General features: G+C 64.2%; 36 protein-coding genes and 1 pseudogene (1 of these 37 running past the window's edge). 20 read left to right on the top strand and 17 right to left on the bottom strand.

The annotated features are described in order from the left end of the window. The 8 genes from alaC to hmpA form a co-directional block, all read right to left on the bottom strand. Positions 1-415 carry the beginning of an alanine transaminase gene (alaC, locus tag E8E68_RS20115; RefSeq protein WP_201198563.1) on the bottom strand. Its footprint begins 794 nt before the window's first position, so 415 of the gene's 1,209 nt are visible here — the first part of the coding sequence; it begins with the start codon at positions 413-415; its stop codon lies off the left edge, out of view. Between the two features lie 335 nt (positions 416-750). Further along, the gene (cyoE, locus tag E8E68_RS20110; RefSeq protein WP_014861450.1) at positions 751-1,638 is read right to left on the bottom strand and encodes a heme o synthase; all 888 of its coding nucleotides are present in this window, start codon (positions 1,636-1,638) and stop codon (positions 751-753) included. Between the two features lie 11 nt (positions 1,639-1,649). Next, entirely contained in the window at positions 1,650-1,982 is a 333-nt protein-coding gene (gene cyoD, locus E8E68_RS20105; RefSeq protein ID WP_003248599.1) for a cytochrome o ubiquinol oxidase subunit IV, read from the bottom strand. Further along, entirely contained in the window at positions 1,982-2,608 is a 627-nt protein-coding gene (gene cyoC, locus E8E68_RS20100; protein ID WP_029886722.1) for a cytochrome o ubiquinol oxidase subunit III, read from the bottom strand. Before cyoC ends, cyoD begins: the two co-directional genes overlap by 1 nt. Before the next feature lie 3 nt (positions 2,609-2,611). Then, positions 2,612-4,630 (bottom strand): cytochrome o ubiquinol oxidase subunit I, encoded by a 2,019-nt coding sequence (cyoB, locus tag E8E68_RS20095; protein ID WP_003248603.1) that lies wholly within the window; start codon positions 4,628-4,630, stop codon positions 2,612-2,614. A gap of 3 nt (positions 4,631-4,633) precedes the next feature. Then, positions 4,634-5,575 carry a ubiquinol oxidase subunit II gene (gene cyoA / locus E8E68_RS20090; RefSeq protein WP_110744959.1) on the bottom strand — a complete coding sequence of 314 codons (942 nt, stop codon included), beginning with the start codon at positions 5,573-5,575 and terminating at the stop codon, positions 4,634-4,636. A 558-nt stretch (positions 5,576-6,133) separates the two neighbouring features. After that, entirely contained in the window at positions 6,134-6,640 is a 507-nt protein-coding gene (locus tag E8E68_RS20085) for a disulfide bond formation protein B (RefSeq protein ID WP_110744961.1), read from the bottom strand. Between the two features lie 411 nt (positions 6,641-7,051). Next, complete coding sequence (gene hmpA, locus E8E68_RS20080; protein ID WP_280344100.1) at positions 7,052-8,230, bottom strand: NO-inducible flavohemoprotein; 1,179 nt, start codon at positions 8,228-8,230, stop codon at positions 7,052-7,054. Between the two features lie 155 nt (positions 8,231-8,385). Between hmpA and norR the strand changes: the two genes are divergently transcribed. From norR to E8E68_RS20005, 15 genes and pseudogenes are all read left to right on the top strand, one after another. Then, positions 8,386-9,942, top strand: coding sequence for a nitric oxide reductase transcriptional regulator NorR (gene norR / locus E8E68_RS20075; RefSeq protein WP_266028542.1), 1,557 nt, complete (start codon positions 8,386-8,388; stop codon positions 9,940-9,942). 190 nt (positions 9,943-10,132) lie between these two features. Beyond that, a complete protein-coding gene (locus E8E68_RS20070; protein WP_280344096.1) occupies positions 10,133-24,169 on the top strand; it encodes a BapA/Bap/LapF family large adhesin in 14,037 nt (4,678 codons plus the stop codon). Between the two features lie 63 nt (positions 24,170-24,232). Then, positions 24,233-25,669 (top strand): TolC family outer membrane protein, encoded by a 1,437-nt coding sequence (locus tag E8E68_RS20065; RefSeq protein WP_280344094.1) that lies wholly within the window; start codon positions 24,233-24,235, stop codon positions 25,667-25,669. Continuing rightward, on the top strand, positions 25,666-27,834 hold the full coding sequence (locus E8E68_RS20060; RefSeq protein WP_266028545.1) for a type I secretion system permease/ATPase: 2,169 nt from the start codon (positions 25,666-25,668) through the stop codon (positions 27,832-27,834). The genes E8E68_RS20065 and E8E68_RS20060 overlap by 4 nt, the downstream gene beginning before the upstream one ends. Continuing rightward, the gene (locus E8E68_RS20055) at positions 27,831-29,015 is read left to right on the top strand and encodes an HlyD family type I secretion periplasmic adaptor subunit (protein ID WP_266028546.1); all 1,185 of its coding nucleotides are present in this window, start codon (positions 27,831-27,833) and stop codon (positions 29,013-29,015) included. Before E8E68_RS20060 ends, E8E68_RS20055 begins: the two co-directional genes overlap by 4 nt. Before the next feature lie 171 nt (positions 29,016-29,186). Further along, complete coding sequence (locus E8E68_RS20050) at positions 29,187-30,086, top strand: chemotaxis protein (protein ID WP_266028547.1); 900 nt, start codon at positions 29,187-29,189, stop codon at positions 30,084-30,086. An 88-nt stretch (positions 30,087-30,174) separates the two neighbouring features. Further along, positions 30,175-30,486 (top strand): hypothetical protein, encoded by a 312-nt coding sequence (locus E8E68_RS20045; protein ID WP_266028548.1) that lies wholly within the window; start codon positions 30,175-30,177, stop codon positions 30,484-30,486. Continuing rightward, positions 30,483-30,672, top strand: a pseudogene (locus E8E68_RS20040) (YkgJ family cysteine cluster protein); the annotation flags it as partial. The gene E8E68_RS20045 and the pseudogene E8E68_RS20040, both read left to right, overlap by 4 nt. 155 nt (positions 30,673-30,827) lie before the next feature. Next, on the top strand, positions 30,828-31,991 hold the full coding sequence (locus E8E68_RS20035) for an efflux RND transporter periplasmic adaptor subunit (protein ID WP_280344089.1): 1,164 nt from the start codon (positions 30,828-30,830) through the stop codon (positions 31,989-31,991). After that, the gene (locus tag E8E68_RS20030; RefSeq protein WP_280344086.1) at positions 31,988-35,080 is read left to right on the top strand and encodes a multidrug efflux RND transporter permease subunit; all 3,093 of its coding nucleotides are present in this window, start codon (positions 31,988-31,990) and stop codon (positions 35,078-35,080) included. Before E8E68_RS20035 ends, E8E68_RS20030 begins: the two co-directional genes overlap by 4 nt. 9 nt (positions 35,081-35,089) lie before the next feature. Next, a complete protein-coding gene (locus E8E68_RS20025) occupies positions 35,090-35,764 on the top strand; it encodes a heavy metal response regulator transcription factor (RefSeq protein ID WP_110745539.1) in 675 nt (224 codons plus the stop codon). Continuing rightward, the gene (locus E8E68_RS20020; protein WP_280344082.1) at positions 35,739-37,127 is read left to right on the top strand and encodes a heavy metal sensor histidine kinase; all 1,389 of its coding nucleotides are present in this window, start codon (positions 35,739-35,741) and stop codon (positions 37,125-37,127) included. Before E8E68_RS20025 ends, E8E68_RS20020 begins: the two co-directional genes overlap by 26 nt. Before the next feature lie 184 nt (positions 37,128-37,311). Beyond that, positions 37,312-37,536, top strand: a complete 225-nt coding sequence (locus tag E8E68_RS20015) for a hypothetical protein (RefSeq protein WP_266028554.1) — start codon at positions 37,312-37,314, stop codon at positions 37,534-37,536. Positions 37,537-37,741: 205 nt separating this feature from the next. Continuing rightward, positions 37,742-39,076 carry an OprD family porin gene (locus E8E68_RS20010; RefSeq protein WP_266028555.1) on the top strand — a complete coding sequence of 445 codons (1,335 nt, stop codon included), beginning with the start codon at positions 37,742-37,744 and terminating at the stop codon, positions 39,074-39,076. Positions 39,077-39,254: 178 nt separating this feature from the next. Continuing rightward, on the top strand, positions 39,255-40,745 hold the full coding sequence (locus E8E68_RS20005; protein WP_280344078.1) for a sensor domain-containing diguanylate cyclase: 1,491 nt from the start codon (positions 39,255-39,257) through the stop codon (positions 40,743-40,745). Here E8E68_RS20005 and E8E68_RS20000 read toward each other — a convergent pair. Beyond that, positions 40,742-41,218: a PA2169 family four-helix-bundle protein gene (locus E8E68_RS20000; RefSeq protein WP_266028558.1), complete on the bottom strand. Its 477-nt coding sequence runs from the start codon at positions 41,216-41,218 to the stop codon at positions 40,742-40,744. The genes E8E68_RS20005 and E8E68_RS20000 overlap by 4 nt on opposite strands. A gap of 203 nt (positions 41,219-41,421) precedes the next feature. Between E8E68_RS20000 and E8E68_RS19995 the strand changes: the two genes are divergently transcribed. After that, complete coding sequence (locus tag E8E68_RS19995; RefSeq protein ID WP_110745533.1) at positions 41,422-41,643, top strand: DUF3820 family protein; 222 nt, start codon at positions 41,422-41,424, stop codon at positions 41,641-41,643. A gap of 60 nt (positions 41,644-41,703) precedes the next feature. Here the strand turns inward: E8E68_RS19995 and E8E68_RS19990 are convergent, their stop codons facing one another. From E8E68_RS19990 to ptsP, 3 genes are read right to left on the bottom strand one after another with little or no spacing between them, the layout of a single operon-like run. Next, the gene (locus tag E8E68_RS19990) at positions 41,704-43,443 is read right to left on the bottom strand and encodes a PTS fructose-like transporter subunit IIB (RefSeq protein WP_266028560.1); all 1,740 of its coding nucleotides are present in this window, start codon (positions 43,441-43,443) and stop codon (positions 41,704-41,706) included. Then, positions 43,440-44,387 carry a 1-phosphofructokinase gene (pfkB, locus tag E8E68_RS19985; protein ID WP_266028561.1) on the bottom strand — a complete coding sequence of 316 codons (948 nt, stop codon included), beginning with the start codon at positions 44,385-44,387 and terminating at the stop codon, positions 43,440-43,442. Before pfkB ends, E8E68_RS19990 begins: the two co-directional genes overlap by 4 nt. Next, positions 44,388-47,240, bottom strand: a complete 2,853-nt coding sequence (ptsP, locus tag E8E68_RS19980) for a phosphoenolpyruvate--protein phosphotransferase (protein WP_280344072.1) — start codon at positions 47,238-47,240, stop codon at positions 44,388-44,390. 282 nt (positions 47,241-47,522) lie between these two features. Between ptsP and cra the strand changes: the two genes are divergently transcribed. Continuing rightward, positions 47,523-48,518 carry a catabolite repressor/activator gene (gene cra / locus E8E68_RS19975; protein WP_280344069.1) on the top strand — a complete coding sequence of 332 codons (996 nt, stop codon included), beginning with the start codon at positions 47,523-47,525 and terminating at the stop codon, positions 48,516-48,518. A gap of 2 nt (positions 48,519-48,520) precedes the next feature. Beyond that, positions 48,521-49,297, top strand: a complete 777-nt coding sequence (locus E8E68_RS19970) for a TatD family hydrolase (RefSeq protein WP_280344066.1) — start codon at positions 48,521-48,523, stop codon at positions 49,295-49,297. Between the two features lie 64 nt (positions 49,298-49,361). Here the strand turns inward: E8E68_RS19970 and ampE are convergent, their stop codons facing one another. The 3 genes from ampE to E8E68_RS19955 all read right to left on the bottom strand — a co-directional run bounded on the left by ampE (position 49,362) and on the right by E8E68_RS19955 (position 53,100). Further along, complete coding sequence (ampE, locus tag E8E68_RS19965; protein WP_266028567.1) at positions 49,362-50,192, bottom strand: regulatory signaling modulator protein AmpE; 831 nt, start codon at positions 50,190-50,192, stop codon at positions 49,362-49,364. Then, on the bottom strand, positions 50,189-50,761 hold the full coding sequence (ampD, locus tag E8E68_RS19960) for a 1,6-anhydro-N-acetylmuramyl-L-alanine amidase AmpD (RefSeq protein WP_280344061.1): 573 nt from the start codon (positions 50,759-50,761) through the stop codon (positions 50,189-50,191). Before ampD ends, ampE begins: the two co-directional genes overlap by 4 nt. A 191-nt stretch (positions 50,762-50,952) precedes the next feature. After that, positions 50,953-53,100: a DUF1631 domain-containing protein gene (locus E8E68_RS19955; protein ID WP_280344058.1), complete on the bottom strand. Its 2,148-nt coding sequence runs from the start codon at positions 53,098-53,100 to the stop codon at positions 50,953-50,955. Positions 53,101-53,342: 242 nt separating this feature from the next. Between E8E68_RS19955 and nadC the strand changes: the two genes are divergently transcribed. Next, on the top strand, positions 53,343-54,191 hold the full coding sequence (gene nadC, locus E8E68_RS19950; RefSeq protein ID WP_110745524.1) for a carboxylating nicotinate-nucleotide diphosphorylase: 849 nt from the start codon (positions 53,343-53,345) through the stop codon (positions 54,189-54,191). Between the two features lie 71 nt (positions 54,192-54,262). On the opposite strand, the gene trxB is transcribed toward nadC, so the two are convergent. Next, the gene (gene trxB, locus E8E68_RS19945) at positions 54,263-55,225 is read right to left on the bottom strand and encodes a thioredoxin-disulfide reductase (RefSeq protein WP_003247318.1); all 963 of its coding nucleotides are present in this window, start codon (positions 55,223-55,225) and stop codon (positions 54,263-54,265) included. Positions 55,226-55,546: 321 nt separating this feature from the next. Between trxB and cysZ the strand changes: the two genes are divergently transcribed. Then, a complete protein-coding gene (gene cysZ, locus E8E68_RS19940) occupies positions 55,547-56,275 on the top strand; it encodes a sulfate transporter CysZ (protein WP_110745523.1) in 729 nt (242 codons plus the stop codon). A gap of 232 nt (positions 56,276-56,507) precedes the next feature. Here the strand turns inward: cysZ and E8E68_RS19935 are convergent, their stop codons facing one another. Further along, on the bottom strand, positions 56,508-57,461 hold the full coding sequence (locus E8E68_RS19935; RefSeq protein WP_280340090.1) for an IS110 family transposase: 954 nt from the start codon (positions 57,459-57,461) through the stop codon (positions 56,508-56,510). Positions 57,462-57,671 lie beyond the last annotated feature (210 nt).

The raw sequence follows: 57,671 nt of genomic DNA, 5'->3' as shown, positions 1-57,671 counted from the left end.
CGCCGTAGATGTGGATCGGGTAGCTGGGGTTGGGCACCAGTACAGTGTCGCCCTGGTCGAGGGTGGCCAGCATCAGGTGGGCCAGACCTTCTTTCGAGCCAATGGTGACGATGGCTTCGCTTTCCGGGTCGATGTCGACCTCGTAGCGTTCCTTGTACCAGTTGGAGATTGCCCGACGCAGACGCGGGATACCGCGCGAGGTGGAATAGCCATGGGTGTCTTCACGCTGGGCGACCTGCACCAGCTTCTCGACGATGTGCGGCGGGGTGGCGCCATCGGGGTTGCCCATGCTCAGGTCGATGATGTCTTCGCCACGGCGGCGGGCGGCCATCTTGAGCTCGGCAGTGATGTTGAAAACGTAAGGGGGGAGACGATCGATGCGCGCAAAGCGGCGCGGCGAACCTGGGTTGGCCATGGCTTCCTCTGAGGACGTAAGCGCCCGGAACCGTCCGAGCGACGTTGGCCGATGTGGCGGCCTGAATCAGAAGATAGTGCCGAAACAGGATGCCTGTAAAGGATAATTTCCTGTTTTGTTAGATTTTTTCAGATCTATTGTTTGAAAATCAGAAATTTATATTTCCTGCGCCGGCATCTTCGCGGGTAAACCCGCTCCTACAGGTAAGGCGCAAGTCTCCGGGGCTGTGGGGAACCTGTGGGAGCGGGTTTACCCGCGAAGCGGCCGGCACAGGAAAAATACCCAAAAAAAACCCCGGCACAGTGGCCGGGGTTTTCGTGAAGCAGGCAGCAGTTTCAGCGTGCGTAGGTCATCAGCACGTCCGCAGCGGTCTGGCTGTCCACGCCCATCATCACGCTCAATGCAGTGACGGTAAGGATGGAGAAGCCGAACACCTTGCGGGCCCACTTGCTATCGTCTTCAGCCTTGTAACCACCCCACGCCATGTACAGCCAGTACAGGCCCATGGCGGCTGCCACGGCCAGGTAGCCGAGGCCGGCGTAACCGCCGAGGGTAAGCATCAAGGTGGCAAGAACGAAGGCCAGTACGTACAGCACGATCTGCTTCTTCGCCGCGAGGACACCGCGCGCCACCGGCAGAACCGGAATGTTGGCAGCGCTGTAATCCTTGAAGCGGAAGATGGCGATGGCAAAGCTGTGCGGCATCTGCCACAGGCTGAACATCACCAGCAGGGTAACCGCAGCCAGGTCGAAGCTGTTGCTCACGGCGCAGTAGCCGATCACTGGAGGCATGGCACCGGACAGGCTGCCGACCAAGGTGCCGTGCACCGACTTGCGCTTCAGCCACAGGCTGTAGAAACCGACGTAGACGACGAAACCAATCAGTGCGCAGAACGCGGACAGCGGGTTGGCCTGTACATACAGCAGGCTGAAACCCGCCACCCCGAGCAGGGTGGCGTAAATCAGCGCGAGGGGCAGCGACATACCGCCCTGAACCATGACGCGGTTCTTGGTGCGCTCCATCTTGTGGTCGATGTCACGGTCGATGCAGTTGTTGAACACGCATCCGGACGCAACCACCAGCGAAGTACCGATCACCACCGCCAGGAACAGGGCGAAATCCACATGGCCCTTCGAGGCAAGGAAGAAACCGCCTGCCACGGAAAGCACGTTACCGAAAATGATCCCCGGTTTGGTGATTTGGATAAAGTGCTTAACGGACATGCAGTCTTACCTCACTTGGCCAACATTTCGAAGTGGATGCTGAACATGATCCACAGCGACAGGCCGACAAGCAGAGCGATCACCAAGGTGGTGAACAGGAACGTCGATACGTTGTTGCGTTGCTCTTTCGAGCGGTCCATGTGCAGGAAGTAGACCAGGTGAACAACTACCTGGATCACGGCCATGGCAACGATGATCAGAACGGTCAGGTTCTTCGGCAGGCTGGCGGTCATGGCCAGGCCGAACGGGATCGCGGTCAGGATGATCGACAGTACAAAACCGATCATGTACGACTTGACGCTGCCGTGATTACCTTCGTGATGAGTGTCGTGTGCGTTAGCCATTACAGAACTCCCAGCAGGTAAACGACGGTGAATACGCAGATCCAGACCACGTCCAGGAAGTGCCAGAACAGGCTCAGGCAGCTCATGCGGGTCTTGGCGGTCGGCGTGATGCCGTGCTTGTTGATCTGGTACATCATGATTGCCATCCAGATCAGACCAGCAGTCACGTGCAGGCCGTGGGTACCTACCAGGGCGAAGAAGCCCGACAGGAAGCCACTGCGCTGCGGGCCGAAGCCCTCGCCGATCAGGTGATGGAACTCATAGATTTCCATCGCGATGAAGCCTGCACCGAACAGGAAGGTCACGGCCAACCAGCCCAGTACACCTGCTTTCTTGCCATCAAACATCTTCAGCATGGCGAAGCCGAAGGTGATCGAGGACAGCAGCAGGAACAGCGTTTCAACAGCTACGAAATCGAGCTGGAAGATGTCGTGACCCGACGGGCCGCCGGCAAAACTGCCGGACAGCACCGCGTAGGTGGCGAAGAGCGACGCAAACAGGATGCAGTCGGTCATCAGGTACAGCCAGAAACCCAGTACGGTCATCTGGCCCGAGTCGTGGTGGTGGTCGTCATGCCCATGGTCGTGACCATGAGCAGCGCCGCCGTGCATTACTTGACTGGACATTGATTACACCCGCTCAAACGATTCGACACGTGCGCCGGCAGGCAGAGCACCTGCTTTGGCCAGCGCTTTCATACGCTCGCCTTCGATGCGCGCCACTTCTTCGGCCGGAACCATGTAGCCCTGATCGTCACGTGCAGCGTGGCGAACGAAGACAGCGATGGTTGCAACCAGGCTCGCGCCCACCAGCCACCAGATGTGCCAGATGAAGGCGAAGCCGAAGACGGTCAGGAACAGGCCCATGAACAGACCGGTAGCAGTGTTGCTCGGCATGTGGATGGCTTCGTACTTGGCCGGGGCCTTGTACGCAACGCCCGCTTCCTTGGCTTCGTGCCAGCAGTCCAGACCAACTTTCTCAGGCATGTGAGCGAAGTTGTAGAACGGAGGTGGCGAAGAAGTCGACCATTCCAGGGTACGGCCGCCCCATGGGTCGCCGGTCACGTCCAGGTTCTGGTTGCGGTCGCGGACCGAAACGAAGATCTGGATCAGCTGGCAAGCGATACCGAACAGGATCAGCACGGCGCCAACAACAGCTACGTACAGGTAGGGTTCCCACAGTGGGTTGTCGGAGTGGTTCAGACGACGGGTCATGCCCATGAAGCCCAGGGCGTACAGCGGCATGAACGCAACGTAGAAGCCCGACAGCCAGAACCAGAAGGCAGCCTTGCCCCACTTCTCGTTCAGGGTGAAGCCGAAGGCTTTCGGGAACCAGAAGGCGAAACCGGCGATGTAGCCGAATACCGCGCCACCGATGATCACGTTGTGGAAGTGCGCAATTACGAACAGGCTGTTGTGCAGGACGAAGTCAGCACCCGGAACGGCCAGCAGTACGCCAGTCATGCCACCGATGGAGAAGGTGACCATGAAGCCCAGGGTCCAGAGCATCGGTGCGGTGAAGCGCACACGGCCTTGGTACATGGTGAACAGCCAGTTGAACAGCTTCACACCGGTCGGGATGGAGATCAGCATCGTCGCCAGGCCGAAGAAGGTGTTGACGCTGGCGCCGGCACCCATGGTGAAGAAGTGGTGCAGCCATACCGCAAAGCCGAGGATGGCGATCGCGCCCGATGCGTAGATCATCGAGTGGTGGCCGAACAGGCGTTTGCCAGAGAACGTCGAGGTAACTTCCGAGAACACGCCGAAGGCCGGCAGGATCAGGATGTAAACCTCAGGGTGACCCCACGCCCAGAACAGGTTGACGTACATCATCGGGTTCCCACCAAGCTCGTTGGTGAAGATGTGGAAGTCCAGATAACGGTCAACAGTCAGCAGCGCGAGTGCAGCAGTCAGGATCGGGAACGAAGCGACGATCAGTACGTTGGCCCAGGTGCAGGTCCAGGTGAAGATCGGCATGTCCATCAGTTTCATGCCAGGTGCGCGCATCTTCATCACGGTGACGAGGAAGTTCACGCCGGTAAGCGTCGTACCCAATCCGGATAGCTGTAGCGCCCAGATGTAGTAGTCGACACCCACCCCAGGGCTGTACTGGATGCCCGCGAGCGGCGGATAGGCAACCCAGCCGGTCTTGGCGAATTCACCAACGCCCAGCGAGATGTTGACCAGCAGCACGCCTGCCAGCAGCAGGTAGAAGCTCAGGGAGTTCAGGAACGGGAAGGCAACGTCACGTGCACCGATCTGCAGAGGAACCGCCAGGTTCATCAGGCCGGTGAAGAACGGCATCGCCATGAAGATGATCATGATCACACCGTGAGCGGTGAAGATCTGGTCATAGTGTTCAGGCGGCAGGTAGCCTTCGGAGCCACCGGTTGCGGCAGCCAGCTGGGTACGCATCATGATGGCGTCGGCAAAGCCGCGCAGCAGCATGACCATCGCGACGATGATGTACATCACGCCGATCTTTTTGTGGTCGACAGTAGTCAGCCACTCGCTCCACAAGTAGGTCCACTTGCGGAAATAGGTGATAAGACCGACGACAGCGATACCGCCGAGCGCGATCATGGCAAGCGTCACCATGACTATCGGCTCGTGATAGGGTATCGCCTCCAGGCTTAATTTACCGAACATCTCTTACTCCTCTGCACCGGCAGCTGGTTGCATACTCGATTCCACACCCTTGGTTGTGGCCAGATCTTTGCTGCCTGCTTCTTCGTGGCTACGACCGCGGTTCATGCCTTCGTACTTGTCGACGATCAGCTGGAACTGCTCTGGCGAGGCCTCGCTATACAGCGCGACTGGGTTGTTTTCGCTTGGTTTGGCCAAGGCGTCGTATTCGGCCTTGTCCAGCTTCTTCGGCGACTGCTTAACCTCGGCGACCCACTTGTCGAAGTCTTCCTGGGAGGTGGCAGTAGCCTTGAATTTCATGCCGGTGAAGCCAGCACCGCTGTAGTTGGCGCTGATACCGTCGAACTCGCCGTTTTCGTTGGCGATCAGGTGCAGCTTGGTGGTCATGCCGGCCATGGCGTAGATCTGGCCGCCCAGGCCCGGGATGAAGAACGAGTTCATCACGGCGTCGGAAGTGACGCGGAAGTTGACCGGGGTGTTAGCCGGGAAGACGATCTTGTTGACCGTGGCAATGCCCTGCTCCGGGTAGATGAACAGCCACTTCCAGTCCAGCGCGACCACGTCGATCTGCACCGGCTTCACATCGGAATCCAGTGGACGGTACGGGTCCAGCTTGTGGGTGGAGTGGTAGGTGACGTAACCCAGGGCGATGATGATCAGGATCGGGATGATCCACACCGCGGCCTCGATCTTGGTCGAGTGCGACCAGTCAGGGGTGTAGGTGGCAGCCTTGTTGGAAGCACGGTACTTCCAGGCGAACGCCAGGGTCATGATGATCACGGGCACCACCACCAGCAGCATCAGGCCGGTAGCGATCAGGATCAGGTTCTTTTGCTCAATGCCGACCTGGCCCTTCGGGTCGAGCAGGGTCCAGTTGCACCCACTGAGTAAAAGCATGCCTAAAAAGGGCAATATGCCAAACAGTCTGGGGTAACGCTTTTTACTCATCTCACGACCTCTAGATCAGCTTGCTTCAATGCAATTTGTGTTTTGGTAGCCAACACTTCGTCCTGCCAAGTGAGGCATTTCGCGCCCGTACTCGCTCCTGCCTGGGTCCGACTGCAGGACCTTGGCTTCAAGCGGGTTAACGGTGCTTATGGTTTCGTAGGCAACAGGCCTGTACTTCAGACCAAGTCCATTTGGTGCGGGAAAACGCGGAGGGGGGTCCGCCCGGTATCGCCGTTGGGCGAAACTTGACGAAGTCAGCAAAAAGGAGCGCTGGGGCTTCCTTCAATCCTGCGACTCGCAAGCAGTGCCGAACGGAAATTGGGGGCGATTGTAGTTAGGTCGCCAACCCTTGACTATGACTTATTGAGCAACAGTCTTTTACAGAATCCGCAACAATGCGACTCAACAATTCAACTTCGCGACAGTTTGTCGCACCCCGCTTGCTAGCCCTCAAAGCCGCATTCTACAAGGCTTCGTGGTTGATCTGAATCAAGCGGGAGGCAACTTTTCGCTCTTCTCGTGCGCTGCAAAAGACCCGATGCAATTCGGGACTTTTGTCTAAGCCTGGCGTCGGTTGCGGTAGATGCCGAGCGGCACCAGCACAGCAGTCAGCACGAAGGCAACGAGCGCCCATTGCGCCAGTGACAAACCAAGAATCGGCGGGTACGGCGTGCTGCAGAAGCCGTCGACCTGGAATGCCAGCGGCCAGAGCTTGGCCAACGGCAGGTCATCGACGATCGGTTGCAGGGTATCGATGCCGCAACTGACCATGGGGTTGGCGAGTATATACACATGGTTGCCAGCCGCAACGATTCCGCCAATAGCGCTGAGCACCACCAGGGCTTCGAAGAAGGTCAGGCTACGGCGCCCCGGCATTGCCGCGGCGATGAAGGCGAACACGGCAATGAACAGCAGTGCATAACGCTGCAGGATGCACAACGGGCAAGGGGCCTCGCCCAGCACCACTTGCATGTAGAGCGCGCCGCCGATCAGCGATATGCAGATCAGGCCCAGCAGCACCAGAAAGCGCCGTTCCCGATTCAGGCGCGTTGTTTGTTCGATCATTCCCGGTTCCTTCGATGGATAGTGGCAGCGTGGTCCGCCCGCCTTGGCGCAAGTCTACACGCTGGGCAGGGCCAGTGAGTGTGCCGAGGAGGCGGCGTGATAGCGCTGCGCAGGGCTATCCGGTGTGGCTGAGACCGGCCGTAACGACGTCGGTTCAACGCCGGGCGGCAAAAAAACGGCTGCCCGAGTGCCGCGCAGGGGCATGCCCCTCGACACCCGGGAGTGAAGGATACCGTGATTAAAGGACGATTAACTATGAAAGCGCAGCGCGCCGGTTTCATCTTCCTTTATATATAGGCAGGAAGTAGTCACATAAGCCTGTGCCGGCCTCTTCGCGGGGAAACCCGCTGCCACAGGGCGCTATGCCAGTGGGAGCGGGTTCACCCGCGAAGGGGCATTACAGGCGCTACATCACGCCAAGGCCGCCGCCGGCCCGAAGAACTCGTAGCGGCTCTGCTGCTCCGGCACACCCAGGCCCTTCAGTTGGCGCTTGACCGCCGCCATGAAGCCCTTCGGCCCTAGGAAGTAGGCGTCCACATCACGCTCAAGTGGCAGCCACTCCGCCAGCAGGTCGGCGCTCAGCAGGCCCACGGCATCGGCGGCATCCGCGCCTTGCGCCTCGGCGTAGCAGTAGAAGCGCTTCAACTGCGGATGACGCGCCGCCAGCCCATCGACCCAGTCGCGGAAGGCATGCACCGCGCCATTGCGCGCGCAATGAATGAAATGCACCTCACGCTGGGTTTGCAGTGCAGCCTGCAGCATCGCCAGGGTCGGGGTAATACCCACGCCACCGCTGATCAGCACCAGCGGTTTTTCGCTGGTGGCCAGGGTGAAGTCGCCCGCTGGTGGGAACAACTGCAGGGTATCGCCAACCACCAGCTCATCGTGCAGGTAGCTGGAGACCTTGCCGCCCGCTTCACGCTTGACGCTGATACGGTATTCCTTGCCATCGCACAGCGCCGACAAAGAGTAGTTGCGACGCTGCTCGGCACCGTCAATGTCCAGCTTCAGGCCGATGTACTGGCCAGGTTCGGCCTTGAGCACCGGCTTGCCATCCACCGGGGCAAAGTAGAACGAAACGATTTCACTGCTTTCCTGATCGCGGCGCACCAGGCGGAACTCGCGAGTACCACGCCAGCCTCCCTCGGCCTCCTCCTTTTGCTTATACAAACCTTCTTCAGCGCCGATCAGGATATCGGCCAGTTGGCCATAGGCCGCCCCCCAGGCTTCGATGACTGCAGGGGTGGCGATTTCCTTGCCCAGCACTTCTTCGATGGCACGCAGCAGGCAGCTGCCGACGATCGGGTAGTGCTCCGGCAGAATCTGCAGGGCAACGTGCTTGTTGATGATCTGCCCGACCAGGCCGCCCAGCTGTTCCAGCTGGTCGATGTGGCGGGCGTACATCAGCACGCCGTTGGCCAGGGCACGCGGCTGGTCGCCGCTGGCCTGGTGCGCCTGGTTGAACAGCGGGCGCACCTGGGGATACTCGCTGAGCATCATTTTGTAGAAGTGAGTGGTCAGCGCCTCGCCGCCGCTTTCCAGCAGGGGTACGGTGGCCTTGATGATTGCACGTTGTTCGGCATTGAGCATTGCAACAACTCCTGAGCCTGGTGGCTTCAAATGACTGCCAGGGTCACTACAGCAATCGTGCCAACTTTTATGTTCATAAAAATCAATGACTTGAGCACTAACATGTCAAAAGGACACAGGGCGGCGTATAGTCATATCGACCAAGAGGAGTCCTTATGACTGCAAAGCCGTTACTCACTGCCCTGCTGCCCCTGGTCAGCGACCTGTCCCGTGACTTGTCCGATCAGGAACGCTATCGCCGGCTGCTGCAGGCCATGCGTGGCTTGCTGCCGTGCGATGCCGCCGCGCTGCTGCGCCTGGATGGCGAATGGCTGGTGCCGCTGGCGGTGGACGGCCTGAGCCCGGATACCCTCGGCCGGCGCTTCCGGGTCAGCGAACACCCGCGTTTCCAGATCCTCCTCAGCCGCCCCGAGCCCACCCGTTTCGCCAGCGACTCCGAACTGCCAGACCCTTACGATGGCCTGGTCAATGCCCCGGATGCCGACCTCGAAGTGCACGACTGCATGGGCTGCCCCTTGATGGTCGATGAGCGCCCCTGGGGCCTGGTCACCCTTGACGCCCTTACCCCCGGGCAATTCCAGAGCCTGGAACTGGATGCCCTGCAGGCGTTCGCCAGCCTGGCCGCCGCGACTGTGACCGTGGCCGAGCGCATAGAGCACCTGGCCCTGCGCGCCGAGGACGAACACCTTCGCGCCGAGATCTACCGCCAGGCCAGTGGCCAGGACAAGGAGCTGATCGGCCAGAGCCCGGCGCACAAACGCCTGGTAGAAGAAATTCGCCTGGTCGGCGGTAGCGACCTGACGGTGCTGATCACAGGCGAAACCGGTGTCGGCAAGGAACTGGTTGCCCAAGCCCTGCACCAGGCCAGCAGCCGCGCCGACAAGCCGCTGGTCAGCCTCAACTGCGCTGCCCTGCCCGACACCCTGGTGGAAAGCGAGCTGTTCGGCCATGTACGCGGTGCCTTCACTGGCGCGCACGGCGAGCGCCGTGGCAAATTCGAACTGGCCAACGGCGGTACGCTGTTTCTCGACGAAGTCGGCGAACTGCCGCTGGCGGTGCAGGCCAAACTGTTGCGTGTGCTACAGAGCGGCCAACTGCAGCGCCTGGGTTCGGACCGCGAGCACTGCGTGGACGTACGCCTGATCGCCGCCACCAACCGCGACTTGGCGGCAGAAGTGCGCAACGGCAACTTCCGCGCCGATTTCTATCACCGCCTCAGCGTATACCCACTGCAGGTGCCTCCGTTGCGCGAACGTGGGCGGGACGTGCTGCTATTGGCGGGCTACTTCCTCGAACAGAACCGTTCACGCCTGGGCCTGAACAGTTTGAGACTGAACAGCGACGCCCAGGCCGCGCTGCTGGCCTACGATTGGCCGGGCAACGTGCGCGAACTCGAGCACCTGATCGGCCGCTCGGCGCTCAAGGCATTGGGCCAGCACCCCGACCGGCCTCGGATCCTCACCCTCGAAGCCCACGACCTGGACCTGCGCGTGTCCTCACCCACCGCCAGCGCCCTGCCCTCGCCCGCGGCACCGCTGCCGGTCAGTACAGTGCCCGAAGGAGGCCTACGCGAAGCCGTCGATGTCTACCAGCGCGAGATGATCGAGGCCTGCCTGCAACGGCATCAGGAAAACTGGGCGGCAGCAGCGCGTGAGCTGGGCCTGGACCGCGCAAATCTGAGCCGATTGGCCCGCCGGCTGGGGCTTCGCTGAGGTTTACCTACAAAAGGATTAACTCAGAAAGCCATCTGGTTGCTTCCCGCCTGGCTGCTATATCTCCCTAACCACCCAAATCTCGACTGCCTGGTCGAGATCGTGCGTACAAACCCTGAAAGGGCTCTGTTACGTCGGTTATGGCCCGAACAACCGGGCCGGGGGATCCGGATACCAGCAGGGAGCATTCATGGACAACATCGTCGTCGCCGATAAGCAATCCGAAGTCGCCACTCAGAGCGCCTGGGGCAATATCAACCTGAAGGGTCCAGGCGTCGTGCAGATGCCGGTGGCCCCCGACCAGATCGCCACGGTCACCCAGCGTGGCCAAGACTTGATCGTCACCCTGAAATCCGGTGAAAAAGTCACCATTGGCAACTTCTTCGCCGTGGACCAGGCCGGGGTCGGCAGCGACATTGTCTTCGTTGGCGAAGACGGCACCCTGTGGCATGCCCAGTACGATGCGGCGGCGTTCACCGGTTTCACCTTCGAGGATGTGGCTTCGCTGGACGAACTGGTCGCAGGTATCGGCACTGCCGGTAGTGCCATGCCGACCTGGGCGATTGCCGGGCTCAGCCTGCTCGGTGTCGGTGGTGCGGCAGCGGCAGCCGACGGGGGCGGTGGCGGTGGCGGCAGCAGTGGTGGTTCCGATCCTGACACCACCGCCCCGGCCACACCGATCGACCTGCTGGTCTCGCCGGATGGCCTGCGCCTGACCGGCCGGGGCGAAGCGGGCACCACGGTGAACATCCGTGACGCCGCGGGCAACCTCATCGGCACTGGCACCGTCGGCGCCGACGGCAGCTTCGACATCACCCTGAACCCGCCGCAGGTGAACAGCGAGAACCTTGAAGTCACCCTGACCGACGGCGCCGGCAATGTCTCGGCCCCCGGCACTGTCACCGCCCCCGACGTAACTGCCCCGGCAGCGCCGACCGACCTGGCCGTCAGTGCTGACGGTAGCGTGCTCACCGGCCGTGCCGAACCGGGTAGCACCGTGCGCATCGTCGGCGCCGATGGTACCGAACTGGGCACTGCGGTAGTCGGCCAGGACGGCCGGTTCAGCATCGACCTGGCGCCACCGCAAGTGGCCGGCGAAGTCTTGCAAGCCACTGCCAGCGATGCCGCTGGCAACACCTCCGCCGCCAGTTCCGTCACTGCCCCGGACATCGATGGCGGCGACACCACGCCACCGGATGCCCCGACCGACCTGGTGGTCGGCCTGGCCGGCAGCCAGCTCAGCGGGCGTGGCGAGGCTGGCACTACCGTGCAAGTGCGTGACGCTGCAGGCAACCTCATCGCAAGCGGTACCGTTGGCGCCGATGGCACCTTCGCCGTCACCCTGGCCCCTGCCGTGAAAGACGGCAGCACCTTGCAAGTCACCCTTACCGATGCCGCTGGCAATGTGTCGGCGCCAGGCTCGGTTGCCTCGACCGACCTGCTGCCGCCCGCCCAGCCCACCGAGCTGGCCCTGGCCGATGGCGTCACCTTCAGCGGCCGCGGCGAACCCGGCGCCACCGTGCAAGTGCGCGATGCGGCGGGCAATCTGGTCGGCACCGGTATCGTCGGTGCCGATGGCCTGTTCAGCCTCACCCTGTCCCCCGCCCAGGCCAATGGCGAAGCGCTGGACGTACGGCTGGTGGACGCGGCCGGCAATACTTCTGCGCCGCTGCAGTTCGATGCACCGGACATCACCCCGCCCACTGCCGTCAGTAATATCGTGGTGGGTGGTGATGGGCTGGCCCTGAGTGGGCGCGGCGAAGCCGGTGCCACCGTCGAGGTGCGCGATGCCAATGGCACGCTGATCGGCAGTGGCGTGGTAACGGCCAACGGCACCTTCCTCATCGAGCTCTCCCCGGCAGTGCAACCTGGCGAGCAACTGAGCCTGGTGCAGACCGACCCGAGCGGCAATGCCTCCGAGGCACTGCAGTTCGAAGTGCCGGTCACCACCGCGCCAGCCAGCCCGAGTGACCTGGTGTTCGCCGAGGATGGCAGCAGCATCAGCGGCACCGCGCCTGCCGGCAGCCGCGTCGAAGTGCATGATGCCAACGGCACGCTGATCGGCAGTGTGGTGGCCGGCGCCGATGGCAGCTTCACGGTCATCCTCAATCCAGCTCAGGCCAATGGCGAACTGCTGGATGTGGTAGCTATCGATGGCAGCGGCGCTTCGTCGCTGCCGGCGCAAATCACCGCGCCTGACATCACCCCACCGGTTGCCCCGAGCGAGCTTGTGATCAATGCCGACGGCAGCGTGGTCACCGGCCGTGCCGAACCGGGCAGCACCGTGCGCGTGCTGGCCGCCGACGGCACCACTGTGCTGGGTAGCGTGGTGGTTGGCGCTACCGGCAGCTTCAGCATCACCCTCGACCCGCCACAGGTGAATGGCGAGGTGCTGCAAGTCACCGCCACCGACACCGCCGGCAATGCTTCCACCGCCGGCAGCGTCACCGCGCCAGACATCGACGGTGGCGATACCACGCCACCGGATGCCGCCACCAACCTGGTCATCGGCCTGGCCGGCGCCCAGCTCAGCGGCCGCGGCGAAGCCGGGGCCAGCGTGCAGGTGCGCGATGCCCAAGGCAATGTGCTGGCCAATGGTACGGTCAACCCAGATGGCAGTTTCCAGATCACCCTCGTCCCGGCCGTCAAGGATGGCAGCACGCTGCAAGTGGTGCTGACCGATGCTGCCGGCAATGCTTCCACGCCGGCTTCGGTGGTTACCCCAGACCTGCAGGCGCCAACCCAGCCAACCGGCTTGGGCCTGGCAGACGGCGTTACCCTCACCGGTAGCGGCGAGCCAGGCGCGACCGTGCAGGTGCGTGATGCTGCGGGCAATTTGATCGGCAGCGGTCTGGTCAACGAAAATGGCAGCTTCAGCGTCACCCTGTCACCGGCCCAGGCCAACGGCGAAGTGCTCGATATCCGCCTGGTCGATGCCGCCGGCAACATTTCCAGCCCACTGCAGTTCGATGCACCGGACATCACCCCGCCCGCGGTCGTCAGCAACATTGTGGTCGGCGCCGATGGACTGGTTCTGGCCGGCCGTGGCGAGGCCGGTGCCACGGTCGAGGTGCGCGATGCCAATGGCACGCTGATCGGCACCGGCACAGTGACTGCGAACGGTACCTTCCTGCTCGACCTCGACCCGGCGGCACTGCCAGGCGAGCGGTTGAGCGTGGTGCAGACCGACCCGAGCGGCAATGCCTCCGAGGCCCTGACCTACGACGTGCCACTGGTGGCCACGCCCACCAGCCCGAGCGGCCTGGTGGTGGCCGAAGACGGCACCAGCATCAGCGGCTCGGCTCCCGCTGGCAGCCGCGTGGAAGTCCACGATGCCAATGGCACGTTGGTCGGCAGTATCGTGGTCGGCGCCGAAGGCACCTTCACCGTGGTGCTCAACCCAGCCCAGGCCAATGGCGAGTTGCTGGACGTGGTGGCCATCGATAGCAACGGCGCCTCGTCGCTGCCGGTACAAGTCACCGCACCGGACATCACCCCGCCGGTGGCGCCAAGCGACCTGGTAATCGCCGGCGATGGCACCGTCGTCAGTGGCCGCGCCGAGGCAGGCAGCACCGTACGTGTGCTGGCCGCCGATGGCACCACCGTGCTGGGTAGCGTGGTGGTGGGCGCCAGCGGTGCCTTCGAAATCACCCTCAGCCCGCCACAGGTAGCGGGCGAACAGCTGCAAGTCACCGCCACCGACGTTGCCGGTAACGCCTCGCAGGCCGGCACCGTCACCGCCCCCATCATCGACAACGGCGGCGACACCACGCCGCCGGAGCCGGCCACCAACCTGGTGATCAGCAACGACGGGCGTACGGTATCCGGCCGCGGCGAAGCAGGCGCGACCGTGGAAGTGCGTGATGACCAAGGCCAGGTGTTGGTCAGCGGCACCGTGCAAGCGGATGGCAGCTTCAATGTCACCCTGCCGACTCCGGTGATCGACGGCTCGTCCCTGCAAGTAACCCTGACCGATGCCGCTGGCAACGTGTCCACTCCAAGCCCGCTGACTACGCCCGACAATGTAGCGCCGCTGCAACCGACCGGCCTGGCGCTGGCCGATGGCCTGACCCTGACCGGTACGGCCGAAGCAGGTGCGCGGGTGGATGTGCGCGATGCCTCAGGCAACCTGATAGGCAGCGCCATCGCCGCACCGGACGGCAGCTTCAGCCTTACCTTGAACCCGGCACAAGCCAACGGCGAAACCGTGTCGGTCAGGGTGACCGATGCGGCGGGCAACAGCTCGGTACCGCTAAGCTACGCAACCCCGGATATCACCCCGCCAGCCATCGTCAGCAATGTCATCACTGGTGCTGGCAGCCAGGTCATTTCCGGCCGCGGCGAAGCCGGTGCCACGGTCGAAGTGCGCGATGCCGACGGCACCGTCATCGGTACCGGCACCGTCGCGGCAAATGGCACATTCCTGGTCAACCTCGACAGCCCGGTCACGGCGGGCGAAACCGTTGTGCTGGTGCAGACCGATGCCGCCGGCAACCCTTCGCCAGGCCTGACCGTCATCGTACCGGCCACCGCACTGCCTGACAGCCCGAGCGGCCTGGTCGTGTCTGCCGACGGCAGCGCTATCAGCGGTACGGCGCCAGCAGGCAGCCTGGTTGAAGTGCTTGACGACCAGGGCACGGTAATCGGCAGCATCCAGGTCGGCAACGATGGTACCTTCACCATCCCGCTCACGCCTGCCCAGGCCAACGGCGAGCTGTTGGATGTGGTGGCGATCGACGCCGATGGCAACAGCTCGCTGCCCACCCAGGTCAGTGCACCAGACATTACCCCGCCTAACGAAGCCACCGAGTTGCAACTGAGCAACGACGGCAGCGTTCTGACTGGCCGTGGCGAGCCGGGCACCACCGTACAGGTGGTGGATGCCCAGGGCAACGTGCTGGGCAATGCCCAAATCGGCGCCGACGGCGTGATCAGCGTGATACTCAACCCGGCGCAAACTGACGGCCAGGAACTGGATGTGGTCTTGCGCGACGCAGCCGGCAACAGCTCGACCGCGACCATCACCGCGCCTGACCTGGACGGCCCGCTGCAACCTTCGGGGCTGGCCATCGACACGGCGGGCATCCACCTCACCGGCCAGGGCCAGAGCGGCTCCACCGTTACCGTGCGCGATGCCGAAGGCAACGTCCTGGGCACCGCTACAGTGGGTGGCGACGGCCGCTTCGACGTTACCCTCAACGCGCCACAGCGCAATGGCGAAAGCCTGACCGTGGAAGCCACCGACAACTTGGGCAACAGTGCCGGGCCGGTGGACTTCACTGCACCAGACTTCACCCCACCGCAAGTGGTTACCAGCCCGACCATCGACGACACCGGCACCACCGTCACCGGCATCGGCGAGCCAGGCGCCACCGTCACCGTGCGTGGGCCGGACGGCAGCGTGCTGGGCAGCGTGGTGGTGGGCGCCGGCGGCGCATTCGAAATCACCCTCGATACACCACAGACCAACGGCCAGGCATTGACCGTGGAGCAACGTGACCCGACCGGCAACCTGTCGGCGGCTGTAGACCTTGCTGCGCCCGACACCGAGGCGCCGGGCATTCCAGGCGGCCTCACCCTTTCGGGCGACGGCACCACCCTGACCGGTACCGGCGAGCCTGGTGCCCAAGTAACCGTCACCGGCGCGGCTGGCGCCGTGGTAGGGACCGCCACCGTGCAGCCCGATGGCAGCTTCAGCGTGGCTATCGACCCGCCGCAGGTGAATGGCCAGACCCTGTCCGTTACCCAGGCAGACAATGCCGGCAACCCGTCGCCGGCCGACACCGTGACCGCGCCAGACCTTGAGGCACCACTGCCGGCCCAGGGCCTTGGCCTGAATGCGGAAGGCACGCTGCTCAGCGGCCAGGGCGAGGCTGGCAGCACCGTGGAAGTACGCAACGCCGCCGGCGATTTGCTGGGCACCATCGAAGTCAACGACGATGGCACCTTCGACGTGCCGATCGCGCCGGCCCAGACCAACGGTGAAACCTTGTCGGTGGTACTGATCGATGGCGGCGGTAACGCTTCGCCTTCGGCCAGCTTCACTGCTGACGACAGCACCGCACCCGCGGCACCGGCCGGCCTCACCATCACCCAGGGCGGCAACGCCATCCAGGGCACTGGTGAAGCCGGCAGCACCGTTGAAGTGCGCAACGCCGCTGGCGACCTGCTCGGCAGCGTGGTGGTGCCGGTGGGTGGCAACTTCACGGTACCGCTGGCGCCGGCACAGCTGGATGGCCAGGCGCTGGAAGTGACCCTGACCGACGCGGCGGGCAACCTCTCCGACGCCACCCCGATCACCGCACCCGACATCACCCCACCGGCACTGCCCACCGATGTGGCGGTCAGCGCAGACGGCACCGCCGTTACCGGCACTGCACCAGGTGCCAGCGCGGTCACCGTCACAGACGGCGCGGGCAACGTGGTCACCGCCCCGGTCAACCCGGACGGCAGTTTCAGCGTACCGCTGGACACTCCGCAGACCAACGGCGAGACCGTGACCGTAGTCGTCACCGATGCAGCCGGTAACGACTCCGCCCCGGTCACAACCACAGCCCCCGACACCACCGACCCGCAACCGGCCACGGATGTGACCGTGAGCCCGGACGGCGGCACTGTGGGCGGTACCGCCGAACCTGGCAGTACCGTGGTCGTGCGTGATGCCGACGGCAACCCTATCGGCAGCGGCACCACAGGCCCAGATGGCACGTTCGTAGTGCCGGTCGATCCACCCCTTGCCGCTGGCGACACCGGCACCGTGGAGGTCACCGATCCGGCGGGCAACACCTCCACTGAAGTGCCCGTTGCAGGCCCGACCGGCAACGAAGTGGCGACACCTGCCGCCCTGGCGATCAGTGCCGACGGCTTCCTGCTGACCGGTACCGGCACCATCGGCTCGCTGATCACCGTGACCTCCGGCGGTACCACCCTGGGCACCGCCACCGTCGGCAGCGACGGCACCTTCCGCGTGTTCTTCCAGAACGCCCAGCTCAATGCCCAGACCCTGCACGTCAGCGCCCGCGCCACGGCCGACGGCCAGCCATCGGTGCCGGCCACCGTCGTGGCCAGCGACACCACGGCGCCAGATGCACCGACCGCCAACCTCAGCACCAACGGCAGCACGCTGACCGGCCAGGGCGAGGTAGGGGCTACCGTACGGGTCACCGATACCCAGGGCACCCTGCTGGGTACCGGCACCGTCGGCAGCAACGGCCTGTACAGCATCACCCTGGCGCCCAATACGGCCAACGGCCAGAACCTGATCGTCACCCAGGCCGACGCCGCCGGTAACCAGTCGCTGGCAACCAGCGTGCAGACACCCGACCTGCTGGCACCGCTGGCCGCCAGCAACCTCAGCCTCAACAGTGCGGCCACTGTGCTCAGCGGCCAGGGCGAAGCCGGTGCCACCGTCACGGTTCGCGATGCCAGCGGCGCTATTCTGGCGACCGGCACTGTCAACCAAAGCGGCCAGTTCCAGATCACCCTGCCTAGCGCACAGACCACTGGCAGCCCCCTGCAAGTTACCCTCAGCGATGCAGCGGGCAACGTCTCCGGCCCCGCCAGCCTGGCCACGCCAGACCGTACACCGCCTGCGGCAATCACCAACCCAGTGCTGAGCCAGGACGGCCGGCAGCTGTCGGGTAGTGGCGAAGTCGGTGCAACGGTCCAGGTGCGCAATGCTGCGGGGGCTGTGCTTGGCACCGCCACAGTGGGTGCCGATGGCCGCTTCACGGTGACCTTCGATACACCGCAAGCCACCGGCCAGGCCATCGGCGTCACCCAAGTGGATGCCGCCGGCAACACCTCGCCAGCGATCAATGTGACCACTCCGGACCTGGCCCCGCCTGCGCCATTGACCAATGTGGTGCTGAACAACAACGGCCTGACCCTGACCGGCCTCGGCGAAGCCGGCGCCAGCGTCACCGTGCGCGGCCCGGACGGCACCATCATCGGTACCGGGCTGGTTGCGGCCAATGGCAGCTTTACCCTTACGCTCACCAGTGCCCAGCTCAACGCCCAGCAACTGAGCGTGACCCAGACCGACGCGGGCAACAACACTTCAACCGCCGTGGCGGTGACTGCACCGGACTTCACCCCGCCAGCCGCACCGTCCGCACTGGCGCTGGCCGGCACCGGGCTGCAACTGAGCGGTAACGCCGAAGCCGGCAGCACCGTGACCGTGCGCGATGCCAGCGGCAACGTGCTGGGCACCACGGTGGCCAGCAGCAACGGTACCTTCCAGGTCACCCTGGGCAGTGCCCAGACCAATGGCCAGACCCTGCAAGTAACCGCGACCGATGCAGCAGGCAACGTATCGCCCGCGACGCCTTACACCGCCACCGATACCACGCCGCCTGCGGCGGTAAGCAACCTGGCAGTCTCCGCCGACGGCGCTACCTTGATGGGCAATGGCGAAGCCGGTGCGACAGTCACCGTCCGGGCCCCGGACGGCACCGCGCTGGGCACAGCCACGGTCGCGGCCGACGGGCGCTTCAGCGTCACCCTGTCGCCGGCCGCGATCACCGGCGAAAGCCTGAGCGTGGTCCAGGCCGACGCATCACAAAACGTCTCGCCTGCGCAGAACGTCACCGCACCTGGCGCGCTCGCGCCCGCCACCCCGGACAACCTGGTGCTGGCGGCGGACGGCCTGTCGGTGACCGGTACCGCGACGGCGGGCAGCACGGTCAATGTATACGGCCCGAATGGCGTGCTGCTGGGCAGCAGCCCAGTGGCCAACGACGGCACCTTCACCGTCAACCTGGGCAGCGCACAGGCCAACGGCGAGGTCCTGGAAGTGAGCGCCACCGGCAGTGACGGCGCGGTTTCGCTGCCGGCGATGCTGCAGGCACCGGACACCACCGCACCGCAACCGCTGACCAACCTGGTGCTGTCCAACGATGGCCTGGTCCTCAGTGGTCGAGGTGAACCGGGGGCCACCGTTACCGTGATCGGTGAAGGCGGTATCGACCTGGGCACCGCCGTGGTCGACGCCAATGGCAACTTCAGCGCCAACCTGGGCAGCGCGCAGATCAACGGCGAACAGCTCAGCGCCGCGCAGGCCGACGCCGCCGGCAACGAGTCCAACAGTGTCAGCCTCACCGCGCCAGACCGTGTGGCGCCGGATGCTGCGCAAAACCTGGCGTTCGCCGGGGGTGGCAGCCTGCTCAATGGTAGCGGCGAGGCCGGGGCCAGTGTGCGGGTCCTGGCCGCCGATGGCAGCGTGCTCGGTACCGCGGTGGTACGTGCCGACGGCACCTTCCAGGTCGACCTCAACTCGCCGCAAGCCAACGGCCAGCAGGTGCAGGTGCTGCTGACCGATGCGGCTGGCAACCAGTCCGCTGCCAGCGCCATCACCGCGCCGGATTCCACGCCGCCTGCCGCACCAAGCGAGCTGGCGATATCGGGTGAAGGTGTGACCCTGACCGGCCGTGGTGAAGTCGGCGCGCTGGTGACTGTGACCGATTCGAGCGGCGCGCAGATCGGCAGTGCCACTGTCGATGCCAGCGGCCACTTCACCATTACCCTCAACCCGGCACTGGGCAACGCCGAACTGCTCAGCTTCACCCAGACCGACGCCGCCGGGAACGTGTCGGCAGTGGCCACCCTGCTGTCCCCGGACTTCACCCCGCCTGCTCCGCTGACCGAGGTCGTGATCAATGCCGATGGCAGCGTAGTCAGCGGCCTGGGCGAAGCCGGTGCAACCGTGATCGTGAGCGACGCCGCTGGCACCGTGCTGGGGACTGGCACAGTACTCGCCGACGGCAGTTTCCGCGTCGAGCTTACCCCCGCGCAAATCAACAACCAGGTGCTGTCGGTGCTGCAGGCTGACCCACCGGGCAACGTCAGCGAACCGGTCGACGTTCAGGCGCCGGATCTCACGCCCCCGGCTGCGGCGACCGAGTTGCGGCTCAATGCAGCAGGCGATGTGCTGGCGGGTACCGGCGAAGCGGGTACCACGGTGCGCGTGTACGTTGGCACGAGCGAGATCGGTAGCGCCACGGTTGCTCCGGACGGCACCTTCACGGTCAATCTGGACGCCGCCCAGCTCAATGGCCAGCTGTTGCAGGTAACCCTGACCGACGGCAGCAGCAACGTATCGCCGATCAGTACGGTCACGGCGGTGGACATCACGCCACCGGCAACCGTCATTGCCAGCATCAACGACAGCGGTACCCAGCTGATCGGTACTGCCGAGGCCGGCACTCGGGTCACCGTGATCAACAACAGTGGCGACCTGCTGGGCCAAGTTACGGTAGACCCGGACGGCACCTTCGTGGTCGACCTGAGCAGCCCGCAGATCAACGGCCAGCAACTCACCCTGATCGCCCAGGACGCCACCGGCAACCCATCGTCGCCACTGCTGGTAACTGCACCGGACCTGACACCACCGGTACAGCCCAGCAACCTGCTGCTGAATGCGGCCGGCACGTCGATGACCGGTACCGCCGAAGCCGGCAGCACCATCACTGTTCGCGGCCCGGACAACAGCATCGTGGGCCAGGTGGAAGTGGGCGCCAACGGCCAGTTCACCGTGCCGATCAGCCCGGCGCAGAACAACGGCCAGCTGCTCAGCGTGGTGTCCACCGACGATGCCGGCAACGCCTCGGTACCTGCGCCGTACCAAACCAACGACACCTCGGCACCCGAGCCGGTCACCAACCTGGCGATCAACGACACCTTCAACGTGCTGACCGGCAAGGGCGAGGCCAATGCGACGGTCACCGTCAGCCTCAACCAGACTGTGATCGGCACCGGCGTGGTCGATGCCGCAGGCAACTTCCAGATCACCCTGTCGCCGGCGGCGGGCTCGCTCGCCACCTTGGCAGTCACGCAGTCCGACGGTTTCAACACATCAGCGGTGACGACCTATGTGACGCCGCTGGTCGCACCGCCGGTACCACCGACCAACGTGATCCTGGACAGCGACGGCCTGACCTTGTCGGGTAATGCGCCAAGCGGTGTCGGTATCCGCGTGTACGACGCCGCAGGCAATCTGATCGGCACCGGTGGCGCAACGCTCAACGGCACCTTCTCGCTCACGCTTGACTCGGCACAGCTCAACGGCCAGCACCTCACGGTGACAGCCGTGGCGCTGGTGGGCGGCGAGTCGCAGCCCACCTTCGTGCAGGCAGCTGACATCACGCCACCGGCCAACCCGGTGGTGACCGCCCTGTCCACCAACGGCCTGGTGCTGAGCGGCACGGGTGAGGCCGGGGCCACGGTGACCGTGCGCGACGCCGGTGGCAACGTGCTCGGCAGCGGCCTGGTGAATGCCGGTGGCGTGTACTCCATCAACCTGAACGCCGCGCAGCTCAATGGCCAGGTACTGGCTGTGAGCCAGGCCGACGCTGCGGGCAACAACTCGGGCAGCACCAGTTACACTGCCACTGACCTACAGCCACCTGCCGCACCGGCCAACCTGGTCATCAACGGCACGGGCACGGTACTCACCGGGACCGGTGAAGCGGGCGCCACGGTCACCGTACAAGGCCCGAGCGGTCAGGTCGGTAGCGCAGTCGTGCAGGCCAACGGCACCTTCAGCATCACCCTGACTACCCCGCAAAACGACGGGCAACTACTGGTGGTACGCCAGTCCGATGCTGCCGGCAACCTGTCCGCCAGCACCAGCCTGACCGCACCCGACACCACGGCGCCAGCTGCACCGCTGGCTACCATCAACGCCAACGGCACCTCGGTCAGCGGTTCTGGGCAGGTGGGCAGCACGGTCACCGTGCGCAACAGCGCCGGTACCGTGCTGGGGACTGCGACAGTGGGCAGCAACGGCCTGTTCGTGGTCAGCCTGGCCGCCGCACAGATCGACAACCAGGCGCTCAGCGTCACCCTCACCGACAGCGCCGGCAACGTGTCTACCGGCACCGCACTGACCGCACCGGACCTGACCCCGCCTGCGGCAGCCGGCAACCTGGTGTTCAGCGCCGACGGCGGTACCCTGACCGGTACCGGCGAAGTGGGGGCCACGGTGACCGTGCGCAGTGCCAACGGTACCGTGCTGCAAACCGCCACCGTGCAGCAGAACGGCACCTTCACCGTGACCCTGAGCCCGCCGCAGGACAACGGCCAGATCCTTTCGGTGACCCTCGCCGACCCGCGCGGCAACGTGTCGGGCAACGTCAACGTCACCGCGCCGGATGTGGATGCCAACGCGCCGGTCGTCGCCAGCGACAACCTGGCGACAGCCACGGTCAACCTGGTGCCGGTCAGCGCCACCAAGACCTACACGGACAGCTTCACGACCCTGCTGTCGGGCTTCAGCAAGACCTACACCTGGACAGTGGCAGCAGGCACCACGGTTGACCCGACCCTGACGCTGACCACCAACAGTGTGCTGGCGCTGCTCAACAACTCGACATTCACGCTGCAGGTGAAAGACGCGACTGGCGCCTGGGTCACCATCGCCACCGGCAACACCCAGGGGCTGCTCGACCTGATCGTGCTGCCACTTGGGCTGCAGGTCGATATCGGCACCCTGCAAGCCGGTGACTACCGCCTGACAGTGGGCAGTGGCGGCATTGGCCTGATCACCCAGGTAGCCACCGCGCTGGACATCACGTCCACCAGCCTGACCCAGTTCACCGGCACCGGCACTGCCACCTCTGGCAACGTCATCACCGACGTGGGCACAGATGGCACCGTGGATGCGCGCGGCCCGGACAGCGGTGCCGTGCTGCAAGTGCTGAAAAACGGCAGCTACGTCGCCGCTGGCACTGCCACCACGGTGCAGGGCCTGTACGGCACACTGGTGATCCAGGGCGACGGCAGCTACACCTATACGCCGAACGGCAGCCCAGGCAGCGTCGGCAAGGTAGATGTGTTCAGCTACCAACTGGTGCACCCGAACGGCCTGTCTGATGCGGCCAACCTGTATGTGCGCATCGACAGCCCACAAGCCACGGAGATCTGGAGCGATACCAACTACGGGGCACCGGCCACGGTGGTCGACGCCGTAAACGATGTCGGCTTCAGTCAACTGACCCTGGCCAACCGCGTGGACACCAGCAGTACCACGCTGGGCTCGCTGACCTTGCCCTTGATCGGTACACGGCAAGCCACCTACACCACCACGGTGGCCGCCGACACCACGGCCAACCTGCAAGTGGTGGTCAACTCCACCAACCTGCTGAGCCTGCTCAACGGCACTACCATCGAACTGCTCAAGCTCAACCCGGCCACCGGCCAGTATGTACTGGTGCAGTCGGTGAACGGTGGTTCGTTGGTCAGCCTGCTGGGTGGCGGCGCGGGTTATACCTTCCAGAACCAAGGGGCTGGCACCTACCACGTGCGCGTCACTGCCGGCGGCATAGGCCTGGCCAGCTCGATCACCACCAGCGTCAACGCCACCACCACGCACCTGACCGAATTCGTGGTCAGTGGCGCAACGGCGGCCACCGGCAACCTGCTGACCGATGACAACATAGGTTCGGCACTGACCGTGCTGAGCGTCCTGACCGCTGCCAACACCTACACCATCCCGGGCTACAACGGCGTGACAGTGGCAGGCACCTACGGTTCGCTGCTGGTGCATGCCGACGGCAGCTACACCTATACGCTCAACGCCGGGCTCACCTCGGCGGCGGTGGGCCAGCATGACACCTTTACCTACGAGCTGACCCACCCCAACGGCACCACCGACACGGCAACGCTGACCATCAACCTGGACAACGCCGCCGGCCTCGTCACCACCACCTCGCTGCTGGCCGACACCAGTGACGAGTCGGTGGCGCTGGCCAGCGTGGCCGCTGCCAGCGACGTCATCGCCGGTACCGACGGCAACGACCACCTCGATGGCAGTCAGGGTGGCCACATCACCCTGGAAGGTGGTGCAGGCGACGACACGCTGGTGGTGGTCGACCAGAACTTCGCCAGTGTCGACGGGGGTACCGGCACCGACACACTGCTGTGGGGCGGCGGCGATGCCAGCATCGACCTGGGCAACCTGGCCGGCCGTGTGCATGACATCGAAATCATCGACCTCAACGACACCAGTTCGGTGGCGCTGACCCTCAATCTGGCGGACGTGGTGGCAATCACCGAAACCGGTACCGACACACTGATCATCAAGGGGGACGACAAGGACTCGGTGCACATGACGGACAGCTGGACCCTGGTCGGGAACCAAACCGCCGACGGGATCGACTATAACCAATACACGGCCCAGGAGGATCCAAGCCACCACCTGTGGGTACAGAACGGTATCCACGTTGTCTGAGGCCGCCGCAAACCCGCCGGGCCCACGCCCGGCGGCATGGACGACCAGCAGTAAGGGAACTATGTGAAGCGAAGCAGTCCGCTGTCACCGCTGTTGCTGGGAGCCTTCGGGCTCGTGGCGCTGAATTTCCACCCGGCTGCCCAGGCAGCCGATGATATAGACCCTCAACTGCGCCAGATCGGGCCATCGCTGTTACGCGATGCGCCCGAGGCGGTGCCTGCCCGGCCGCCGAGCGGCATGGCCCCGGTGGCCAGTGGCGAACGCCTCGGGTTGACAGACGCGGTGCTGCAGGCCGCGCAATGGCACCCAAGCATCGCCGAAGCCATCGGCAACCTGTACAAGCAGGGCGAAGGCATCAACGTCGCCCGCGCGGGTTACTACCCGCAGATTTCCGGCGGTATCCGCACCGGTTACGACACCGGTTATGGCGGCGACCGCAACAGCCAGGCCCTTAACCTGTCGCTCAAGCAGATGCTCTACGACTTCGGCAAGGTCGACAGCGCCGTCAGCGCGGCTCAGGCTGCCGCTGCCCGCGCCCAGGCCAATATCCTGCTGGTGGTCGATGACCTGGCCCGTGATACCGCCTATGCCTGGATCGAAACCCGCCGCTACGAACAACTGATGACCATCGCCCGTGACCAGATCCGCGGGGTCGGTGACATTGCCGGCATGGCGCGCCAGCGGAGCGACATGGGCGCCAGTACCCGTTCCGATGTGGTGCAGGCTGAGTCTCGCGTGGAAAGCGCCCGCGCCACGCTGGAGGAGTACCAGTCGCAATACGAGCGCTGGCGCTCGACCCTGGCTGCGCTGATGGGGCGCGTCACCCCGCCGGCCCTGGCCGAGGGCACGCCCAACGAACTGAACCAGGCCTGCAAACGCCCCGCACAGGGCGGTGACCGCCTGCCGGCGGTGCTGATGGCCCTGGCCCAACGCGCCCAAGGCCAGGCGGAACTGGCCCAGGCCAAGGCCGAGGCCTACCCCACCTTGTCGTTGCAACCGCAGGTCAACCACTACCTGGACGACGACTACAACCGCGACAACGCCAGGCTGGACCGTACCCAGGCAGGCATCTACCTGAACGTCGAAGTGCCCATTTACCAGGGCGGTGCCATCAGCGCCCGAAGCCGCGCCGCTGGCCATGCCCTGACCGCGGCCGACTCCGCCGAGGACGCCGCCCGCCTGCAGGCTCGCCGCGGCCTGGCCGAGGCCGTGGCACAAACCTCCGGGCTGGGTCGACGACTGAGCTCGCTGGAAGCGCGCCAGGTCAGCATTCAGGAAGCACGCATGCTTTACGGCCGCCAATACCTGGACCTGGGCACCCGGCCACTGCTCGACCTGCTCAACGCCGAGCAGGAGATCTATCAGTCTCGCTTCGAACTTGCCGGCACCCGCTCCGATCTGCTGCGCCTGGATGTCGACTGCCTGTACAACACCGGCGCCCTGCGCACGGCCTTTGGCCTTGAGGGGCGCAACCTGCAAGGTGTGGAGATCCTGCCATGAGCGATTCGATCAATGTGACCCTGCCCAACCAGGCTCCTGCTGCCGCCGCAGACCAAGCCCACCGGCCAGATCTCGGGCCATGGCTGGAAGTGATGCTGCAGGTCGCGCACCACTACCGCCTGGATGTATCGCCCCAGCGCATTCGCCTGGCCGCTGTCGAAGATGCCCGACCGCTCGACGAAATTCTCCGGCACATGGCCCGCCAGGCTGGGCTGGCCCTGCGCTTCGTGCGCTTCGATGCCAAGGGCCTGCGGCAGTGGCGCACGCCGCTGGTGCTGGAGCTGGACGATGGCCAGCTGGCTGTGGTCGAGTCAGTCACCGAGGAAGACGACCTGGCAGTGGTGTTTGCCGGTGACCAAGGCCTGACCTCGCGCCTGCCCCGCGACACCCTCAAGGGCCGCATCAACCGCGTTGCCCTGCTGCGCCCGGCACGGCCACTGCGCGACGTGCGTACCGACGACTACACCGCACCTTACGACCGCCACTGGTTCGCCCGTATCGTGCTGCGCGACTTGCGCCCGTACGGCCAGGTGATGGTGGCCTCACTGGTGGCCAACGTGCTGGCGCTGGCCGGGGTGCTGTTCTCGATGCAGGTGTACGACCGGGTGATCCCGGCGGAATCGCTGCCGACCCTGTACGTGCTGTTTGGCGGTGTCGTGCTGGCGCTGGTGTTCGACTTCAGCATGCGCCTGCTGCGGTTGAAAGTGAGCGACCTGCTTGGCAAGCGCGCCGACCTGCGGGTAAGTGACCTGGTCTACGGCCATGCCCTGCGTCTGCGCAACTCGGTACGACCGAAGTCCACCGGCTCGTTCATCTCGCAACTGCGTGAGCTGGAGTCGATCCGCGATCTGATCACGTCCAGCACCGCCACGGCGCTGGCCGACCTGCCGTTCTTCCTGCTGTTCCTGTTCGTGTTCTGGCTGATTGGCGGTGTGCTGGTGTTCATCCCGCTGGTCGCGCTGCTGGCCATGGTCTTGCCAGGCTTGCTGGCGCAACGGCGCCTGGCGCGGCTGGCCAATGCCTCGATGCGCGAATCGGCGCTGCGCAATGCCATGCTGGTGGAAAGCATCCAAGGCCTGGACGAGATCAAGGCACTGCAGGCCGAAGCACGCTTCGAGCGCCAGTGGAACCAGTACAACGCCGCCTGTGCCCATACCAACCTGCGCCTGCGCACCCTCACCAACGGCCTGGTAACGTGGACCCAGAACGTTCAGGGGGCGGTGTTCGCCGTGGTCATCGTGGTTGGCGCCCCCATGGTAATCGCCGGCGACCTCACCACCGGTAGCCTGGTGGCGGCGTCGATGCTTTCATCGCGAATGATGGCGCCGCTGGCCCAGCTGACCCATGTCCTGACCCGCTGGCAACAGGCCAAGGTAGCGCTGCAAGGCCTGGACAAGCTGATGCAGTCGCCGGTCGACCACCCTGAAGGCGAAGCCCGCGTGCACCTGCCGGCCATCCGCGGCGAGTACCGGCTGCGCCAGGCCAACTTCCGCTACAGCGAAGAGTCCCCGCCGGTGCTGAACATCGGCCAGCTGGATATTCAGCCTGGCGAGCGCATTGCCGTGCTCGGGCGCAACGGCGCCGGCAAATCCACCCTGCTGCAAGCGCTGGGCGGGGCCATGGACCTGGTCCAGGGTGAAGTCAGCCTGGACGGCATCGCCATGGCCCACCTCGATCCTGCCGACCTGCGTCGCGACGTCGGCCTGCTGCCGCAATACGCACGGCTGTTCCACGGCACCCTGCGGGAAAACCTCACCCTCGGCGCCGGCCAGGCCAGCGACCAGGAACTGGTGGCCGCGCTGGCCGCCACTGGCGCACTGGACTTCGTCCGCCGCCTGCCCAAGGGGATGGACCACCTGATCCTTGAAGGCGGCCTGGGCCTGTCCGGCGGTCAGCGCCAGGCGCTGGTGCTGTCCCGCCTGCTAGTGCGCCAGCCGCAGGTCCTGCTGCTGGACGAACCGACCGCATCGCTGGACGACATGACCGAGCGCAAGCTGCTGGATAACCTTGAGCGCTTCTGCCAGGGCCGCACCCTGGTGATTGCTACTCACCGCCTGAGCGTGCTGCAACGGGTCGACCGCATTCTGGTACTCGATGGCGGGCGCATCGTCATCGATGACACACGCGATGCCGCACTGGCCAAACTGCAAGGAGCGCAGGCATGAGCAACCATGAACTCCCGGCCTCCTACCTGGACGGCCAGGACGACCAGGCGGTATTCCGCGCCAGTCGTATCATCACCCTGTGCGCGCTGATGCTGGCGGCGTTCGTGGCCTGGGCAGCCTGGTTCGAGGTCACGGAGGTCTCCACCGGCACCGGCAAGGTCATCCCAAGCTCACGGGAGCAGGTGATCCAGTCGTTCGAGGGCGGCATCGTCGCGCAGATGAGCGTGGCCGAGGGCGACCTGGTCGAGCGCGGCCAGATCCTGGCCCAGCTCGACCCAACCAAGACTGCCTCCAGCGTGGGTGAAAGCGAGGCCAAGTACCGCGCGGCCAAGGCCAGCCAGGCGCGCCTGCAGGCCGAGGTAACCGGCAAGCCACTGACCTTCCCAGCCAGCCTGCGCGACTCGCCCGAGCTGATCGACGCCGAAACCGCCCTGTACCAGACCCGCCGCCGCGGCCTGGAACAGACCCTGGCAGGGATCGAGGACTCACTGCAACTGGTGCGCAGCGAGCTGAAGATCACCGAGAACCTGGCCAAGATGGGCGCCTCGAGCCGGGTCGAGGTGATCCGCCTGAACCGCCAGCGTTCAGAGCTGGAGCTCAAGGCCAACGAGGCGCGCTCCGACTACCTGGTGCGAGCCCGGGAAGAACTGGCCAAGGCCAGCGCCGAGGCCGACAGCTTGTCGGAGGTGGTCCGCGGGCGCAGCGACTCGCTTACCCGCCTGACCTTGCGCTCGCCGGTCCGCGGCATCGTCAAGGACATCGAGGTCAATACCTTGGGCGGCGTGGTGCAACCCGGTGGCCAGGTGATGAAGATCGTACCGATGGATGAGCGCCTGCTGATCGAAACCCGTATCGCCCCACGCGACATCGCCTTCATCCACCCGGACCAGGCGGCCAAGGTCAAGATCAGCGCCTATGACTACTCGGTCTATGGTGGGCTGGATGGCAAGGTGGTGGGGATCTCGCCGGATACCTTGCAGGATGAGGTGAAACCAGAGATCTATTACTACCGGGTGTTCATCCGCACCGAACAGGACAGCTTGCAGAACAAGGCCGGCAAGCACTTCGCGATCGTGCCAGGGATGATTGCCACGGTGGATATCCGTACCGGCGAGAAGACCATCCTCGATTACCTGATCAAACCGCTGAACCGAGCCAGGGAGGCACTGCGCGAACGGTAGGGCATGACGGAAGATTTGCGCTGCCAGTGAGATCGAGCGCCGCGCGGGCGGCGCTCGGTCTCACTGGCAACACAAAAACCAAGGCGACCCCACCCACTGCCATCAATACCCTAAAGCCAGCCGCCAAAGCGCCGATAACGGGTTATCCCCTGTTCCCCACCGAAGGTCACCATGGCCACGCAAAAAGCCCGCGCGGACTCGCTTTCGCTGCTGCTGTTCACCCTGCGCAGCGGCAAGTTGATGGCTATCAACCTGCTCAAGGTCAGCGAAATCATCCCCTGCCCGCCGCTGACCAAACTGCCGGAATCGCACCCCAACGTGAAAGGCGTTGCGACCTTGCGTGGCCATTCGCTGTCGGTCATCGACCTGTCTCGCGCCATTGGCGAGCGGCCGCTCGAAGACCCGCAGGGCGGCTGCCTGATCGTCACCGAGATCAGCCGCTCGCGCCAGGGCCTGCACGTGCAGGCGGTCAGCCGCATCGTGCATTGCCTGAGCACCGACATCAAACCGCCGCCCTACGCGTCGGGCAACCGCTCCTTCATCACAGGCGTAACCCGCGTCGACAACACCCTGGTGCAGGTGCTGGACATCGAGAAAGTCATCCACGCCATCGCCCCGCCCGTGGCCGAACCACCCCACGGTACCTTGAGCGAGGAAGACGCCAGCCTGTTGGCGGCCGCCAACATCCTTGTCGTAGACGACAGCCAGGTGGCCCTGCAACAGTCAGTGCATACCTTGCGCAACCTCGGCATCGAGTGCCACACCGCGCGCAGCGCCAAGGACGCAATCAACGTTCTGCTTGAGCTGCAAGGCACCGCCCAGGAGATCAACGTGATCGTCTCCGACATCGAAATGAGCGAGATGGACGGCTACGCCTTCACCCGTACCCTGCGGGAAACCCCCGACTTCCACCACCTGTACGTGCTGTTGCACACCTCGCTGGACAGCGCCATGAGCAGCGAGAAAGCGACCCAGGCCGGGGCCAATGCCATCCTTACCAAGTTCTCTTCGCCAGAGCTGACCGATTGTCTGGTGGTGGCCGCGCGTACCGTGGTGTTCGCCGAGCGCTGATATATTCAGCGACAAACTCCCCGGCTTGCCGTCGGGGGGGAGTCGGGCATAATTCTCGCCCCTCGCAAGCAATTTGCCGGAATCGCGTATGAAGTTTCTCAGCTCCATTTTGATCGGCTGCGCCCTCTTCAGCGGCCTTGCCCAGGCCTCCAGCAGCCAGGCCTGGAACGAGCAGCGCCAACAGATGCTCAAGGCCTGCCTGGCCGCCAGCCAGTTCAAGAACGCCCACGCCCGCGGCAAGCCCGTGGAATTCGATGACCAGGTGGGCATGAGTGCCTTGCTGATCGAGGGCGTCTACCCACAGAAGCACATGAAGCAGCGCACCGGCACCGAACTGTGCCTGTACGACCGCCAACAGCAACGGGCCTTTGTCAGTGAATGGAGCCCGGAGGCCAAGTGACCGACGGCCCGGGCATGCCGCTGGAGCAGCGTGAGCATGTGTTGCGCCGCTCGTACCGAGCTCACTGCGGCAACGACGAAGCGCGTGTCGGTGACCTTTGTCGCCTTCACCCCTGGGCCTTGCCGCAACCTCGACGACAACGACCTGTGCATCATCTATGAACAGCGGCCGTTCGTCTGCCGCACCTAGCCTGTAGAAATCAACCTGCATATCCCGCTGCGGCCGGAGAACTGAAACTGACACGCCTGTCAGCCAGCAGTCACGCTGCCGACCCGGTTCGGCGGCTATAAGATTGAATACTGACCACCGTTCCCACCCCACTGGCCAAGGTGCCCGCACCGATGCGACGTCCGTCCCGCTCTGCCCTACTTGCCGCCCTGGCACTATTGGCCCTGGTAGTCGCTGGCAGTTGGTTCGCCCAGCGCCAGCCAGCCCCTGCCGCCCGCGCGCAAGCAGCCATCCCGGTGCGCGTGGTCAGCGTCGCGCAGCAGGACGTGCCGCGCTACGCCAGCGCCATCGGCTCGGTGCTGTCGCTGCACAGCGTAGACGTGCGCCCACAGGTCGAGGGGGTGCTGACCCAAGTGCTGGTCAAGGAGGGCCAGTGGGTCAAGCAAGGCGACCTGCTCGCGACCCTCGACGACCGCGCCATACGTGCCCAGCTCGACCAGGCGCGCGCCCAGCTCGGCCAGAGCCAGGCGCAGATCCAGGTAGCCGCCGTCGACCTCAAGCGCTACCGCCTGCTTAGCAGCGATGACGGCGTGTCCAAGCAGACACTCGGCCAGCAGCAGGCACTGGTCAACCAGCTGCAGGCCACGGTCAAAGGCAACCAGGCGGCCATCGCCAACGCCGAAGTGCAGCTGTCGTATACCCAGATCCGCTCACCGGTAACCGGCCGTGTAGGCATTCGCAATGTCGACCCAGGTAACCTGGTGCGCACCAGCGATACCCAAGGCCTGTTCAGCGTCACCCAGATCGACCCCATCGCCGTGGAGTTCGCCCTGCCGCAGCAGATGCTGCCGACCCTGCAAAGCCTGCTCCAGGCACCCGCCCCGGCACTGGTGCAGGCTTACATGGACGCCGACGGCGAACGCAGCCTGCTCGGCGAAGGTCACCTGGCCTTGATCGACAACCAGGTTTCCGCCACCACCGGCACCGTGCGGGTGAAAGCCGAGTTCGACAATAAAGCTGGCCGCCTGTGGCCAGGCCAGTTGGTCACCATACGCCTGCGTACCGCCGTGGATGAAAACGCCCTGGTAGTACCGCCGCCAGTGGTGCAACGCGGGGTCGACGGGTATTTCGTCTACCGCCTGGAGGGTGACAAGGTCACCAGCGTGCCGGTCAAGGTGCTGTACCAGGACAGCGGGCTGAACATCATTGCCGGGGTCAAGCCGGGCGAGCGCCTGGTGCTCGATGGCCAGTCGCGGCTCAAGCCGGGGGCACGGGTCGAGGTCACCCCTAACGCGCCCGCACCGTCGGAAATGGCCGACAGCCGGGGCCAGCCATGAACACGCGCAACGGTGTTTCGGCCTGGTGCATCGACCACCCCATAGCCACCTTGCTGCTGACCTTCGCCTTGGTGCTGCTGGGGGCCATCGCCTTCCCGCGCCTGCCGGTGGCGCCGCTGCCCGAGGCCGACTTCCCGACCATCCAGGTCACCGCCCAGTTGCCTGGCGCCAGTCCGGAAACCATGGCCTCGTCGGTGGCCACGCCCTTGGAAGTGCAGTTCAGTGCCATCCCCGGCATGACCCAGATGACCAGCAGCAGCGCGTTGGGCTCGACCACCCTGATTCTGCAGTTCACGCTGGACAAGAACATCGACACCGCCGCCCAGGAAGTGCAGGCGGCGATCAACACCGCCACTGCACGCCTGCCGCAAGACCTGCCCAACCCGCCGACCTGGCGCAAGGTCAACCCGGCCGACAGCCCGGTACTGGTAATGACGGTCAGTTCCGACCAGATGCCCGGCAACGACCTGAGCGACTACGCCGAAACCCTGCTGGCCCGGCAGCTGAGCCAAATCGAAGGGGTCGGCCTGATCAACATCACCGGGCAACTGCGCCCGGCCATTCGTGTGCAGGCGCAACCCGAGAAGCTGGCGGCCATCGGCCTGACCCTGGCCGACCTGCGCCAGGCCATCCAGCAGACCAGCCTGAACCTGGCCAAGGGCGCGCTGTACGGCGAGCACAGCGTGTCGACCATTGCCGCCAACGACCAGCTGTTCCACCCCGAGGACTACGCCCAACTGATCGTCTCGTACCGTGACGGCGCCCCCGTGCACCTGAAGGACGTGGCGAAGGTAATCAACGGTGCCGAAAATGCCTACGTCAAGGCTTGGTCCGGTGACAAGCCGGGGCTCAACCTGGTGATCTTCCGCCAGCCCGGCGCAAACATCGTCGACACCGTGGACCGCGTCATGGCCGCCCTGCCCAAGCTGCAGGAGATGCTGCCGGCTTCGGTCGAGGTGTCGGTGCTGCAGGACCGCACCCAGACCATCCGCGCCTCGCTGCACGAAGTGGAGCTGACCCTGATGATCGCCGTGGTCCTGGTGATCGGAGTGATGGCGCTGTTCCTGCGCCAGTGGTCAGCGACCCTGGTGGTGTCCAGCGTGCTTGGCGTGTCGCTGATTGCCAGCTGCGCGCTGATGTACATCCTCGGCTTCAGCCTGAACAACCTGACCCTGGTCGCTATCGTCATTTCAGTGGGTTTCGTGGTCGATGACGCCATCGTCGTGGTGGAGAACATCCATCGCCACCTAGAGGCCGGCGATGACAGCCGCACGGCAGCGCTAAAAGGCGCCGGGGAAATCGGCTTTACCGTCGTGTCGATCAGCTTCTCGCTGATAGCCGCGTTCATCCCGCTGCTGTTCATGGGTGGTGTGGTTGGCCGGCTGTTCAAGGAGTTCGCCCTTACTGCCACTTCCACCATCCTGATTTCGGTGGTGGTTTCGTTAACCCTGGCGCCTACCCTCTGCGCGCTGTTCATGCGCCGCCCGCCCGGCGAGCACCAGGGCGGTTTTGGCGAACGCCTGGTCAAATGGTACGAGAAGGGTCTTGACCACGCCCTTGCCCACCAGCGCCTGACCCTCGGTGTGTTCGGGGTAACCCTGGCGCTGGCCGTGGCCGGTTACGTGGCCATCCCCAAAGGCTTCTTCCCGTTGCAGGACACCGGTTTCATCCTCGGCACCAGCGAGGCGGCAGCGGATGTGTCGTACCCGTCGATGATCGAAAAACACCAGGCACTGGCGAAAATCATCGGTGCCGACCCGGCGGTGCGCGCGTTCTCCCACTCGGTGGGCGTTACCGGCAGCAACCAGACCATCGCCAACGGCCGCTTCTGGATCGCCCTGAAGCCACGTGGCGAACGGGATGTATCGGCCAGCGAACTGATCGACCGGCTGCGGCCCAAGCTGGCCCAGGTACCGGGCATTGTCCTGTACATGCGCGCCGGCCAGGACATCAACCTCAGTTCCGGCCCTTCGCGCACCCAGTACCAGTACGTGCTCAAGAGCAACGACGGCGAGGCACTGAACCTGTGGACCCAGCGCCTGACCGAGCGGCTGCGGGAAAACCCGGCGTTCCGCGACCTGTCCAATGACCTGCAACTGGGCGCCAGCGTTACCCGAATCGACATCGATCGCCAGGCTGCGGCCCGCTTCGGCCTGACCACCACCGACGTCGACCAGGCGCTGTACGACGCCTTCGGCCAGCGGCAGATCAGCGAATTCCAGACCGATACCAACCAGTACAAGGTCATTCTCGAACTGGATGCGCACCAGCGCGGCAAGGCCGAAAGCCTCAACTTCTTCTACCTGCGCTCGCCACTGACCAACGAAATGGTGCCGCTCTCGGCGTTGGCCCATGTGGCGCCGCCCAGCACCGGGCCATTGTCGATCAGCCACGACGGCCTATTCCCGGCGGCCAACCTGTCGTTCAACCTGGCACCCGGTGTGGCTTTGGGCGATGCGGTGAGCATCCTCGACCGCACCCAGCGCGAACTGGGGATGCCCGATTCCATCAGCGGCAACTTCCAGGGCGCGGCGCAGGCCTTCCAGAGCTCGCTGTCGAGCCAACCGTGGCTGATCCTGGCGGCGCTGGTGGCGGTGTATATCATTCTTGGCGTGCTGTACGAGAGCTTCGTACACCCGCTGACGATCATCTCCACCCTACCCTCGGCAGGCCTCGGTGCGCTGATTTTACTGTGGGCCATGGGCCAGGACTTCAGCATCATGGGGCTGATCGGCGTGGTGCTGCTGATCGGTATCGTCAAGAAGAACGGCATCCTGCTGATCGACTTCGCCCTCGAAGCGCAGCGCCAACAAGGCCTTACACCGGAACAGGCGATCCACCAGGCCTGCCTGACACGCTTCCGGCCGATCATCATGACAACCCTGGCCGCCCTGCTCGGCGCGGTGCCGCTGATGTTCGGTTTTGGCGCCGGCGCCGAACTGCGCCAGCCATTGGGCATTGCCGTGGTCGGCGGCCTGCTGGTCAGCCAGGCGCTGACGCTGTTCACCACCCCGGTCATATACTTGGCCCTGGAGCGCCTGTTCCACCGCCGCCAGGCTGCCCGCGAGGCAGCGCCAAGTGCCAGTTAGGACAAGACCATGCGTGTGCTGATCATCGAAGACGAAGAAAAAACCGCTGACTACCTGCATCGCGGCCTGACCGAGCAGGGTTTTAACGTCGACCTGGCGCGCGATGGCATCGACGGCCTGCACCTGGCCCTGGAGGGTGATTACGCGGTGATCGTACTGGACGTGATGCTACCGGGTCTGGACGGCTACGGCGTGCTGCGCGCCCTGCGTGCGCGCAAGCAGACCCCGGTCATCATGCTCACTGCCCGCGAACGGGTCGAAGACCGCATCCATGGTCTGCGCGAAGGTGCCGACGACTACCTGGGCAAGCCGTTCTCGTTCCTTGAACTGGTCGCCCGCCTGCAGGCCCTGACCCGCCGTAGCAGCAGCCATGAACCCCTGCAGGTACAGGTGGCCGACCTGTGGATCGACCTGATGGCGCGCAAGGCCACGCGTGCTGGCCAGCGCCTGGACCTGACTGCCAAGGAGTTCTCGCTGCTCAGCGTGCTGGCCCGCCGGCAGGGTGAAATCCTGTCGAAAACGGCGATTGCCGAGCTGGTCTGGGATATCAATTTCGACAGCGATGCCAACGTCGTCGAGGTGGCAATCAAGCGCCTTCGCGCCAAGCTTGACGGGCCGTTCGACAACAAGCTGCTGCACACCATCCGAGGCATGGGCTATGTCCTGGAAAACCGTGCGGGGTAACTCCATCGCGCTGCGCCTGTCGGCACTGTTCATCCTGGTGGCACTGGGCGTGTTCCTGCTGATCGGCTCGGCGTTGTATCGCCAGGTCGACCGCAGCCTGGACCTGCTGCCACAAGCGGAGCTGGATGCGCGTTTCAGCGTGCTTGAATCCACCCTCAACCGCTTCGGTACGCCGGAGCATTGGGCCAAGATCAACAACAAGCTCAACCTGCTCAGCGAAGAGGACAAGCGTATTCGCTTTTGGGTGGTCAGCAGCAACCCGGCCTATGAGTATGGCCACCCCAGCGAGCTGGTACGCGCCTTCGCCGAAGGCCCGCAGGGCATGCGCGACCTGCGCCTGCCCGAGCGGCCCTACCCGTACAAAGTGCTGGTGAGCGAGCTGCCGGCGCTGGGTGAACGGCCGGCGCTGCGCTTCATGATCGGTATCGATACCGAAACCTTCTGGCAGGCCCAGCACAGCCTGTTGGTAGCGATTATCGGCCTGGCGGTGTTTGGCATACTGCTGGCATCGGTCCTGGGCTACTGGGTGGCGCGCATTGGCCTGCGCCCCTTGCTGGCACTGTCCAGAGAAGCTCAGGCGCTGGCCCCCCCGCGCTTGAACGGGCGCCTGCAAACCCATGACCTGGCCCCGGAACTGGCGCAGTTCGCTGATGCCTTCAACGCCGCGCTCGACCGGGTCAGCCAGGCTTATTCGCGGCTGGAAGCGTTCAACGCCGACGTCGCCCACGAACTGCGCTCGCCGCTGACCAACCTCATCGGCCAGACCCAGGTGGCGTTGACCCGGGGGCGCAGTGCCGAGCATTACTTCGAGGTGCTGCAATCGAACCTGGAGGAACTGGAGCGCCTGCGCAGCATCATCAACGACATGCTGTTCCTGGCCAACGCCGACCAGGGCAGCAAGGCCACCGCCCTGACCCAGGCCTCGCTGGCCGAGGAAGTGGCGACCACCCTCGACTACCTGGACTACATCCTTGAGGACGCCCAGGTCAGCGTCAGCGTCAGCGGCGATGCCCAGGCGCCGATCGAGAAGGCGCAGTTGCGCCGGGCACTGATCAACCTGCTGAACAACGCCGTACAGCACACCGCACCGCACCAAGTGATCCAGGTGCAGATCGATGCCGGGCCCGAGCAGGTCAGCATCGCCGTGAGCAACCCTGGCCCGGCGATTGACGACGAGCACTTGCCATTGCTGTTCGAGCGTTTCTACCGGGTGGATGCAGCGCGCACCAACAGTGGTGGCGGTAACCATGGGTTAGGGCTGGCGATCGTCAAGGCGATTGCGCTGATGCATGGGGGGGAGGTGTTTGTGCGCAGTGGTGCGGGGTTGAATACCTTTGGCATGAGGCTGCCGCCCCATACCTGACAAGAGGTCGCGAGCCACAGGGGCTCTAGCATGCGGCTTTGCGCCGAAAGTCCTATTGCTTATGCAGGGATCGTTACCTTTTGCGCAACAGTGCTTATCGCACTTCGCTCTGTTTCAAGTGTATCGAAAGGACTAACTTTAGCTCGTCCTCATTAGCACTTGCACAGCAAGAAGGTAGTTTCAAATGTCCAACAGTATGGGTATTGCCAGCGTTTTCGTCCTGTCGTCCCTGTTGTTGTCGCCCTTGGCCATGGCCGAAGAATCCCCCGCTTTCGTCGCCCGTAATGCCGAGTTCAGCGCGGTCCATCAAGACGCCCGCGAGACCGTAGCCGCACAGCAGGCAGACGCCGCAAAAGACGCACCCCAGACAGCTTCCAAGGCTTCTGTCGATGCCAACGCCGACAGCTGATCAAGCGCTGTCGCTGCATCCGTTTTCCCTTGGCTACGCCATGGGCACCACCGGTGCCGATATGTTAGCCTTTTAAAGCCGCTGCCGATCAGCGGCTTTTTTTATGTGCTGTAACTCTCAGCCCGGCTGTAACGTTCACCTATAAAAAAGACGCACATTCAAAAATAACAACTGCCCCACCGTCAGACCAAAGGAGCTAGTACCGGTGCCTTCCGCGTTTCGTTTTACCCCGCTTTTCATTGCGTTGACTGCAACGATCCCTTACGCCGCCCAGGCAGATGAAGACAAGGCTGATGGCTTCATCGAAGGTTCGTCGTTCAACCTGCATTTCCGTAATGCCTACTTCAACCGCGACAACCACAACGCCGACGTGCGCGACACCCGCGAGTGGGGCCAGGGCGCGGTGGCGCGCTTCGAGTCGGGCTACACACCAGGTGTGGTCGGGTTCGGGCTGGACGCCCATGCCATGCTGGGCCTGAAGCTCGACGGCGGTGGCGGCCATGCCGGCACCAGCATCCTGCCCGAGCATATCAAGGACGATGGCGAGCTGGGCGCAGCCCCGCACGCGTTCTCCACTGCCGGTGCCGCGGTCAAGCTGAAAGCCTTCGACACCGAACTGAAAGCCGGCGACCTGTTCCTCACCAACCCGGTGATCGCCGGCGGTGAAACCCGCATGCTGCCGCAGACTTTCCGTGGTGTGAGCCTGACCAACACCAGCGTCGACGGCCTGCTGCTCGAAGGCGGCCAGGTGAGCTTCACCCACCCGTACAACCAAAGCGGCCACCGCCGCATCGACACCTACTATGGCTCGCTCGGCGAGCACGACAAGAGCAAACACCTGAACTGGGCCGGCGCGTCGTGGAGCGGTACCCCGAACATTACCGCCAACCTGTACGCCGCCGAGCTGAAGGACATCTGGAACCAGTACTACGCCGACTTCGACTACACCTACGTGGTCAACGACCTGGTCAGCCTGAACCCGGGCGTGCACTTCTACCATACCCAGGACACCGGCCAGGCCCTGCTGGGCAAGATCGACAACAACACCTACAGCGTGCACTTCACCGTCAACGCCGGTTACCACAGCGTTACTGCCGCCTACCAGCGGGTCAATGGCAACACGCCGTTCGACTACATCAACCTGGGCGACAGCGTGTACCTGGACAACTCGCGCATGTACTCGGACTTCAACGCCCCTAACGAGCGCTCGTGGAAGCTGCAGTACAACTATGACTTCGCGGGTGTCGGCGTGCCCGGCCTGACCAGCTCGCTGTCGTACTCGCGCGGTGAGGCGGACTTGACCAAGGCCACCCAGGACACCACCCACTACGACTACTACCGCGCCGACGGCAAGAACGCCACGCACTGGGAACGCGACCTGGACGTGAAATACGTATTCCAGGAAGGTGACCTGAAAGACCTGTCGGTGCTGGTGCGCTATGCCACCCACCGTGGCAGCCAGGGCTATGCCTCGATCGACAGCAACAGCGACAACGATGAACTGCGGGTGATCGTCGATTACCCACTGAACGTGTTCTGATCTTGCGCGGCAAGCATCACCTATAACCCTTTGGTAGCGGGTTCACCCACTACCAAAGGTGTACACGGCAAATCGAAAGTGCAGTAAATCGTGATTCCGTCGGACAAATCTTGTCCGACAATCTCTGCTTCCCTAGAATGTCGCCGCCGCGAATGGCCCTGTCCTTGCAGTAGCGAGCATGCCCACCCAATCCCCGCGTCTAGCACTCTACAGGTCGCACCCGGAGCTGATCCTCAACCTGAGCAGTTGCCTTGCCGTGCTCGCCATCGTGGGCATTGTCAGCTACCTGCTGGCCCGCGAGCGCGACAGCGTGGAGTTGTCGGCTGAGCGGGCGGCGAACAACATCGTGCAACTGATCGAAAGCGATATCCTGCGCAACGTCGAACTTTACGACCAGTCGTTGCAAGGCCTGATCTGGGCGGTCGGGCGCAAGGAGCTGCCGCAAATCCCGGGCCCGCTGCGCCAGCGCCTGCTGTTCAACGAGGCCTTCATCGACCGCAAGCGTGGTGACGTGCTGTGGCTGGACCAGCAAGGCAACGTGGTCGGTGATTCCGCCAGCAGCGTGCCGCGCCAGGCCAACTTCGGCGACACGGGGGTGTTCAAGGCGCATCAGCAAAACGCCAACCTCGGGCTGCTGGTAGGTCCGCCCTTCAAGGCCAAGCTCGGCGGCCTGGAATGGTGCATCAGTTTCAGCCGGCGCATTTCCGGCCCCCACGGCGAGTTCGACGGGCTGGCGGCAGGGGCGCTGCGCCTGTCGTATTTCAGTGAACTGTTCAAGCGCCTGGACATTGGCGACGACAGCAGCATCAACCTGTTCAATGCCGACGGCCAGTTGCTCGCCCGCCAGCCTTCCCACCCGCAAGACCTGATGATCGGCACCAACTACGCCGAACGGCCGAACTTCAAGCGCATCCTCAGTGAGCAGAGCGGCAGCTTCACCGCCCGTTCGGCTACCAGCGGCAAGCCGCGCATGTATACCTTCGCCCGGGTCGCGCAGCTACCGTTGATCGTGCTGGTGGTGCACTCGGCTGATGAGGTGTTCCAGTCCTGGCGCCGCACCGCCATTCTGGTCAGCGCGGCAACCGGGGTGCTGTGCGTGGGCATTCTCTGGCTGACCTTCCTGCTGGGTCGCGAATTACGCCGCCGCCACGACGCCGAACAGGGCCTGGCTACGCTGGCCGCCACCGACAGCCTGACGGGTCTGGCCAACCGCCGCCGGCTGGATCAGGTGCTGCGCCAGGAATGGGCCCGCGCCCAACGCAACCGCAAGCCGCTGGCACTGCTGATGGTGGACGTGGATCATTTCAAGGCATTCAACCAGCGACATGGTCATGCCGGTGGCGACCATGCCTTGCGCGAAGTGGCCAAGACCATTGAGGCGTGCATACGCCGGCCGGCCGACCTGGCTGCACGTTATGGGGGGGAAGAGTTCCAGGTGGTGCTGCCGGAGACCGACCTGGCTGGCGCCCAGCTGCTGGCTGAACGCATCAGGGCCAGTGTCGAGGCACTGGCACCGTTTGCCGACGATGCTCACTCAGTCACGGTGAGCATTGGCATCGGCCTGTCCGGCTCCCAGCACGACTTGAGCCGGGTGCTGGGCGCTGCGGACGAAGCCCTCTACCGGGCCAAGGCCAAAGGCCGTAACCGGGTAGAGGGGCCCGAGGCTTAAGAACGGGCGCGGGCGGCGTTACGCAGGGCCTTGACCTGGTCATGGTTGCGCTGCACACCTTGCAGCTGTTTTTCCACCAGGCTATAGGTCGTGTCGGTGGCAGTGCGGCCCAATTTGACCAACTTTTCGCGGGCTTCCTTGTAGGCCTTCAGGGCATGGTCCTCGCCACGCTCCACTTCGTTGAGCACCGCTTCTTCATCCTTGCCGGTGACCATCGACTTCAGGTTGACCCAACCGCGGTGCAGGTCGCCGCTGATGCTGGTGGAGGTTTCCGGGTCGCCGCCCAGGCGGCGCACTTCGCTCTGCAGTTCACCGGCAGCGTTGGCGCATTCGCCGGCACGCTGAACGAAGAACGCTTTCAGTTCTGGGTTCTTCACATCATCGGCCGAGGCCTTGAAACCTTTCTCGCCATCCTTGCTGTACTCGATCAGGTCGTTGAGCACGTCGATAACGTCTTTGTTGGGGTTGCTCATGGTACGAACTCCTTGGCAGGTGATAGTCACCTTTACTGGAGCAGCGTTCGTGCCAACCCTCATAATTCAATAAATTTCTTTCAAATCAATGATTTATAAAAATACGGAGGGAGCGTGGTAGCGGTGTTCTGCATGATTGCCGCTTGGGCCTTCGTGCAGATTGCAGTATGGTCGGCGCTTTTCCACAGCCAGGTGCAGTCTAGATGAAGCCGGAAACCCTCGAACTGCTGGTGACCCGGACCATGCCCTTTGGCAAGTACCAAGGGCGGGCCATTGCCGACCTGCCCGGGGACTACCTGGCCTGGTTCGCGCGCAAAGGCTTCCCGACCGGCGAGCTAGGTGGGTTGCTGGCGTTGATGCATGAGATCGACCATAACGGCCTGGGGGACCTGCTGGTGCCGTTGCGGCACAAACATGGGCGTTGACCTGTTCCGGCCCCTTGACGGGCACGCCCGCCAAGAGGCCATTGGCCCCGATGGGAGTCTTTACCCTTTCACCGGCGCCACCGCCAATTCCACCCGCTCGCTTTTCTTGATCAGCGCATACACCACTGCCGTCAGCAAGCTGCCCGCCACGATCGCCAGCAAATACAGCAACGCATGGTTGATTGCATTGGGGATCAGCAGCACGAACAACCCGCCATGCGGCGCCATCAGCTTGCAGCCGAAATACATCGACAATGCCCCCGTCAACGCACCGCCTGCCACACTGGCCGGGATGACCCGCAATGGGTCCTTGGCGGCAAATGGGATCGCACCTTCGGAAATGAAGCACAACCCCAACGCCAGTGCTGCCTTGCCCGCCTCGCGCTCGCTCTGGGCGAACTTGCGCCGGGCCATGAAAGTGGCGATACCCAAACCGATCGGCGGCACCATGCCGGCGGCCATGGTCGCCGCCATCGGTGCATAGCTCGATGAAGCCAGCAGCCCCACCGAGAAGGCATAGGCAGCTTTATTGATAGGCCCGCCAAGGTCGACACACATCATGCCGCCCAGCAACAGCCCCAGCAGGATGGCATTGGTGGTGCCCATGCTGTCGAGGAAATGGGTGAGGCCCTCGAGCATTGCCGCTACCGGTTGGCCAACCACGTAGATCATCACCAGGCCGGTGAACAGGCTGGCCAGCAGCGGAATGATCAGGATCGGCTTGAGCGCTTCCAGGCTGCTGGGCAACCGGGCCCAGCGGGCAATGGCCTTGGCGCTGTAACCGGCGAGAAACCCGGCGACGATGCCTCCGATGAAGCCTGCACCCAAGGTGCTCGCCAGCAAGCCGCCGATCATGCCGGGGGCCAACCCTGGGCGGTCGGCGATGGACCAGGCGATATACCCCGCCAGCAGCGGGACCATCAGTTTGAACGCGGCCTCGCCACCAATCTGCATCAGCGCCGCCGGCAACGTGCCCGGCTGTTTGTAGGCCTCGATACCGAACACGAACGACAAGGCGATGAGCAGGCCGCCAGCCACCACCATCGGCAGCATGAACGACACGCCGGTGAGCAGGTGCTTGTACACCCCGGTCTTCTCGCCCTTGGCCGCAGCCGTCACCGCTGCGGCGTCAGCGCTGCTTTCCACTTTGCCTTCCGCCAAGGCCTTGTCCAGGGTGGCCCGCGCCTGCTTCAGGGCGATGCCGGTGCCGCAGCGGTAGATGCGTTTGCCGGCAAAGCGCGCAGTGGGTACTTCGATGTCAGCAGCCAGCAGCACCACGTCGGCCTCTGCGATGGCTTCGGCAGACAAAGGGTTGCGCGCACCGACCGAGCCCTGGGTCTCGACAGTGAGCTTATAGCCCAATTGTTGTGCGGCTTGCTGCAGGGCCTCTGCAGCCATGAACGTATGGGCGACGCCGGTCGGGCAAGCAGTGACTGCAACGATGCGCGCGCCTGAACGGTCAGCAACCACAGGGCTACCCGGCACCTCCGCCAGCAAGCGGGCGTTGGCCGCGGCTTCATCGAGGAAGCCTTCGCGGTCAGCCAGGGCCTGCGACGGCGTGCTCTGGAACAGGCGCTTGCCCACAAAGCGGGCCAGGTCCACGGGGCCGGTGCTGACCACCAGCACCCAGTCGGCCTCGGCGATCTGCGCAGCGCTCAGCTGCCGCTCGGGGTGTTCGGCATCTTGCACCTCGACACTGGTGCTCCAGCCACGCCGCTGGGCAGCGGCAGACAGCAAGCGGGCACTCAGCACACTCGACACCTGGCCATTGGGGCAGGCGGTGACAATGGCAATGTTCATCGGCAACCCTCTTGTTGTTCTGTCAGTTGCACTGCGGCCTCCAGCAGTGCCAGCTGCTCGCGATCGCGAATGCCGAAGCCGACCTGGGTTACGGCCTGGGCTGCGATGGCAGTGGCACGGGTCAAGGTCTGCGCGGGCGCTTCGCCTAGCAACAAGCCGTGAACCATGCCAGCCACCAGCGAGTCCCCCGCCCCCACCGTGCTGGCGACCCGCACCTTGGGCGGGCAGGCATGCAAGGCCAGGTCATGGGTGAACCAGCTGACACCTTGCTCGCCCGCCGACACCACCACATGTTCGACGCCACTGGCCAGCAGGCGCTCGGCGGCAGCGCGCTGTTGCGCCGGGTTATCCACAGCCACCCCAAGCACCTCGCCCAGCTCTTCGGTATTGGGCTTGACCAGCCAGGGTGCGCTCTGCAGGCCGACACGCAGGGCGTCGCCGCTGCTGTCCAGGGCCACCTTGAGGCCTTGCGCCTTGAGTTGTTCGAGCAACTGGCGGAACCAGTCGGTATCGATCCCGCGCGGCAGGCTGCCAGCCACCACCACCGCGTCGTGGCCCGAGGCAAGCTGTTCCAGGCGGCGCAGCAAGGCAGTGCGTGCCGCCTCGTCCACTTCCGGGCCCTGGCCGTTGATGTCGGTGACGCGGCCATCCGCCTCGACCAGTTTGATGTTGCTGCGGGTTTCGCCCGGGACGCGCACAAAGCAGTCGGCAAAACCCCGCCAGCCGATCAGCGCCTCGAACGGCTGCAAGTTGTCTTGCCCGAGAAAACCGCCAACGGTCACGCTGTGCCCCAAGTCGGCCAGCACCTGGGCAACGTTCAGCCCCTTGCCGGCAGCATGGCTGTGCTGCGCCTGGCTGCGGTTGACCTGCCCCGGGCGCAGGGTGCCCAGGCCAACGGTGATATCCAGTGCCGGGTTCAATGTGAGGGTGAGGATCTTGGCCATTCAGTAACGCTCCACCAGCGCGCGAACCGCTGCGGCGCTGTCCTGTTGCAGTGCCTCGCGCGCCAGGGCGCGGGCTGTCTGGTGATCGGCCTGGCGGACCAGGGCCTTGACTTCGGCAATACTGCGCGCGGCGACGCTGAGCTCGTCCACGTCCAGCCCCAGCAGCACGGCGACCGCCTGCGGGTCGGCGGCCAGCTCACCGCACACACCTACCCATTTGCCGTGGGCGTGGGCGGCGCGTACGGTCATGTCGATCAGGCTTAGCACCGCTGGGTGCAGGCCGTCGGCCTGGGCCGAGAGGCTGGGGTGGCCACGGTCGATGGCCAAGGTGTATTGGGTCAGGTCGTTGGTGCCGATGCTGAAGAAGTCCACTTCGCGCGCCAGTTGCGGTGCCAGCAGGGCTGCCGAAGGCACTTCCACCATGATGCCCAGCTGCAGGTCGGCCACAGGGTGTTCTGCCCGCAGGCGCTCGACCATGGCCCGCGCCTCGCGCCACTCGTGTACCTGGCCGACCATCGGGAACATGATGCGCAGCGGGCGCTGGTCGGCTGCACGCAACAAGGCGCGCAACTGGTCTTCCATCACCTGCGGGCGCTGAAGGGTCAGGCGTACGCCACGCACGCCGAGAAACGGGTTTTCTTCGGCCGCGATCGGCCAGTAGGGCAGCGGTTTGTCACCGCCGACGTCCAGGGTGCGCACCACCAACGGGCGCCCGTCCAGGCCATCGAGGACACGGCGGTATTCGGCTTCCTGGGTGGCCACGTCCGGGGCTTGCGGGTGGGCCATGAAAATCAGCTCGGTGCGCAGCAGGCCCACGCCTTCGGCGCCCTGCTCCACCACCTTGGCGATGCCGCTGCTGTCGCCAATGTTGGCGAACACCTCGACAGCGTGCCCATCGCGGGTGACGGCGGGCTCGAAGCGGTTGGCCCAAGCGGCCTGCAGACGCTGCTCGCGCAGGTCGCGCTCGGCCAGCGCCCGTTGCAGTTCATCCGCTGGCGGGGCGACGCTGACCAGGCCGCGCTGGCCATCGAGCAGCAGCGCTGTGCCGCTTTCCAGCAACAGTACCGACGCACCTGCGCCGACCACTGCCGGGATGCCCAGGGCACGCGCGACAATGGCACTGTGGGCGGTGGCACCGCCCTGGGCGGTCACGATACCGGCGACCCGTTCGGGGTCCAGGCGGGCGACATCGGACGGGCCGACTTCGGTCATCACTAGCACGTAGGGTTGCTCGGGCTCGACCTGCGCCTGCACGCCACACAACTGCGCCAGCACGCGGCGGCCAATGTCACGCAGGTCGGCGGCGCGCTCGGCGAGCAAGGCATCGTGCAGCGATTCCTGCTGACGGGCGGCCGCTTCAATCACGGCCATCCATGCCGCCGCAGCACTTTCGCCCTGGGCCAGGCGCTGCTCGACATCGTCGCTCAGGGCAGGGTCGGCGAGCATTTCCTGGTGGGTGACGAAGATCTCCCCAATCGCCTTGTCGCTGCGCTGCACCAAGGCCTGCAGTTCGCCGTTCACGGTAGCCAGGGCTTCGCGCAGTTTCTGCCGCTCCTGCGCACACGATTCGCCGCGCAGGGGGTAGTCGAACGCCCGCTCCACGCACACATGCGCCGGGCCACAGGCAATGCCGGGGGCCGCACCCACGCCCTGAATGTGGCTGCCGGCAACGGGGGCCTGCAACACTTCAGGTACGAGATTGGCAACGGGCGCAACGCTCTGCGCCAGCGGCTCCACCTCCTCGCCCAATCCCTGTTCGATGGCGGCCAGCAGTACTGGCAAGGCGTCGGCGGCAATACCTGGCTCGGCCACCAGTTCCAGCGCCTGGCCGCGGCGGGCGCCAAGGCTCAGCAGCTTGCTCAGGCTCTTGACCGACACAGCCGGCTGCGCACTGTCGGCCAGTCGCACACGGATCTCACCTTCAAAGCCTTTGGCCAATTGCGCCAGCACCTTGGCCGGGCGGGCATGCAGGCCATGGGGGTTAGCCAACACGATACGCGCACTGGGCCAGTCGGCCGGCGCCTCGCCACCCAGCACTTCCAGCACAGCTCGGCTGCTGGTGGCCTGGTACAGCGTCTGCCCGCGGCCTTCGATCAGCACTTCGCACAGGCGCTCGAGCAAGGCCTGGTGCGCAGCGCCGAGGCTGGCCAGGCAGAACAGGCCGTTGAGCGGCTGGTCGCGGTAACGCAACGGCTGTTGCGGGGTGATGAAGGCCAAGCCCGGCTGGCGCACCTGGCGCTCGCTGTGCAGCCACCACAAGCCCTCGCCCAAGGGCAGAGGCTCGGCCTGTTGCAGCACTGCGGCAAAGCCACTGTCAACACAGTCGGCGCGCTGCAACAAGCGGGCACCGCGCCAGGCCAGCTCGTCAAAATCTTCGGCTGGCAGGTTCAGGCCGACCAGTTGTGCATCCAGCGCCAGCGCCTGGGGCGCCCCCTGCAACAGCTTGAGCAGCGCCTCGGCAGAACTGGCCCGGCGCAGCGCTTGCGCCAGATCGGTCTCGCCCAGGGCTCGGGTCAGCAGTTGCAGAAGGCGCAGGTGTTCGTCGGAACGGGCGGCGATACCAATGGCCAGGTACACCATCTGGCCATCGCCCCAGTCCACCCCCTCGGGGAACTGCAACAGGCGCACGCCGGTGGCATACACCAGGTCACGGGTTTGCGGCGTGCCGTGCGGGATGGCGATGCCCTGGCCAAGGAACGTTGAGCCTTGCGCTTCGCGGGCTTGTAGCCCCTGCAGGTAACCGTCGGCGACCAGGCCATCGGCAACCAGCCGCTCCGCCAGCAGGCGCAGTGCGCCGGCTTTGTCGGCGGCCACCTGGCCCATGGCTATCTGCTCCTTGGCGAGCTCGAGCATGACCTTCTCCTTTTGCAGTTCCCGTTCGGGTACTGGAGTATTGTTGTGAAATTCACATAAAGGGCCAGTAAACAGCCTTGCAGGGACGGCAGCCGAGGCAGAAAATTAGGCGGCTGAAACGTTTAATCTGACCAAGTGGCCACGTTACTCGATAATCTGCCGAGGAAAAAGCCCCATCCTGTCGGACAATTGCGACAATGGTCGTCTGCGCGTAATGGCTGATCCGGGTCAAACTACCCGGTCCGCTTTACTGCCAGCCCCGGTAATAACAAGGAAAATTCGGTGAAACTCAGCGATATCGCCCGTCTGGCCGGTGTGTCCGTGACCACTGCCAGCTACGTCATCAATGGCAAGGCTGAACAGCAGCGCATCAGCAACAGCACTGTCGAGCGGGTACGCGCGGTGGTCGAGGCCCATGGCTTCACCCCCAACCCGCAAGCTGCTGGCCTGCGCAGCCGGCATACCCGCACCCTGGGCTTCATTCTCCCGGATCTCGAGAACCCCAGCTACGCCCGCATTGCCAAGCAGCTGGAGCAAGGCGCCCGCGCCCGTGGCTACCAGCTGCTGATCGCCAGCAGTGACGACCAGCCAGACAGCGAACGCCAGTTGCAGCAACTGTTCCGTGCACGCCGCTGCGATGCACTGTTCGTTGCCAGCTGCCTGCCACCCGAGGATGACAGTTACCGCGAGCTGCAGGACAAAGGCCTGCCGGTGATCGCCATCGACCGCCGCCTGGACCCTGCACACTTCTGCTCGGTGATCAGCGATGACCGCGACGCCAGCCGCCAACTGGCCGCCAGCCTGCTCTGCGCCGCGCCACGCAGCATCGCCCTGATCGGCGCCCGTCCCGAGCTGTCGGTCAGCCAGGCGCGTGCCGGTGGTTTCGACGAAGCCCTGCAAGGCTATGCCGGCGAAGTCCGCCGCTACCAAGGCGAAGCGTTCAGCCGTGAATGTGGCCAGCGCCTGATGCAGCAACTTATCGACGATCTGGGCGGCTTGCCGGATGCCCTGGTGACCACCTCGTACGTGCTGCTGCAGGGGGTGTTCGATACCCTGCAGGCGCGCCCCGCCGACTCCCGCCAGCTACGATTGGGCACCTTCGGCGACAACCAGTTGCTCGATTTCCTGCCGCTGCCGGTCAATGCCATGGCCCAGCAGCATGGCCAGATCGCCGCCATCGCACTGGAGCTGGCGCTGGCCGCCATCGAGGAAAAACGCTACGAACCAGGCGTGCATGCCGTTGGCCGAACGTTCAAGCAACGCCTTCCAGCGGCCTGAACATGCGCCTGATCGACACCCACACCCACCTGGACTTCCCCGACTTCGACGCCGACCGCCCACGCCTACTGGCCAGCGCGGCGGCACGCGGGGTGGAGCGGATGGTGGTGTTGGGGGTGTACCAGACGAACTTCCAGCGGGTGTGGGAGCTGGCCTGTACCGAGCCGTGCCTGTTCGCCGCGCTGGGCCTGCACCCGGTCTACCTCGACCAGCATCGGCCCGAGCACCTGACGCAGCTGCGGGAGTGGTTGGAGCGCCTGCGCGCAGACCCGCGGCTATGCGCCGTGGGCGAGTTTGGCCTGGACTACTACCTCGATAACCTGGACAAGGTACGCCAGCAGGCGCTGTTCGAAGCACAACTGCAGATGGCCTGCGATTTCGAACTGCCGGCGCTGCTGCATGTGCGCCGCAGCCATGCCCAGGTGATCGCCACGCTGAAGCGCTACAAGCCGGTGCGGGCAGGCGTGATCCATGCGTTCGCCGGCAGTTATGAGGAGGCCCGCGAATACATCAAGCTGGGTTTTCGGCTCGGCCTGGGCGGTGCGGCGACCTGGCCGCAAGCGCTGCGGCTGCGCAAAACCCTGGCGCGGCTGCCGCTGGACAGCGTGGTGCTGGAGACAGATTCACCCGACATGGCGCCGGTAATGTACCCGGGCGTGAGGAACAGCCCCGAGCACCTGCCAGAGATTGCCGAAGCGCTGGCTCAAGTGATGGGGGTGGAGGTTGGCGCGCTGGCAGATGCCAGCAGTCGCAACGCCTGCGAGTTGTTTGGCTGGTAGCTGAAAGCGCTCCATCTTCATGGGCCTCTTCGCGGGCAACCCGCAAAGCGGCCCATGAGTTGCTTCAGACCAACACCGTCCACAGCGCAAACCCGGCATACCACAACACCGCACAGCGCAGCAGCAGCTCCCACAGGCTGTCCAGACGCCCCAACCCGCGCTGGCTGTCTTCTTCTTCGGGAATGTCATCGGCAATGCGCCCGACCCGGGCTACCAGGTGCGCAGCGCTGATATGCCAGTTGAGCACTTCGTGCAGCATCACCCGCGTCACCGCCAGGAAGTTGCCCACCAGGGCAAAGCTCAATGCCAGTGCCCGCACCGGGAGCCAGTCCATGACGTGCCGCAGCTGCTCGGCCCGCGCCTTCAGCGCCGGCTGCTTGCTATGTTCACCGCACAGTGCCAGCAGCCGATAGGCCAGTGCCGCCCCAGGGCCCAACACGAAATACCAGAAGATCACCGCAAAAAAGCCCTGGTACACCTGCCACAACAAGTTGCCCTGCACCCGCACCAGCAGGCTCTGCGGCTCATCGGCCGCCAGGCCCAAGTCACGCTCGGCCACATGCAGCGCCGCCTGGTCATCACCGCGCCGCCAGGCATCACGGAACGGGCCCAACGAGGCCTTGGCATCACCACGGCCGAGGCTGTAGACCAGCACCAGCAGGTGCACCGGCAGGGCCAGCAAGCCGTAGGCCACAGGCTCCAGTACATGCAGCAGCAACACCAGCAGGGCTACCGGGGCCAGCACCAGGATGGCCAGCGTCCACCAGGGGTGAACCTTGCCGCTGCGCTCCAGGCGCACCAGCTCGCCAAGGAAGAACCCGTCGCGCTGCACCTGATGACGCAAGGCCGAGAATTTCTCGACCCACAGCGCCAGCAACAACACCAGAAAACTCATGCCTTGTCCTCGTTGTGCTGCAGCGCCTGGCGGTAGCGCGGCCAGTCGAACGCCGGGCCGGGGTCGCTCTTGCGCTGCGGGGCAATGTCGCTATGGCCCTGGATGCGGCCCAGGTGGATGGCCGGCCAGGCGCTGCGGATGTGCCGGGTGAGTTGCTCCAGCACGGTGTACTGGGCATCGGTATAGGGCTGGTCGTCGGTGCCTTCCAGTTCGATGCCGATGGAAAAGTCGTTGCAGCCTTCACGCCCGTCGAAGCAAGACACACCCGCGTGCCAGGCGCGGTCGCGCAACGAGACGAACTGGGTCACTGCGCCGTCACGCTCGACAAACAGGTGCGCCGACACGGTCAAGTGGTTGATGCTGGCGAAGTACGGGTGTTCGTCGGGGTCCAGGCGGTTCTGGAAGAACTGCTGGACCTTGCCGGTACCGAAGCAGGCCGGCGGCAGGCTGATGTTGTGGATCACCAGCAGGGAAATCGATTCGCCTTCGGGGCGGGCATTGAAGTTTGGCGAAGGGCAGTGGGTGATTCCAGTTCCGTGGAACCAGCCAGTGGCACGGTCCAATTGCATGGGGCAGATCCTGAAAGCGCCGTGAACAGAGCCACAGTATGCCCTGCGGCCACGGCGCTGTGCATGTGAATGATTGTAATACGAGCAACCATGGCGGGATCGGTGTGCCCGCGAAACAGACCTCGCGGTCGTCGGCCCCGGCTGCGGCCACGGGATCGCCACCTGCGCGGGCCTACGCCATACAACCGCGGCTAGGTGCGCAAGCCGTCAAGCACCGCTTCCAGCGCCCGCTCGAACAGCAACCCGTCATCCAGTACGCGAACTTCGTTGCGTTGCAGGGCTTTGGCCAGGCTGGTACTGCTCCACTCGCGCACCTTCATGCCGGTGCGGTTGGCGAACACCAGCCGGTCGCTGGCGGCAATACGCGCTACCAACTTGCAACGCAACGGTTCGTCTTCATCGAATACCTCAACCCAGGTGCCGATACGCAGGCGCTGGGCCTGGCGCAGCGCTCCAGCCTGGCCGTCGTCGATCCGCAGCGGTGCGCAGGCAGGTTCTTCGGCGATGGCCAGCACGATTTCCTCGGCGACCAGCACGTCGATCGAGGGTTGGCTCTCGCCCCCCGGCTGCTGCGCGGCACCCGCGCAGGCACGCAGGTGCAATTGCTCCAGTTGCAGGAAAAACTCCCGGGTGGCTTGCGAGTCCAGCGCCACGCTGGCCAGGCCATCACGCAACGCCTTGAGCAAGCCGGGCACCTGCTGCAACAAGGCTTGCGGCTCATGGGTTGGGGTGATGCTGGCCAGTAGTGTGTCCATTGCCTGCAGAGCGTCCTGCCAGGCTTGCGAGGCTTCGCCCTGCTTGAGCCATGCCAGCAGCAGCACCTGGCTCCAGGCCTGTACCAGCATCTGCACCACCACCTGCGGCAACACCCTGCCGCGCAGGCGCTGGTTGAGTACTTGCTGAACCTGCTGCCGGGCTTGCAACGCCCGGGCACGGCCTTCTTCAGCATCGCGAGTGCGCTGCTCTAGCAACTCGTTGCGCCGCCGCTCGTCCTGGTTGAAGGCGAGGAAGTCCTCCAGCAGCTCGGTGAACAGGCTGGCATCCTCGGCAAAATCATTGAGCAGGCGCTGAACAATACGCTGTACCCGCAAATGCAGGCTGTCACGTAGGCCTTCGCCACCGCATTCCCAGCCAATCGCCGCACCGGCGATTTCGTTGAGCAGACGGCGCGCCGGGTGGCTGGACCGGCTGAACAGCCCCTTGTCCAGCAATGCCACCTTGAGCAGCGGGATATGCAGATGCGCAATCAACGCCCGCAGGCTGGCCGGCAGGTTGTCGTCGTTGTGGATGAAGGCGAACAGCAGGCCAACCAGGTTGATCATGTCTTCGTCGGCCACGGACAGGCGCCGGCGTGTACCGCTGCGCACGCTGACCCGCAACAGCAGTTGCTCCAGCTGCTGGCCGAGGTCGAAATCATCGGCTTCGTGGCTGGCAGGCGCATAACGCTGCAGATGCGACAGCAGCCTGAGCAGGTCTGCGCTACTGATCGGCTGCGCCGCAGCCACCGCCTGCAAGCGCGGGGCAAACTGCCCGCGCAGCGGGGCGAGCAGGGTTTGCAACGAGGCAAAGAACGCCTGCCCTGCCGCATCCGCGTCCACCTCCTGACCAAGCTGCACCGGCCCTCGTCGTGCAGGCATGCGCCGGTCTTCGGCACGCCTGCGCGGTGCCGGTTGCAGCTCTGGCAGAACACCGGCAGCAGCCAGCAACTGGTTGGCTTCGCCGTAGATCACATCGGCATCGCGTAGCACATAGCGCTCGAACAGCTTCAGCAGCACCAGCTTGACCCGCAGGCCAACCCCCAGGCTGCGCCCGGCGTCGAGGAAGTACTCGCATAACGCGGCAGGCCCCACCGGGTTGTGTTGCTCGAACACAGGGCGGTCGAGCAACACCTGCAAGCGCAGACCCAGTTGCTGCAAGGCAATGCCATCGCGTGACAGCACCCGCGCCACCATGCCTTCGACAGCGGCGGCCCGCTCTATCTGGCCCTTGTTGCGCGAGCTCACAGGCTCGACCAGAGGCGCCAGCAGGTCGGCCTGGCCGATGCGGGCAAAGGTGTCGTAGAAGGTATCCAGAAAGCCACGCTCGATGCTTTTACGCTTCAGGCGCAGGTCGCGCATGGCTTCGAAGTACAAGTTCTGGTCACCGCGGTCGAAGGCCTTGTCGGCCATTTCGAAGAGGGTGTCGTCGGCGTTATCGAACAAGTCCTGCAAACCCTGGCGCAACTGCAGGGCGGCCTTGTCGCGCACTTGCAGCAGCAACACCGGAAGGCAAGGCAGGGGCGCACGCCCGCCTCGGTCGATGGCCGCCACCAAGGGCACCACCTTGCCTTCTTTATGCATCCTGGACTCCTTGCAGGGTGTCTCGCCCGGAGGGGCTTAAGATCGTCAAAGCTATGACGCCAAATACTGGTCGCTATTATCGGGAAAAAATCGCACAGCTGCCAGCGCCGTTTCACTGGCTGGTTAAAGACCGTGATTTCCCCCGGTTGCTCGCAGGGCCCGACCAAAGGTCATCGCCAAGGCGGCTGTACACACCAGCCCCCTGCCCTATAATCGCGGGCATCTAGCTTGTGGAGCCGACCATGCCGAACCTACGCCTTGCCGACCTGACCGCTGAAATTGAAGCCAACGTGCGCCGCGCGCTGTTGGAAGACATCGGCAGTGGCGATATCACCGCGCAGTTGATCCCGGCCGAGCGCCTGGCCAAGGCGACCATCATCACCCGCGAAGACTGCGTAGTCGCCGGCACCGCATGGGTGGATGCCGTATTCCGCCAGCTCGATCCGCGGGTGGCAGTGCACTGGCAAGTGGCTGACGGCGAACGGGCCACAGCCAATCAGCCGCTGTTCCACCTCGAAGGCCCGGCCCGTTCGCTGCTCAGTGGTGAACGCAGCGCGCTGAACTTCCTGCAGATGCTGTCGGGGGTCGCCACCCGTGCACGCTTCCTCGCCGACCTTGTGGAAGGCACCCAGGTACGCTTGCTGGACACCCGCAAGACCTTGCCAGGCCTGCGCCTGGCGCAAAAATACGCGGTCACCTGTGGCGGCTGTGACAACCACCGCATTGGCCTGTACGACGCCTTCCTGATCAAGGAAAACCACATTGCAGCCAGCGGGGGAGTGGCCGAGGCGGTGGCCGCGGCGCACCGGATCGCCCCGGGCAAGCCTGTGGAAATCGAGGTAGAGAGCCTGGACGAGCTGCGCGAAGCACTGGCCGCTGGCGCGGACATCATCATGCTTGATGAGCTGAGCCTGGATGAAATGCGCGAAGCGGTGCGCATCACTGCCGGCAAGGCCAAGCTGGAGGCCAGTGGCGGGGTCAACGAGACCACCTTGCGGGTAATTGCCGAGACAGGTGTGGACTACATCTCGATCGGGGCGATGACCAAGGATGTGAAGGCGGTCGATTTGTCGATGCGCTTGAGCCTGTAAGCTGATTGCGGGTAACAAAAAACCGGCTTCAGAGCCGGTTTTTTGTTGGGGGCGCTCTGCGCCCCGCTGGATCAGAACGAGGCGTTGGCCAGCCCGTCCAGGTAGCGCTCAACGTCCAGTGCCGCCATGCAGCCGGCACCGGCCGAGGTAATGGCCTGGCGATAAACGTGGTCGGCCACGTCGCCGGCAGCGAAAACACCCTCGACGTTGGTGGCGGTGGCATTGCCTTCGCGGCCACCGTTCACCACCAGGTAACCGTCCTTCAGGGTCAGCTGGCCTTCGAACAGCGAAGTGTTCGGGGTGTGGCCAATGGCGATGAACACGCCGTCGACCTTGATTTCGTCGCTGCTGCCGTCGTTGTTCTTCAGGCGCGCACCGGTTACGCCCATGTTGTCACCCAGCACTTCGTCCAGGGTGGCGTTGAGCTTGAGCTCGATCTTGCCTTCGGCCACACGGGCGTTCAGCTTGTCGACCAGGATCTTCTCGGCGCGGAAGGTCTCGCGGCGGTGTACCAGGGTCACCTTGCTGGCGATGTTGGCCAGGTACAGTGCTTCTTCTACGGCAGTGTTGCCACCACCCACCACAGCGACCGGCTTGTTGCGGTAGAAGAAACCGTCGCAGGTGGCGCAGGCCGAAACACCCTTGCCCATGAAGGTTTCTTCCGACGGCAGGCCCAGGTAGCGAGCGCTGGCGCCAGTGGCGATGATAAGCGCGTCGCAGGTGTACTTGCCGCTGTCACCCTGCAGGGTGAACGGCTTGTTGGCCAGGTCGACGGCATTGATGTGGTCGAAGACGATTTCGGTTTCAAAGCGCTCGGCATGCTCTTGCATGCGCTGCATCAGCGCCGGGCCGGTCAGGCCGTGGGGGTCGCCCGGCCAGTTGTCGACTTCGGTAGTGGTGGTCAGCTGGCCGCCGGCCTGCATGCCGGTGATCAGCAGCGGCTTGAGGTTGGCACGTGCGGCATACACCGCGGCGCTGTAACCGGCAGGGCCGGAACCAAGAATGATGACGCGCGAATGACGTACTTCGGACATGTCGAACTCCTGTCGAGCGGGCCGGTATCCGATACCGGCGGCGCCAGCTGGAAAATTAAAAAGGACCCACGCAGCACTTGGGGAAGGCTACAACGCGCAGGCCCGGAAAGCGGAAAGTTGAGCGCACTGTAGCGAGGTCGCAAAGATTAAGGAAATATCCTTAGACAATCCACCTCATAGGCATCGTCTATGCTGCGATTTCATCGATAGCCAAGCCGCTGGCGCTTTTGTTACAGGCCGTTTCCCACCCGCTACCCGCCTTTCGTCGGCGCGGCAAACTCGGTAAGGTCAGCGCGTTTTCCTTCTCTGCGGAGTGTCTCGATGCAAGCCCCTGTCCTCTCTGGCCCCCAATACCTGCGCGAAGGCCTGAAACTGGTGCTGAGCCCCAACCTGCGGTTGTTCGTGCTGCTGCCGCTGGCGGTGAACCTGCTGCTGTTCGGTGGCCTGGTCTACTTCGCCGGCCACGAGTTCGCCGTGTGGCTGGATGCCCTGATGCCAACATTGCCAGACTGGTTGAGCTTCCTCAGCTACATACTCTGGCCACTGTTCGTCGCCCTTCTGGTGCTGATGGTGTTCTTTACGTTCACCCTGGTGGCCAACATCATTGCCGCGCCGTTCAACGGGTTCCTGGCGGAAAAGGTGGAGGTGGTGGTCCGTGGCGAAGACAACTTCCCCGCCTTCAGCTGGGGCGAGCTTGTGGCCATGGTGCCACGTACCTTCAGCCGCGAAATGCGCAAGCTGGGCTACTTCCTGCCACGCGCCATCGGCCTGTTCATCCTGTCGCTGATCCCGGTGGTCAACGTGGTGGCAGCGCCGCTGTGGCTGATCTTCGGCGTGTGGATGATGGCCATCCAGTACATCGACTACCCCGCGGACAACAACAAGATGAGCTGGCAGGACATGCTGGCCTGGCTGCGCCAGAAGCGCTGGCAATCGCTGGGCTTTGGCGGCATTACCTACCTGGCGTTGCTTATCCCGGGGGTGAACGTGCTGATGATGCCGGCGGCAGTGGCCGGGGCTACGTTGTTCTGGGTGCGGGAACGTAACTGATCTCTCGCGGCACGTTGCACATCCCGCTTGCCACGACCGGTCACTATGGGAGCGGCTTTAGCCGCGAACACCGGCGGAGCCGGTGCCATGCACCGTGTTGGATCCTTCGCGGGACAAGCCCGCTCCCACAGGTACCCCCGCAGGCTTGAGGCTGGTGCAGTACCTGTGGAAACAACTGGCTTGCTCAATTTCCAGAAGCTAGCGCGATCCCCTGTGGGAGATTCTATGGTTTTCAGCAAGCCAATTTCCGGCTTTTGGTGACGTATTCGCCCTGATCTCGCATCAGGGCGAATGCGACGCGAGCGAGCTTGCGAGCCAAGATCACTAGTGCCTGGGTCGTTGCTTTACCGTTGCTCCGATACTGCTCATACACGTCCTTCCAGGTAGTTGACCTACTGGCCGACATCGCTGCGTTATGCAACAAACGACGAATCTCCGAACAGCCTCGCTTTGTAAGGCGGCGGCGTCCATTCTTTTGCCCGGAGTCATTCACTCGCAGGTCCATCCCCAAGAAGGCGATGTAAGCGTCACTGCTTTTGAATTCGCCTCTGATAAACGCCATTACCAGTGCTGACGCTGTGAGAAAACCAATACCTTCCACGGCCTGGCAGCGAATAACCTGTTCAAGCAGCCCTGCCTCTCGCAATACTTCTTTGATCTTCTTTTGTATCAGCAAGTCCAGCCGTTCTATCGACTTGACGAAGGTTTCGAAGGCTGCTTTCAACAGGCCCTCGTTAGCCCAGCTCTGCGTCATTGCAGTACGGGCCGATACCAGCGCAGCCCTGCGCCGCAGAAGGCTCTGCAGCTTGCCGTAGACGGCGGGAGGCGGGGTCCAAGGGCGAAGATCCTCACCCTCGTTTTTCAGAAAACGGGACAGCAACCGCGCATCGGACGGGTCAGTTTTGACTCGGCCGCCAACACTCTTGCGATAGTTACTCAGTTGAAATCCATCAATGACATAAACATCAAAGCCCATGCCGTGGGCTAGCTCGACCAGATCCAAGTGATAGATGTTGGTCGCTTCAACGGCGATAGCCGTGTTCAGTGGCTGCTGCTTGAGCCACTTATTGATTTCAGATTTGGAGTTTTTCAGCTTGATGATCTCATCACGCTCCTCGTGATGGATCACCAATTCAGCTTTTGCAACGTCCGCTCCAATGATCGACTTCACTACCTGCATTGCCATCGGCGGCTCTCCACGTTATGGTTTTTCGGCTTGAAGGGCTTTCACCAAGAGGCGCTGGCTTGCTTCTATCGTCGCTTGCAAACGATGCATTCTTTATCGGCGCTTTGGTGGAAGGGGTGGGGCGATGTCTCCCACGGTCTGTACTGCTCGTAACAGTCAGAATCGGGCATTTAGTCCCACCACCCCTTCAAGTCTAACCATACAAGCGGG

This window comes from Pseudomonas sp. BN607 (assembly GCF_029871175.1).
Taxonomy (GTDB): domain Bacteria; phylum Pseudomonadota; class Gammaproteobacteria; order Pseudomonadales; family Pseudomonadaceae; genus Aquipseudomonas.
Note: the sequence above shows the minus strand (reverse complement) of the source record. Positions and strands in the feature narration are given on the sequence as shown.

What these genes read in the sequence shown, in the direction of transcription:
- E8E68_RS20020 (WP_280344082.1), top strand. Translation starts at nt 35,739, where the DNA reads ATGTCCTGGAAAACCGTGCGGGGTAACTCCATCGCGCTGCGCCTGTCG.
- ampD (WP_280344061.1), bottom strand. Translation starts at nt 50,761, where the DNA reads ATGCAATTGGACCGTGCCACTGGCTGGTTCCACGGAACTGGAATCACC.
- E8E68_RS20035 (WP_280344089.1), top strand. Translation starts at nt 30,828, where the DNA reads ATGCGACGTCCGTCCCGCTCTGCCCTACTTGCCGCCCTGGCACTATTG.
- cysZ (WP_110745523.1), top strand. Translation starts at nt 55,547, where the DNA reads ATGCAAGCCCCTGTCCTCTCTGGCCCCCAATACCTGCGCGAAGGCCTG.
- E8E68_RS20015 (WP_266028554.1), top strand. Translation starts at nt 37,312, where the DNA reads ATGTCCAACAGTATGGGTATTGCCAGCGTTTTCGTCCTGTCGTCCCTG.
- E8E68_RS20085 (WP_110744961.1), bottom strand. Translation starts at nt 6,640, where the DNA reads ATGATCGAACAAACAACGCGCCTGAATCGGGAACGGCGCTTTCTGGTG.
- E8E68_RS20030 (WP_280344086.1), top strand. Translation starts at nt 31,988, where the DNA reads ATGAACACGCGCAACGGTGTTTCGGCCTGGTGCATCGACCACCCCATA.
- nadC (WP_110745524.1), top strand. Translation starts at nt 53,343, where the DNA reads ATGCCGAACCTACGCCTTGCCGACCTGACCGCTGAAATTGAAGCCAAC.
- E8E68_RS20050 (WP_266028547.1), top strand. Translation starts at nt 29,187, where the DNA reads ATGGCCACGCAAAAAGCCCGCGCGGACTCGCTTTCGCTGCTGCTGTTC.
- E8E68_RS20045 (WP_266028548.1), top strand. Translation starts at nt 30,175, where the DNA reads ATGAAGTTTCTCAGCTCCATTTTGATCGGCTGCGCCCTCTTCAGCGGC.
- E8E68_RS19995 (WP_110745533.1), top strand. Translation starts at nt 41,422, where the DNA reads ATGAAGCCGGAAACCCTCGAACTGCTGGTGACCCGGACCATGCCCTTT.
- E8E68_RS19990 (WP_266028560.1), bottom strand. Translation starts at nt 43,443, where the DNA reads ATGAACATTGCCATTGTCACCGCCTGCCCCAATGGCCAGGTGTCGAGT.
- ptsP (WP_280344072.1), bottom strand. Translation starts at nt 47,240, where the DNA reads ATGCTCGAGCTCGCCAAGGAGCAGATAGCCATGGGCCAGGTGGCCGCC.
- trxB (WP_003247318.1), bottom strand. Translation starts at nt 55,225, where the DNA reads ATGTCCGAAGTACGTCATTCGCGCGTCATCATTCTTGGTTCCGGCCCT.
- E8E68_RS19955 (WP_280344058.1), bottom strand. Translation starts at nt 53,100, where the DNA reads ATGCATAAAGAAGGCAAGGTGGTGCCCTTGGTGGCGGCCATCGACCGA.
- E8E68_RS20060 (WP_266028545.1), top strand. Translation starts at nt 25,666, where the DNA reads ATGAGCGATTCGATCAATGTGACCCTGCCCAACCAGGCTCCTGCTGCC.
- E8E68_RS20055 (WP_266028546.1), top strand. Translation starts at nt 27,831, where the DNA reads ATGAGCAACCATGAACTCCCGGCCTCCTACCTGGACGGCCAGGACGAC.
- E8E68_RS19935 (WP_280340090.1), bottom strand. Translation starts at nt 57,461, where the DNA reads ATGGCAATGCAGGTAGTGAAGTCGATCATTGGAGCGGACGTTGCAAAA.
- cyoC (WP_029886722.1), bottom strand. Translation starts at nt 2,608, where the DNA reads ATGTCCAGTCAAGTAATGCACGGCGGCGCTGCTCATGGTCACGACCAT.
- pfkB (WP_266028561.1), bottom strand. Translation starts at nt 44,387, where the DNA reads ATGGCCAAGATCCTCACCCTCACATTGAACCCGGCACTGGATATCACC.
- E8E68_RS20000 (WP_266028558.1), bottom strand. Translation starts at nt 41,218, where the DNA reads ATGAGCAACCCCAACAAAGACGTTATCGACGTGCTCAACGACCTGATC.
- cyoD (WP_003248599.1), bottom strand. Translation starts at nt 1,982, where the DNA reads ATGGCTAACGCACACGACACTCATCACGAAGGTAATCACGGCAGCGTC.
- cyoE (WP_014861450.1), bottom strand. Translation starts at nt 1,638, where the DNA reads ATGTCCGTTAAGCACTTTATCCAAATCACCAAACCGGGGATCATTTTC.
- cyoB (WP_003248603.1), bottom strand. Translation starts at nt 4,630, where the DNA reads ATGTTCGGTAAATTAAGCCTGGAGGCGATACCCTATCACGAGCCGATA.
- ampE (WP_266028567.1), bottom strand. Translation starts at nt 50,192, where the DNA reads ATGAGTTTTCTGGTGTTGTTGCTGGCGCTGTGGGTCGAGAAATTCTCG.
- hmpA (WP_280344100.1), bottom strand. Translation starts at nt 8,230, where the DNA reads ATGCTCAATGCCGAACAACGTGCAATCATCAAGGCCACCGTACCCCTG.
- E8E68_RS20005 (WP_280344078.1), top strand. Translation starts at nt 39,255, where the DNA reads ATGCCCACCCAATCCCCGCGTCTAGCACTCTACAGGTCGCACCCGGAG.
- E8E68_RS19970 (WP_280344066.1), top strand. Translation starts at nt 48,521, where the DNA reads ATGCGCCTGATCGACACCCACACCCACCTGGACTTCCCCGACTTCGAC.
- cyoA (WP_110744959.1), bottom strand. Translation starts at nt 5,575, where the DNA reads ATGAGTAAAAAGCGTTACCCCAGACTGTTTGGCATATTGCCCTTTTTA.
- E8E68_RS20070 (WP_280344096.1), top strand. Translation starts at nt 10,133, where the DNA reads ATGGACAACATCGTCGTCGCCGATAAGCAATCCGAAGTCGCCACTCAG.
- norR (WP_266028542.1), top strand. Translation starts at nt 8,386, where the DNA reads ATGACTGCAAAGCCGTTACTCACTGCCCTGCTGCCCCTGGTCAGCGAC.
- E8E68_RS20025 (WP_110745539.1), top strand. Translation starts at nt 35,090, where the DNA reads ATGCGTGTGCTGATCATCGAAGACGAAGAAAAAACCGCTGACTACCTG.